Raw genomic sequence first — 55,291 nt, 5'->3', positions numbered from 1 at the left:
ATGATGTCGCCGGGCTGGATGCTGACTCCGCCGCAGGAAATCGGCACGTTCGTCTCGCCTGACCCTGCCTTGCCGCTGGCGGCAACCGTCGTTCCCCTGCAAAACACGGGAAAGTTCAAATTCTTAATGGCCTGCACATCGCGGATTGCGCCGTCCACAACGAAGCCCTTGATGCCGAGCGTTTGCACCAGGCCGATGACAAAATCGCCGGCGACTGCGCGATAGGTGTCCCCTTTGGCGTCGATCACCACAATGTCGCCGGGCCTTGCTTCCCGAATGGCGCGGAGCACCGCAAGATTGTCCCCTACGGGAATTTTGACGGTAAAGGCGCGTCCCGCGATTTTATAGCTGTCCTTTAGCGGCTTGATGGCGGGGTCCAGATTGTTCAACCCTTGCAAAGCGTCGGAAATGGCCGTGGCAGGCAGCGCCAAATATTCATTTTCGATTTCACTCATTTTTTCGTCCTCCTTATCGGCAAAATGATTTGAGACCGGCATAGCGGTTGAGCGGGCGGGGCAGCCCCAGGTTTTCCCGCAGCGTACTGCCTTCATATTCTGTCCGGAATAAGCCTCTCCGCTGCAGCTCGGGAACGACCGAATTTACGAACTGCTCCAGGCCGTCGGGCAGATCAGGCGGCATAATGTTGAAGCCGTCGGCTCCCCCTTGAACGAACCAATCTTCCAACTGATCCGCAATTTGCCCGGGAGTGCCGAAAATCATCCGGTGACCGCGCACCCCGGCAATGTGCAAATAAAGCTGCCGGATCGTCATATTTTCCCGACGCGCCATATCAACGAGCAGCATGGACCGGCTTTTCTCGCCATTCGTTTCGGGAATGTCCGGAAGCGGACCGTCCGGCGGGTAACCGGAGACGTCGAAACCGAGCTTGCGCGAGAGCAGAGCGAGCCCGACCGAAGGCAAAATCAGCTCCTGCAGCTCGTCGTACTTATGTCTGGCCTCCTGCTCCGTCGCCCCGACAATCGGGAATACGCCCGGCATGACAACGACATGCTCCGGCAATCGCCTGAGGGCGGCCGCTTTGTTTTTGATTTCCGCATAAAAAGATTGCGCGCTCTCCAGCGTCGGCTGGGCGGTGAACACGACTTCAGCCGTTTGGGCCGCGAAAGCTTTGCCTGAATCGGACGATCCGGCTTGAATGATGACGGGATAGCCTTGCGGAGGCCGCGATAAATTGAGCGGGCCGCGTACCGAGAAATGCTTGCCGGTATGGTCGATGCGATGCAGCTTGTCCCTGTCGGCAAAAAAGCCGGATTCCTTGTCGATCAGCAAAGCGTCGTCTTCCCAGCTGTCCCAAAGCTTTTGGGCAACTTCCACGAATTCTTGCGCGCGCTCGTAACGGAGCGAATGCTCCAGATGCTCTTCCTTGCCGAAATTCAGCGCTTCCGCTTCGGTCGAGGAGGTCACGACGTTCCACGCAGCACACCCGCCGCTAAGATGATCGAGCGACGCAAACATGCGCGCGATAATGAAAAGGTTCGTTGTACGTCGTCGTTGCCGTAACCGCCAAACCGATCCGTTCCGTAACCGTCGAGAGGGCGGAGAGCAGCGTAATCGGCTCAAGACGCGCGCTGACCCAGTGGCTGAGGAAGGGAAGCCCGCAACGAATATGCAGGCTGCGCTGTCCTTCAGTCGACTGATCGGCAGTTTGCATGTGAATAAGAAAAAATTATATATGGAATAAATATTTTAATTCACATAAAATTACTGGGGATAATACAACATTCGTTATTTTATACGTCAATACATAAACATTTCACCACAGCGGGCATTCCCATGGTAAACTGTCTATTAGTAATCAAACAGTTTTGACAGGAAAGGCGTTAAACCAATGAAAAAACTGCGGTTCTTGCATGCGGCCGACCTGCACCTGGACAGCCCGTTCAAAGGAATGACGGCGCTTCCTCAGCAGGTTCGGGAGCGGGTCAGGGAATCGACCTTCGAAGCGCTAAAAGAATTGGTCCTGCTCGCGGTTCGGGAGCAGGTCGATTTTGTGCTTATCAGCGGGGACGTGTACGACTTGTCCGACAGGTCGCTGCGCGCGCAAATCCGTTTCCAAAAAGCGCTGGAACAGCTTTCGTCGCAGGGCATTCCCGCTTATATCATTCATGGCAACCACGACCCGGACGATGGAGGCGCGGCTAAACTGGTTTGGCCGGACGCCGCCCATTTTTTTGCGTCCGACCGGGTGGAGACGTTCGAGGTGTCCAATCCGGACCTCGGCGTCATTGCCCACATTCACGGCATGTCTTACGCCGCTTCCGCCGTTACGGACAATTTGGCGGTCAAGTTCAAGGCAGACGGCAGCGGGGTGTATCAGATCGGACTGCTGCACACGAATGTGGACGGCGATCCGGGACATGACAATTATGCGCCGTGCTCCAAAGCGGATCTGCTGGCAAGCGGCATCGATTACTGGGCGCTCGGCCACGTACATACCCGCAAAGTGCTTCATGAGCAGCCCGCTATCGTATATCCCGGCAATCCGCAGGGGAGAAGCATGCGCGAGACCGGCCCGCGCGGCTGCTACATCGTTGATGTGCGCGAAGATGCGAAGGCTGAGCTTGCGTTTCACGCTCTGGACCGCGTGCGCTGGTTCCAGGAGCATGTATCCGTCTCCGGCATGCGGACGGAGCAGGAGCTCAAAGACCGGCTCGGAGAGCTGCTCGACCGGCTGAGAGCGGAAGCGGACGGGCGGGACGCCGTCGTCCGCATCGTGCTGGAAGGCCGCGGCGCCGTGCACGGCCTGCTGCGCAAAGGGCGGGCGCTGGACGAGCTGGCCGCCGAGCTGCGCGAGGACGAAGCGGAGCGGAGCCGCTTCGTCTGGATCGAGTCGATCGAGGACCGCACGGGCAGCGAGATCGACCTTGAAGCTTTGCGCCGGCAGAAGAGCTTCCTCGGCGATCTGCTGCGCCTCTCCGGCGCGCTGCGCGAGGACGGAGCCGCGCTTGCCGGCTTCGCGGACGAGGCGCTCGCCGCGCTGCACGGTCTGCCGCACGCGGCCGGCGCAGAGCCCGAACAACTGCGCGAATGGCTGCGCGCAGCGGAGGAACTTGCCGCGGACCTGCTGGCCGCGGACGGGGGGTGGGATGGATGAGAATCACCTCCATCCATGTCGAAGGCTTCGGTGTCCTCCGCGAGCGGACACTTGACACGGACAGCCCGCTGACGCTGTTCTACGGCCCCAACGAAGCGGGCAAAAGCACGCTGATGGGCTTCATCCGCGCGGTGCTGTTCGGCTTCCCGCCCCGGTCGAGTCGGGCGGCGGAACGCTACGAGCCGCCGGGCGGCGGCGTCCACGGCGGAGCGCTGACCCTGCTGGACGAGCAGGGCCGGCGCATTCGCGTCGAGCGCTACGACGCGCCCGCCGCAGGCGGCAAACGCGCCTCGGCGGGGCGCGTCCTGGTCACGCTCGGCGACGGCTCCGCCGGCGGCGAGGAACTGCTGAACACGCTGCTGGGCGGCCTTTCGGCCGACCTTTTTCGCAGCTTGTTCGCTTTTGGCCTTACCGAGCTGCAGGAGCTGCGCACCCTGCAGACGGAAGAGCTCAGCGGCTACTTGTACAGCGCCGGTCTCGGCGTGAGCGGTTCGGCCATCATGGAGGCCGAACGGAAGCTGACGGCGCAGGCCGAGAGCCTGTACAAGCCCCGCGGGCGCAATCAGGAGATCAATGGTCTCCTGAAGGAGCTGGAGGGGCTGGAGCAGGCGCTGCGCCGCAGCCGCGGCCAGGCAGCCGACTACGACCGGCTGCAGGAGGAGCGCCGCTCCGCGGAGCGGCGTATTGCCGCCGCCGAGCGGCAGCAGGAGGCGCTGCGCGCGGAGCTGCACAAGCTTGGCCTGGCCGGGAAGGCGAGAAGCGGATGGATCCGCTTGAAGCAGATCGGCCGGGAGCTGGCGGCGCTGCCGCAGCTGGAAAGCTTCCCCGAGCACGCCTCGGCGAGGCTGGAAGCGCTGGAGGCGGAGCTGGAGCGCCTCCGCGGGGAGCTCGTCCGGCTGGAGCTGAAGCAGCGCGGGCTGCAGGACAAGCTGGGCGCGCTGGACATTCAGCCGGAAGCGCTCGCCCATCAAATTGAATTGAATGCTTTGCTGGAACAAGCTTCCATATATGAAGAAAACGGCCGCATGCTGACGCAGCTGGATGTCGAGCTGGACCATCAGCGGGAACGGCTCGGCAGGCTGCTCGGACAAATCGATGCCGCCTGGGATATCGCTACGCTGGCTGCTTTTCCGGTGTCGATATCGCTCAGGGAGCAGGTGCGGGCGTTTAAAGAACATTTTCAGGACGACCGGACGGAGGAATTGCGGCTGCAAACCGAGCTGGAAAGCCTGCGGCTGCAAATGCGCAGAGAACGGGATCATATCCAGGCTCTGGAGCAGGAGCTTAAGAAATATGGGGGACCGGCGGCCGCCGGTGCTGCCGCTGCCGCGGGCTGGAACGAAGCGGAGGAACGGGCTGCTTTGCAGCGGCTGGCCAAAGACTATTCGCGCTGGCAGCTTCTGGTCCGGGATGCCGGACATTTGAAGGAGCGCGAGGCGGAACGGCAGCGGCATGCGAAGGCGGTAGCGGAAGCCGCCGCTCAAAGCAAAGAATCGGCCAAACGGCTGCAGCGCCGCATGTCCGCTGTGTCGGCTTTAGCGGCTGTCGCGCTTGCTCTCTGGTTTCTATGGAACGGTAGCCCGGTCGCCGGCATCGGTTCCTTCGTTCTTTTGGCCGCATTGTCGATCTATTTGCTGATGGGCAGCCGTGCGGATTCCCCGAAAAGATCCGCACGCACGCTCGCTGCCGATCTCGCGGATTCCGGGGACGAGTCGCCGGAAGCGAGGCGGCTTGGCGAGCAGCAGCGTCAATTGGAGCGGAGCTTGCAGGAGCAAATCGAACGCTTGCAAAGCTTTGGTGCAGTCGGAGAGGCTGCGGCATCGCGGGAAGCCGGTTTGGGCCGGTTCGACGGTTCCAAGTATTTACAAGAGCTGGAGCCGCAGATTGAAAGTTGGATGCGCGAAGCCGAGCTGAAGCGGCAGCAGGCAGGCGAGTACAGCCGCAAGCTGGAGAAGCTGGAGGACGCGCGCGCTGCGGCTCAGGCGCTGGCGCGGCAGGAGGAACAGCTGCTGACAGTTCTGGAGCAGCTTTCTTTGCAAACGGACAAGCTGCGCAGCGATTGGCAGCAATGGCTCAGGGCGCTTTCGCTCAGCGGCGCGCTGTCTCCGGATGCGGCGCTGGAGACGATCCAGGCGGCCGAACAAGGCCACGAGCTGCTGCGGCAGCTGCGCAAGCTCGAAGAAAAGCGGCGCGTGCTCGGCGAGCAAGCCCGGCAGTTCGAAGCAGCCGCAGCGCAGCTTCTCCGGCTTGAGCGAGGCCAAGGGCAAGATGTTTTGCTTGCCCTCAAGCGCTGGAAGGAGCGCGAACAGCAGCAGCTTCGGCTTTTGGCGGAGCGGCAGCAGACGCAGCAGCTGTTGGCTGCCGGCGATGAAGAAGCGCATGGGCTTGAGGAGCAGCGGCAGCGGGCGGAGGAACGGCTGGCGCAGCTGCTGATTGAAGCTTCGGCGGCGGACGGAGCGCAGCTCCGGCTGAACGAAACGAAGCGGGAGCTGCGCGGCAAGCTGGATAGCGAGCAAAAGGCGCTGGAGGCTTCTTTGGAAGCTCTCGCCGGGAGCGGTTGGCTGGCGGAGCTGGAGCAGCTTCTGGATGCGCAGGGCGAAGAGGAGTGGGCCCGCAGCATGCTGCAGCTGGAGCGGCAGCTCGCCCAAGCGTCGGAGGAAGCAGGCGAGCTGCGCGAGCGGCTCGGCAAGCTGGCCGGCGAAATCGAGCAGCTGGAGCAGGGGACTGCGCAGGCCGACCGGCTCCTGCAGGCGGAAGCTTTGCGGTCGCAGATCAGCCAACTGGCGGACCGGTACGCGGTCGCGTCCTTCGCCGCAACACTGATCAAAAAAGCCCGCGACGTGTACGAGCGGGAGCGTCAGCCCGGCGTTCTGCAGCGGGCTTCGGTCTATTTTGCCAAGATGACGGACGGCAAATTTCAACAGATCAAAGCGCCGTTCGGCCAGCAAAAGCTCGTTGCGGTCAGAGCGAACGACGAGCCGGTGGACACGGGCCTGCTCAGCCGGGGAACGGCCGAGCAGCTTTACTTGTCCATGCGTTTTGCGTTGGCGGAAGAGTATGCGGGGAAGGCGGTGCTTCCGTTAGTGATGGACGACATTCTCGTCAACTTCGACCAGCGGCGGATGGAAAGCTGCCTGCAAGTGATCGGCGAGCTGAGCAGCCGCCATCAGGTGCTGCTGTTCACCTGCCATAGCCACGTTCGCGACGCGGCGGCCCGATTGATTCCCGGGCATCGGCTGATCGAGCTGTAAGTGTCTGCTTTTTTCGGGATACATGTCCCCCTTCAGGAGGTAATACATATGGCAACAGGCACGGAAAAGAAAAAAGAGCACCGCGAAATTACGTACCAGGTCGGATGGAAAAAAGGCAGGATCGAGTGGAGTGACGCTGCTTCCGGCGCCGCTTCCGATCCGCCAGCAGAGCTTGTCCGCAGCGGGGACGAGCAGCTTGGCCGGCTGTGGAAAGCGGCTCCCGCTTGGCCGGCCGGCGTCGCGCTCCCGCTGCTATATGCACTGCCTGCCGCCTGCTTTGTTTTGACGCTAGTCCTCATCTGGGGGCTGAGGAGTGTCTTTTAGCGAACGTTTTTTAGGGAGGATTTGCCCATGAATTTGGTTTTGGCGATTTTCGGCGGTGTGCTGGGCCTGTTTGTGACCGGTGCCGCCGTCTATACGGCGTGGATGATTCATCAGCTTTGGAAGCAGCAGGCCGCAGCTCCGGAGCCGTCCAGTCAAGCGCAGATTGCGGCTGTGTACTTGTCGAAATGGACTATTCTGGATTATTCGACTGTCGGTCTGTTTGCGATCGGGCTTTTGCTATTGCTGGCTGAGTTATTTGCCGTTATGCGCGATAAGACCGCTATTGAAAATTTTCATTTTGCCTATTTATTATCAGGCATCGTCATCTCCGCGATGGGGATGCTGCTGCTCGTGACCCGGCTGCTCGTCGTCCTTCAGATCAAGCAGGCGGGAGCGCTACAGGGCGCGGTTTCGCCAGATCATCAAAACGAGCCAAACGACGCTGATCAATCCGAATAACGGATACAGCGCGGACAGCAGCGCTTTGAAGCCGATCAGGCTGACCAAATAGCTGAGGATCAAAATGCAGATGATCAGCACCTTGGGATGAATGTTGGAGCGCTGCTGCAGTTGAAGAGACAACCCGTAGGCGTCGGCGATAAACGTGGTGAAAATTTCTCCGTAAATGACAAGCAAATAAGCGGTCTGCGCGACGGGGCCAAGCCGGTTAATGATGTTGCCCATCGGAATTTCGAATTGTGCGATGCCGGGCATTTGCGCGGACAAAGCGTAATGCGCTGAAAGCAGCAGCAGCCCGATGCCCGCTCCGCCCAGCAAGCCGCCCCAGAACAGTACGGACCGATTGTCGGCAGCCGCCCCAACGGGGACGAGCACGGCTTGGGCCATGGCCAGGTTGAACGCCGTATAAAGAAATGGCGCGAACCATATTTTCCCAGGGTGATAATCGGTTGTGAGCACCAGCCAGTTTCCGGAGCCTGGTGAATGCCACGTATAGATGACGATTCCCAGGCTGAACAGCATCATGATCGGCACGACGACGGAATTGACGGTCATAATCGCCCGGATACCCTTCGACAGGACGACATAGCCGAAAAATAAAGTAACCAACAGTCCCGTCTGGTAAGACAGATGCAGTTGTTCTTGAAAGACGGTGCCGCCTCCGGCGAGCATAACCGTTGTAATGCCGAACAGGACGATCATGGTAAACAAACTGATCCAGTTTCCTATTTTTTTGCCGAATAGCAAGGCGTTCAAATCTTCGTAGGAGGCGGCTTTCAGATCGTGAGCCATCAGCATGAGCCTGATTCCGAGCCATACGAACAGGAGGCTGGAAAGCGCAATCGTCAGGGTGGCCATCCAGCCGTAGCGGGTAAAGAATTGCAAAATCTCCTGACCGGAAGCGAAACCTGCGCCGACAATCGTGCCGATATAGGTAAAAGCGACCTGCAGGATCGAAAGTCCTGTACGCATCTGTTGCTCCACTCCCTGTCCTTTGATATAGTACAAGGTATGTTATGGTTTGCAAACACATGACAGGAAAATGGGGCAAGCCCTGTTTTATGGTATAAATTGGATGTTTTATGATTTTGATCGCTCGGGAGAGTGTCGTACGTGCAGCAAGCACTTTATGATTTTATTAATCATTACGGGTATATCGCTTTATACATCCTGCTTTCTGCAGGCATAGTCGGCGTTCCGGTGCCGGACGAAACCTTGATGACTTTCGTCGGCTCCTTGACCGCGCCGGGGGGCCCCTTCGCGTTTTCGATGACGCTGTTGGTCATTTATGCGGGGACGATGACCGGCATGATGGTCAGCTACGTGCTGGGGCATCGCGTGGGCAAGCCGTTCCTGTACCGCTACGGCAAATGGTTCAAGCTGACTCCAAGCCGCATCGAACGGGCGGAGGGCTGGTTTCATAAGTACGGGCTCTGGGCCGTGTTCTTCGGCTATTTCGTGCCGGGTGTCCGGCATTTTACGTGTTATTTGTCAGGGGTAAGCGGGGTCAAGTTTTACAAATATTTGTTTTTTGCGGGAACCGGCGCATTATTGTGGTGCACGACGTTTTTGACGCTGGGGCATTTTATCGGCAGTAATTTGGATGAACTGATGAGACTGGTTCACCGGTATATGGGGATGAGCTTGCTGATCGTTGCGGCTGCCGTCCTCATCGGGATTTATATATACTTGCGCATCCGCAAACGGAGAACGGTGCAGTAGACGGCGCTTCGACGCAAAAAAGACCTCGATTCGGCAAGAATCGATGGTCTTTATTTAGTATGCCGCTTGCGCGCCCTAGCGGTCGGCGAACAGTTTGATCGATTGAATCGTGCTTTCCTTCGGATCGATATCCAGCTTAAGAATAGTGCCCTGCGCTTTGTACGAAAGCACGAACGTCGTATTGGAATCGGGCTTCCCGAGGGTGGCTATGGCATCATCGGATTTTTGGCCGAGCCGCACTCCGCCCAGGCCGGGATCGATATCCGCAGAATGGACGTCGACAAATACCAGCTCATCCTTTTTGTTGAAGCCTACCGAGAAGTCGGTGTAATCGTATACGTTGACAGGATCCGTATCGTCATCCATGACGAACTGTTTTTTGGCTTTGCCGAATTTGTTCAGAACCGTAGTTTTGGACGTGCCCAGCTTCAGACCCATCAAGGTCGGCTTTTCCTGCTGATAGGTGTCTTCGGCATTAACCTTCGGTTTGGGAGAAGGCTTGGCTGTCGCGCTTACGGGCATTCCGACGGAAGGATCGGCGCTTTTGACGCTGTTGGCGACCTGCGCTTCGTGTTTGGTTTCTTCCGATGGCGTTGCTGTCGGTTCCGTCGAGGCCGTGCTTGGTACGGGGGCCGTACTTACTGCCGTGATCGGCTGCCGGTAAGCAGACGTCTCCGCAGGCGGTTGAACAATCGGAACAGATGACTTTTGGCAGCCGGATAACAGTATTGCGGAGAACGCAACAGGCACGCAGCTAATTACCGCTAGTAGTATACGTTTGTTCATCGTCATCTTTCCTTTCTTTCATGCTAACATCATATGTAAAGGCAACATCACTTATCATAATGCTTTTGGGCTTCCTCTCACAAGAGTCAAAAGTAGGCAAATTACCTTCCTATTCCATGAAAACGGACAAATTCCATTTTCAAAACGGTGCTTTCACGGCAATGGTAGTCCTTTCAAAGCCTTACAACATTATAGACACCCGAAAGTGCAAAAAAGTTTCACGCCAAAAGACCTAACCCGGTAAATTGGGACTTGAAACCTAGTTGATCAATATGGTACCTTACTCATAATACAAGGGTATGGAGGGTTTTTTATGGAATTGTTGAAGCAGCGGATCTTGGAAGTGGGTGTCGTCGTATCGGATCAAGTATTAAAGCTGGACGCCATTCTGAATCATCAGGTGGATCCGGTGCTGATCGTGGAGATGGGGAAGGAGTTTGCCAGACTGTTTGGGGAGACGAGACCGGATAAAGTGCTCACTGTGGAATCTTCGGGTATTCCCATCGCTTTTGCAACCGCTCTTCAGCTCGGGGTTCCTATGGTATTCGCCCGCCGCAAAAAGACGCTTACGATGGATCAGGATACGTACAGCGAGCGCGTCCCTTCATTTACCAAAGGCATCGTGACGGATATTATGGTATCATCTCACTTATTGAGCAAAGGGGAGCGCGTGCTTCTCATCGACGATTTTATCGCTAACGGCGACGCCGCCCGCGGTTTGATCCGCATTATCGAGAAGGCGGAAGCCGAACTTGTCGGGGTCGGGATCGCTGTGGAAAAGCTGTTCCAGGCCGGCGGCCGGTCGATTCGCGAGCGCGGCATCCGCGTCGAATCTTTGGCCCGCATCGCTTCACTTGCAAACGGACAAATCGTGTTTGACTGATTTTTGTCGGATCAATCTTTCCTGAAAACGATTTTTCCTTTATAATGGTTACATGGTATGAGAGGAGGCTGGCATCTATGGGTATTGAAAATGTATCTGTTGACTATTTTATGACCAAGTTGGCTGAAGCGAAAAATCATTTTGAACGTGCGCTCGATTGCAAGCATACAGAATTCGATGATCTGTATCCCTATATGATCGAACACCCGCAATTTTTTTGGTACAAACGCTATGTCGCATGGTCGGAGCTGCTAACTGTCGTTAAACTTTGCACAGAACTTTCTATCGAGTGGGAACAGCAATTCTCCCAGCACCAGGTAGAGTATATTCAGAAGCGGGTCATGTCAAGCAAAGTCCTTGATTTCTGGTTCGAGACGAACGATTCCAAGGAGCATGTCAGCTGAATTCAGTTTTATATACGAAAGAGGCCCGGGGGTTAGCGCCCTCGGGCTTTTTTTTGCAATTTGAAAAAGCCGCGGATGGCGCGGCGGCGCGTCATTTTCATCCGCAGCGGTTTTGGTGTATGCTAATACAGAATGAAGGAAAGGATTTGTAAAGGAGGGGCGCAATGCAATGATCTCAGACGATCAGCTCGATGCATTCAGAGTGGAAAGCACAGTGCTGCGTGTCATTCGCGACGTCAATCCGGGCAACGATGTGAAAGGCATCGTCGTTGCGTGGGACGACGAGAGCGTGCTTATAAGGAAGCAGAACAGAAGAGTCGTAAAGCTGGCCCGCAGCTACGTGTATCAACCTTTTACGGAAGCGAGGCCGCTTGAATATACGCTTCCCAAGGAGTCTGCTGTCCCTGAGGAAGAGTAGTACCGCAGGGACAGGGCATGAGCGTTATGCTAAGTTCTTCTGAACAAACCGTAAGCGGCTGCGGCGGAAATGCTGCCGAGGTCGCTTACGGCGTTTTCTTGTTTATAATTGGGGTCGTTCACGATTGCTTCGGCTTCGCCTTCCGTGAGCTGCCTTTGGTTGCCCGTATACTTAGGTTCAAGGGCGTCGATTTCTTCCTGTTTCATCGGATGTAACCTCCTTCTGTTTTTTATTGTGCATGTTTCGAGCCGCTGCCATACAAGTTTTTTTAAGGGATGCAGTTGACTTTGAAGGCGTTGCATGGTATATTAATTTTTGTCGCTGTTAAATGATTTATTCATTTCGGTAACACGCGGTCGTGGCGGAATTGGCAGACGCGCACGGTTCAGGTCCGTGTGGGCTAACCCCCCGTGGAGGTTCGAGTCCTCTCGACCGCATCAACTTAGCAATGAAAGAGCTCTTGAAGTTGTCCTTGGACAATTCAAGAGCTTTTTGCATACCTCGAATATGCAATGTGGCGCTCATCATCTGGTCTGAAGAAATTTTCGAGCTATAGTCCAGACGAGCATGCCGACTGAAATTAAGGCTCCTGAATTTGCACCATCACTCGAACGAGATATTCCTCCGGATTACAAATGGTGACCTCATCCAGTAGATATTCCTCGTAAGCGTTGCCGATAACCGTCAGCTTGTGCTTGTCAATGTAGTCAAAAATTTGAGGATATATTTTTTCTGTTTCTCCATAGTCAGCGTGAGCATAACACACCAGATAGTAGCTTTCCGGCATATAGTCTTGCTTGTAGAGGACGGTCTTTAAACGTACAAACATATGCGAGATCATATCGCCGTTTTGATTACGCATATCATCGCAAGGAATAACAACACCATTCGGATACCCTAAGGGGATGTTCTCGGCAAGCAATTGTGACTGGAATTGGATCCACAAATCATCGGAGATCGAGTTTTTCGGATAATACACTGGATTGCTCAACATCAACGGAATTGCACTTTGTTTGATAATTTGTATTTGATTTGTATCAGTATCAATAGACATCGCAAGTTCAATACTGGCAGCACGTTGGAAGATCATGTTTTCCACCCCCCTAAGCTTTAAAATTTCCTGCTTGATCACCTGCTCCTGTTTGCGCAGCAGATCCAGCGTTCGGGAAGGTGTACGTGTCTCCAGATGTTTCTTGATTTCCTCTAACGGCATACCAAGGTCCTTGAGCGCCTGAATGACGCCAATGATATCCAATTGATTCCGATGATAATACCGATAACCGTTGTCGGCAATGACAGCAGGTTTAAACAACCCTATGCGATCATAAAAAATCAGCGTTTTACGCGCAATACCCGAAACATGCGCAAATGAACTAATCGACAACAGGTCTGAATGATGCATGATTATTTACCCTCTAAAATAATTTTAAAAAACTATTGACTGTATAGTTTCTATACATCCTATTATAGCAACTATCGCTTAAGTGTTCAAATCGTGGATTCACAGGTGAAACAATCAACTAGACATTATTATGAGGGGATAAAATATGATAAAAGACTTCTGCAAAGTGTTCGAGAATATAAAAAAGACACCATACTGACACCGCTTTATTTGCTCGGTGAGGTTGCGCTTGAAGTTATGATTCCGCTTATCATGGCAGAACTGATCGATAAAGGGATAGAGGGCGGCAGCATGAGCATGATTTGGAAATACGGTCTTGTGCTTGTGTTTTTTGCATTGATTTCACTTCTATTTGGAGCAAGCGGCAGCAGTCTTTCACAAGGCCAATGTCAGTTGATTGCTAACGCCCGCGCGGCTATAGCCGATCCGCCTGTCATGATCATGGATGAGGCCACCTCTTCCATCGATACCCGGAATCCGAAATTCCGAGGCGATTATGGTGCTTGAAGCGGGCAAAATTATTGAACGAGGCAATCATAACGAGCTTATCATACAGCATGGGGTTTATCGCCAGCTGTTTGTTTCCGGCGTGCATGATATGTTCAGGATTAGTTATATTAAGAATTGAGCATCCGTCGTGATCCGGTGGAAATTCATTGCCAAAGGGGAGAGTCCAGTTGAAAATTTTGGCTGTTTTTTTTCTGTTATTCGGGTTGGAAATCGCGTTAATTCTGACTATGGATTTTTTCATAGGCCTCCCTTTGCGCAGATCGTTGACCAATCTCTTTAACCCCTTTTGGGTTAAAGGATGGGAGGAATTTGTCATTACGCTGCTCTTGTTTTTGTCTTGGGCCGTCTACGCTGTTATTTCTTACAGACAAAGGAGGCGTGTATAGAAAAGCTGGCCCGGAGGTCGACCGCTATATAGTCATACGACGCTATTGCCCGGGGATCCGAATCGTTTGCGAATCGAGAGTACGGCGAGCAGAAACAGAGGAATGGCTACGGAAAAAAGAACATGCAGCGTTTTCAGGGAAAATCTCCCCTGGGCGATGTGTTCCGGATAATTGCTTGCCATCATCATGGACGCAAACATAACGATAATTCCGATCGGAAATACGAGCGGGCCATGCTCCCTGATTTTGAACAGATCCATAGTCCCGATAACAGCGGCGTACATAAAGATCGATATTTTAAAAAAATCCGCAATAATCAAAGTCAATACAACAATTGCGTCCAAGCGTTGGATAAACTCGATAATGTTTACTTTTCCTATCATCGTAAGCAAGGGAAAGGTGGAACGGCCGGCGACATCGACGCCAAGGACAGCGACGTTCAGCAAGGTCGTATAGCTTAGAAGGACGCCGCTGATCGCAATAGCTAACGATCCGCTCTTTGCGGCTTGCTGCGGTCGGTCCAAATAGGGAAGAATCATGGTAAAGGCAATCATTTCGCCGAAAGGAAAAACAAATGTCTGCGTTAGAGCGGTCGTGATGATGGGTTTCCAGCCGTTCTCCAGTACGGGCAGCAAATGATTGAGATCGATGGTGCCGGAAGCCAGAACAGCGAAATTTCCTAAGACTCCCAGAGCAATCAGGATGAGCAAACAAATTTCTGAAGTTCTGGCCAGCACCTCGATACCTTTATGAAGAACGTAAAAAACTCCGCACATCATCAAAGCAACAATCGCGAACAGCGGTGTTTGATCGTAAACGGAAGCGAGCAGCAAATCCCCTGCATCCCTTAAATCTCTTGCAGAGGCATAAATAAAATAAACGACATACAGCAGACCAAGAGGCCAGCCTAAGTATTTCCCAACGATTGCTCTTATATATCCTGTTAAAGGGATATTTGGGAAATTTTTATACATATAAACATGGACAGGAAACAGGCAGAGCCCCATTCCCAAGCCAAGAAGGCTTGCGATCCAAGCATCTTTTTTGGCGTCAAGCCCGAAGCTGACCACAATGGCAGTGCCCAATTCGAACAATACAACCAAGGAAAACAATTGCCATGCAGTGATTTTCTCTTTTTCCATGACATAACGCTCCCCCTTGAGGTCATTTTTTCGCTTTTTTTTCCTCAAACGAATACGGCTTCGTCCTCATGCCGGTATGTCGAATAAAGGATTTCACGCTTACATGAATTTGGCTTTCCGCAAACAATTCCTTCCTCCAGTCTTTTTTAATTTTTTTCCAAGCTTTCTTCTCCTGGCGATTGATAGCTTCCCCAAAAGCAAAAATATCGGATTTTTCGCGTTGAGCCGCTTGGACAGCAGCCAGAACTTCCTTCCTCGTCTCTTCGGACCATGCAGCTTCTAGCTTCTCGACTTCCTTCGGTTCGCTTACATCAACAGGACACTTCATTTCCCCCACATCTCCTTCCTCCCGAATTTTGATCTCGATTATTGGTTTATCATCTCTGATGTTCACTTTTATTCCCGTCTTTGAACGTTTGACCTCGATGCCGATCGCATCTTTTTTATTGCCGCAATCGATGTTGATGATGCTGCTCTTCAACTTGTTCTGAATCCGCAACGCTCCGCGAGCTTCTTTATCATCCATCCAACTTTTCAATTTCCCGTCCTTGAACAGAGCGATTCCATGAATTTGGCCGACGGCCGGAGGCTTTGTATGTTCATTGTTGGATTTGTTTCTTCCCTCTTGGGGATTGCCGCTGATTTCCACCCCGCTTAGGAGGAGTTCGCTTCCTTCGCCGGTTAGCATATTAATCGCGTCGTCGATCTCGACTTTAATGCTCTCCGCCCATAATTTTTCCGATTGCGTCAACTTGCCCGTTTTACTGTTTGCAGGAATTTTTTCGATCGGGGTTATGATGCTAATAATCTGTTCGGCCGTATTTCCTCTGGCTACGAGCACGTTTGTCGTGTCGCGCGGTTCATGATTTCTTTCGAAAAAATCAAAAATATCCCGAACCCCGTCTCTGGCTAGCGTTTCCCCAAGCACAATCAAACGCATGTGTCCGAAAAAGGCTTGCCGCGACTCTTTTTGCGATGCTTTCCGAATCGCTTCGAAGATCGTGCTTCCCGTTTCGGTCACAATCGTCACCGGCAGCGCCCTTCCTGCCCCGGCCCCTCCCATCGATCCCCCCGAAATTTCTGCGGGATTGACCAACTGCAGCGAAATCCGGTATTCCTTTGACTTCGGCGACTGATCGATCCCCATGGCCATCACAAGACCAAGATCTTTGAGTTCCCGACTGTTCCAGCAGCCTGATAAGAGCATGCCGCTTGCGATCGTCACAGTTAGAAAAAGCATTCTAGCTTTCATCAGGATCACCTGCAGGTTGGTTTCGTTCCGCCCGTTTCCAGTCTTTGGAGCCGGGCACCTTCGGGCGCGTCAGAAGTGCCCAGATGGGGAGGCGCAGCACCGCATCCTTTTGATCAGCCGGGATAAACGGAGCAAAAGGGGCCATATACGGAGTTCCGAATGAACGCAAGCTACAAAGATGGGCGATGATGATAATGCCGATGATCGCGATGCCGAAAAAGCCGAACATGGCGGCGAAAATCATGTTCGCAAAACGGAGCAAGCGTATAGCGGTTGCCAGACCATAGCTTGCTGTCGCAAAGCTGGCGATACCCGTTGTGGCTACGACGATGACCATTGCGGCGGACACGATCCCGGCTTGCACGGCTGCTTGTCCCAGTATAAGAGCGCCGACGATCGATACGGCTTGACCGACCGCCCGCGGCATGCGAATCCCGGCCTCCCGCAGCAGCTCAAAGCTGATTTCCATGATTAAAGCTTCGACAAACATAGGAAAGGGAATACCTTCCCGCTGCGCCGCCAGACTGATGATGAGCGGGGTTGGAATCATTTCTTGATGAAACGTAACGGCTGCGATATAAACGGAAGGTCCCAATAAGGAAATAATCAAAGCCATATATCGTAACAACCGGATCGCGATCGAAATATCATACCGGTTATAGTAATCTTCCGCGGACTGAAAAAATTGAAAAAAACTTGTAGGTGCAATCAGTACGTAAGGCGTTCCATCCACCAAGATGGCCACCCTGCCTTCCAATAAATTTCCCACCACGACATCTGGACGTTCGGTATTATAAATCGTCGGAAAGGGGGTAAACGATTGATCCTGAATCAATTCCTCGATGTAGCCGGATTCGAGGATTCCGTCAATTGTAATGGTTTGCAGCCGCTGCTTGACTTCTTGAATGAGCCGAGCGCGTGCAATGCCTTTGACATACATGATAGCTACGTCCGTTTGCGTAACCTCTCCGATCCGGAACGTCTCCAGCCAAAGATTCGGGCTCTTGATTCGCCGCCGGACGAGGGAAATATTCGTTCCTATCGTTTCGCTGAAGCTGTCCTTCGGACCGCGAATGACGACTTGCGTCGTCGGCTCGGAAATCCCTCGCGATTCTCCGCCTCTCGTATGGCCGATAATGGCTTCAGGCCAGCCGTCAATCAGTATCGCCGTATCTCCGGAAAGAATCGATAAAATAAATCCGTTCCAGTCCTTGATCACATTGACTTTTTCAATGGTCAAAGCGTTATTTTTGATGAAATGAAACATGTCTTGTTCCGGAACTGCGCTTTGCTGCACCGCTTCGGCATGATCGATCATTAGAGAGCGCGTCACAAAATCGCTGACCATCTGCTTGTCAGTCAAGCCTTCCGTATAGACTGCTGCAGCGGAAATCTTCACGCTGCCACCGATCTCAAATTCGCGAATTACGATATCCGGGCTATTCCCCGCTTTTTGATTAAGCAGAGCAAGGTTTGTTTTTAAATCCCGGTCAAGAGGGAGGCAATCTGTGTCCAATGCGGTGATTTCGATGTTTGCCCGGTTCGGCTTTGGCTTCGTTTTACTAAATCGATTCCACATAGACATCCCTTCTTTTAACGTTTCTGGCTCGGACTGTAACATTTTTTGCCGCAGTACCCATTTTTATACCTGAATCACAGGTTTCTTGGAAAGGTAAGGAAAGAAGATAATGAAGGGGGTTAGGGCGAAGTTTTTGGGAGGACATGGCGAGATCGACTTTAGACGACATCGCATTGGCGGTCTTTCTGCGGGGATGGCCGGTAGGTGCTTGTCAACGCAGAGAAAGCCTGCAAAAGTGCAGTTTTTTGCTCGCGGATACGCTAGCAACGAAACATTCCTGCAAATGTGCAGGCTTTTTCGCGAATAGTCGAGCTTAAGCCCGTCAGGGGCGGGAATTCCTGCACAATCGCAGGCTTTTCTTCAAAATAGGTCACTGACACCTAAAAAGCCTGCACAATCGCAGTTTTTTGACTTGCAAACCGACTTGTCCCCCACTTTAACTTTTTGTTACTTGGGGTGATTACTGTTATTGTTACTTGGGTTATTACTATTATTACTCGGGTTATTACTATTGTTACTTGGATTATTAGTATTATTGTTACTAGGGTTATTACTGTTATTGTCGTCATGATGATGGCCGTAATGGCCAACAGGGTGATGGGGTTCACATCCCCCTCCGTACCAGCCGCCGTCATCGTTGTTATTGTTATTATTGTTATTACCGCTATTGCTGTTGCTGTTATTATTGGCATTGTTGTTGTTGTTATCCATTTTCATTTTTCTCCTTCGATGGTTTGATTTTTGCATAGGTATATTGTTATCAATAACGCGCAGGGGAATACTTACATATTTTGGGTATGACAGGAGTCTTGTTGCTTTTAGAGCCTACGACTTCTCTAATTGTCCTGACTCCCGGCGCCGCCAACTCATAAATACCAAGGACAATGCAATGACCGTGAGGATAACCCCAAGCCATCGAAATCCCCCGAAGCTGAACTTATCTCCCATTACGATGCCTATCAACAATGAAGATAAAATGGTTCCCATGTATCTAGATGTATTAAATAGTCCGGATGATACACCGGCCATTTCTTTTGGAGAGCTTTTAAACAAAGCCGCTTGCATACCGACACTGTTCAATCCGTTGCTAATACCGAATGCCGCTAACGCCAAACACACACTGATAACCGGTGAATTTGGACTCAATGTCACAATCCACACTGACCCGAATGTCATCAGCATTCCGGACACAAGAAGTGCCGGCCGAGGTCCTGATTTATCGATCCATCGTCCTGCTATCGGAGAAGCGACGAGCGAGCACAAGCCTAAGGTTAGCATGATAAGCCCTGTATGGAACTCGCTGACATGGCGCACCATTTGCAAGTAGGACGGTACCCCGAAAAAGAGAGTGTAAAAAAGTACGTTAACGAGTATGAACTCGACATTGACCCAAGTCATCGCAGGATATTTGGCGAACGTTCGCAAAGGGATAAAGGGGGACGCCGTTTTTAACTCATGTCGTACGAAAACCCCGAGCGCAACGAGGCCAATCAGCCCGACAATGACATCTATTAACGAGATATGTCCGGATGATTTTGCCGACAGTAATCCCACAAGCAGGGCAATCAAGGCCACTGTGAAGAGCAGGATCCCTGGCGCATCGATCAATTCCAACCACTTGCGAAAAGACATGCCCTTTGCAGCGGTTGCCGGCGTTTCGTCCTTAGGAATCATCCTCCAAGAGAATAGAAAGCTCGCCGCCACGAACGGAATATTGACGAAAAAGATAGCATGCCAATCCCACCAATGAATCAAGACCCCGCCAATAAAGGGGCCGATTGCTGCCGCTCCGGATAGAAATATGGACAAAACGGACAGCGCAGTCCCTTGTTTCTCCGTAATATGAATTCGCACAATGGCCATTCCAACTGCAACCATCATGCTTGTACCTATGGATTGCACGATGCGGAACACGATGAGCCACCCGAAGTTTGGCGAAAATGGAGCTAATAATGATGCAGCGAAGGCTACGACAAGCCCGGTAAGAAATATTTTCCTGCGGCCGAACAAATCGCTGGCTTTTCCCATAACAGGTTGAGCGATAGCACTTGCAATGTAGAAAGAAAAAATAATCCAGGAAACAACTGTAAAGTCAAGGCGGTACACATTTTGCAGTCTTGGAATAGCGACGGAAATCATCGAAGAATTCAATGGGTTGAGCAGTATCCCCAGCCCAACGGAAATCATCAACCACCTGCTGCGAGCATTCATTTTTGAGTTCCCCCTAAAGTGTATTGATGACATCTTAATTGAAATTGATTATTTATTCCAACGCATTTCATGTTATAATTTCATTGACTTGAGGGAATGAATCGGGGTGTGTAATGGAACTTCTTCAACTGCAATATTTTATCGCGGTAGCTCGATTGGAACATGTGACCGAGGCTGCACAAAGTCTGCACGTTACTCAATCGTCGCTAAGCAAAACGATTCAGCGCCTGGAGGAGGATCTAGGGGTCCCTCTATTCGATCGAACAGGGAGGAAGCTGCGGTTGAATGAATTCGGAAGCAGGTTCCTTCGCCGTGCGGAAAGGGCTTTGTTTGAGTTGGAACAGGGGAAGCAGGAGATTAGCGATTTGTCCGGCCCGGAACATGGCACGCTCAAATTGGCGGTGACCACCGCAGGCACGCTGACCAATATCCTTCGGGAATTTCGGAAAAAGCGGCCCCATATTCAATTTCATGTGCAAATGATGACCACGCAGGAAATGGCAGCACTTCTTCATCGAGGAGAAGTCGATTTCTGCTTGTCCTCACCTCCCCTACAAGGGGATGACATCGAATGTCAAATCGTGCACATCGACCCCATCCTCATAGCTGTTCCAATGGGGCACCGGCTGGCAGACCGCAGCAGCGTATCTTTGACGGAACTAAAGGATGAATGGTTTGTCGGTGTCAGGAAAGGCCACGGTACTCGCGATTTAATAGACAATGTATGCCAAACGGTTGGATTTGAACCTAAATATGTGTATGAAGGAAATGAACCTGCAAGGCTAAGCGATCTTGTGGAAGCCGGAATCGGGATTGCTTTCATACCAAGCACGGTAAGGAATTCACGGGATCATATCCGATATCTCCAAGTAGAGGAACACGGATTGGTACGGGAGATTGCTTTATTATGGCACAGGAGTCGGTACATTTCGCGGGCTGCTCATGAATTCCGTGAGGTCGTTGTAGACTATTTTGGGGCGATATCCAAATAGATACGAAACAAGGAGCGGTTTGCCTAAGGCAGCAGCTCCTTGTTTTATTATGCGCTCATTACATGCGTGTTTTGCCTCCGTGGAGCAGGGGATTTATGCCTGCATCCTTTGGTCATATTTCAACTTCAGACGCTTTACATCTTCTTTAGGCGGAGAACCGAACATGCGTGAATATTCACGGCTGAATTGGGAAGCACTTTCATAGCCTACCCGGAATGCCACATCAGCGGCATCCGCCGACTCGGACACTAAAAGGCGCCGTGCTTCCTGCAATCGCAGCTGTTTCTGAAACTGTATCGGGCTCATGCCGGTTACCTCTTTGAAGTGTCTGTGAAACGTAGAAATGCTCATACTGGCTATGTCAGCAAGCTCCTCAATTCGTAAAGGCTTCTCACAGTTATTCATAATATGTTCGACAGCCTCCCTGATTCGATAGGTGCTGCTTCCTTCCATGGCGATTTGTGCCAACGCAACTCCATACTGGCCTTGCAGAAGCCTGTATAAAATTTCCTTTGTGTAAATAGGAGCAAGGAACGGAATGTCTTTGGGATTGTCCAGCAAACGCGATAATCTGAGTATCGCATCCAGTAAAGATAATTCCATCTGGCCTACAATCATTGCTCGCTCTGCATGTTCTTGAGAGGTGATTTGAATGTCAGAGTCCTCTAAAACCTCTAAAATTTGATTTTTCGTAAATTCAAGTTTAAAGCTTAAAAACGGAGCGTCGGGGGAAGCTTGAATGACCTGGCCGATCACCGGCAAGTTCATGGACGAAATCAGGTAGTCGGCAGGGCCATACTCAAAACGTTCCTGTGCCAGCAATACTTCTTTCAAACCTTGAGCTATGAAACATAAGGAAGGCTTGTAAACTCTGAAGACGGGCTCGGTCACATTAGCTCGGCGAATAAGAAATAAAGACGGGATAGCGGTCTCGTTAACTCCGTCCTGACCCGAATGACGCTCAATCAGTTTGGCCAGCTCATTCTGCTGTTCATATATACGTTCAGACATGAGATCCATCCTCCGATTATCCTCCTTGTTTTGCGTTCTGTTTTAATTATAAAGCATATGCAGTCTACAGTGTTAGTGCATTGAGAGGATTAGGCAATCATTTAAGATAAATGAGATACCGGTCTTTTTTTCATTTACTGCATAATAAGGTTACGCCCTTTGACCGGTTAAGGCAAGGCCGGGGTGATGAATAATGAAAGAAAGGAAGATCAATCATGCAAAAGCGAAAATTGGGGAAAAGTAGCCTAGAGGTTTCCGCTATCGGGCTCGGTTGCATGGGAATGAGCAGCGGATTTGGTCCGGCATCGGACAAACAAGAGATGATATCGCTGATCCATGCGGCGATTGACCGCGGCGTTACGTTCTTCGATACCGCCGAAATTTATGGTCCATATGCGAATGAGGAGCTGGTAGGCGAAGCGCTTGCCCCATTCAAGGGAAAGGTCGTGATCGCCACTAAATTCGGTATTAAAAGGGTGGATGGCAAGCAGGTGATGGACAGCAAGCCTGAGCACATCAGGCAATCCGTCGAAGGCTCGCTGAAACGCCTTAAAATTGACGCCATTGACCTATACTATCAGCATCGTGTTGACCCCAATGTGCCGGTCGAGGAAGTAGCCGGAGTCGTACATGACCTTATCAAGGAAGGCAAAGTCAAGTATTGGGGACTTTCTGAAGCAGGAGTGGGAACGATTCTCCGCGCACACGCGGTTCAGCCGCTCACTGCGATTCAAAGTGAGTACTCCATGATGTGGAGAAGTCCTGAAGAAGAACTGCTGCCTGCGCTCGAGGAGCTCGGGATCGGCTTCGTTCCGTTCGCCCCGCTGGGCAAAGGCTTCCTTACCGGAGCCATTGATAAACATGCAACATTTGATAAAACCGACTTCCGCAGCATCGTTCCACGCTTCCAACCGGACAATCTCGAAGCAAATCAAGTTCTGGTCGAGCTGATCAAGAAGATTGCCGAAGGGAAAAACGCAACGCCGGCTCAAATCGCACTCGCATGGGTGCTTGCTCAGAAGCCTTGGATTGTGCCGATTCCCGGCACGCGGAAATTGGAGCGTCTGGAAGAAAATCTTGGCGCCGCGGACGTAGAGCTGACTCCCGAGGAACTCATTCATTTGAACGACGCGCTCTCGAAGATCAAGATTTCGGGAGATCGCTATCCGGCAGGTTCGGAATACGCAAATAGAGCGGGCAAATAACGAACCTTTAGGAGGATGCAGTGTGGAACGTCTATGGACGAAGCCGTTTATTTTTATGACTGCAGGGAATTTTTCTCTATTCACTGCATTTTATTTTCTGCTCCCGGCACTGCCGCTGTTTATCAAACAAATGGGCGGCAGCGAAGCGCAGGTCGGACTATCGACGGGGGCGTTTATGCTGTCTGCCGTTATTTTTCGCCCGATCGTCGGCGGGCTGCTGGACCGGTTCGGCAGGCGCCCTTTTATCATCTGGGGGCTGCTTCTCTTCACTTTGGTGATGTATATGTATAGCTGGATCGGCGGGATTATCGTTTTGCTGGGGCTCAGAATTTTGCACGGGATGAGCTGGGCTTTTTCCACAACCGCCGTTTACACGACGATTACGGATATCATCCCGTCCGACCGCCGCGGGGAAGGGATGGGGTGGTTTAGCACGGCCTCGACTATGGCTATGGCGATCGGTCCGATGCTTGCCATCTGGATTACACAGAACGTGTCATTCCACGCTCTCTTTCTATTCGCCACCCTCCTTTCTACCGCAGCGCTTCTCCTGATGTTTGGAGCAAAAACCACTTTCCGGCCGCAAGCAGGCGCAAAGAAAATCGAGCTTTTCGAAAAATCGGTCTTGCCCGTCACAGCATCAGTCTTTTTTATGTATATCGCGTATGGCGGCATTACCGCCTTTGTCCCGCTGTTCGCTAACTCGATCAAAGTCAATTCCGGCGCGTTCTTTCTGGCCTATGCCGCTACACTCGTCCTGAGCCGTCCCATTTCGGGAAAACTTTCCGACCGGTACGGGCAGACGTTTGTCATCATACCGGCCCTTGCGATTACGATTTCCGCATTGCTTGCCTTGAGCTTCTCGACCGGATTGCTCGGGGTGCTCGTTTCGGCGGTGCTGTACGGTATCGGTTTCGGTTCTGCGCAGCCGGCTCTTCAAGCGGCAACGATACGTCTTGCCAATCCGGAGCGTAAAGGGGTCGCCAATGCTTCTTTGTTGACGGCTACCGACCTCGGCATCGGGCTGGGTGCGATCGTGCTAGGCTGGGTTTCCCAGTACACCGGCTACCAGGTTGTGTTCATGGTCAGCGCCGTGTCGGTCGCGGTGTCCTTGCTGCTATTCACTGTCTTGGTCAAAATGCATAGCGCAGGACGATCTCTTGACTTAGAGTTAACTCCAGAGAGTAAACTACCTATGAATGAGACAATTTCTAACGGGAAGTGAGGAACTGCGAAATGGAATATGTGAAACTTGGAAATACCGGCTTGGATGTATCGCGTTTTTGTCTTGGCTGTATGGGCTTTGGGGTAGCAGAGAGATGGGTTCATCCGTGGGTGATTGATGAAGAGCGCAGCCGTCCTATTATAAAAAAAGCTCTGGAGCTTGGTATCAATTTTTTTGATACGGCGAATGTGTATGCAGACGGAACAAGCGAGGAAATCGTTGGACGGGCTCTCAAGGACTATGCCAATCGCGATGAAATTGTCCTCGCGACTAAGGTTCATTTTCGCATGCATCAAGGTCCGAACGGCGCCGGTCTTTCCCGAAAGGCCATCATGAGTGAAATTGATAAGAGTCTTAAGAGGCTGGGGACCGATTATGTAGACCTTTATCAAATCCATCGCTGGGATTACAGTACGCCTATTGAAGAAACGATGGAAGCTTTGCATGATGTGGTGAAGGTCGGGAAGGCGAGATACATCGGTGCTTCTGCCATGTACGCGTGGCAGTTTTTGAAAGCGTTACATGTGGCAGAGAAAAATGGGTGGACCCGCTTTGTATCGATGCAAAATCATTTAAACCTGATCTACCGCGAAGAGGAGCGGGAGATGCTGCCGCTTTGCAGGGATGAAAAAATCGGTGTAATCCCGTACAGCCCGCTTGCGTCAGGAAGATTGACGCGTGATTGGTCGGAATCAACACATCGTTCCGAGACCGATCAAGTACAGAGATCTAAATACGATGCGACAGCCAATACGGATCGATTGATTGTGGAGCGCGTTGCTGCAATCGCAGAACAACGCGGCGTTTCCCGCGTTCACATCGCACTTGCCTGGCTGCTGCAGAAAGAACCGGTAACAGCTCCCATTATTGGTGCTACGAAAATCTCTCATCTCGAAGATGCGGCAGCTGCTCTTTCGGTTAAGTTAACACCTGAAGAAATTGTGTCGCTGGAAGAGCCGTATGTTCCTCATCCGGTCATTGGCGCACTTTGATACAAAAACGACAAGAACGCACTGCCATTTGCGCCGGGCGTTCTTGCTTTACCGGGCACTCATCGGCGACCGCGGAAAGTTCGTCGCAAATCCTCAACCCACTTGTCCGGAACTTCCCAAGGGATGAAATGCCCGCCATGTTCGTGGGCTGCGATGTTGACATGGTTATACCAAGGAGCGCGATCACTGTCGAGAAAATTCCGCACGCGATGTTCGGTCGTGATACCCGGCGGATTTTCGTAGCCCACGAAGGTTATACCGGTTGGCGCCTCTATGACAGGCCAGCGATCATGAGCGGGTGTCCATGGATAGCGGTTATTGTTTGCATAGACGCGCATTGAGGTTTCGATGGCGTTGTTGACCCAGAATATAGTTGCGTGTGTAAGGATGTCGTCCTTCGAAAAGACATTTTCGACGCTGCCGTTATTATCGCTCCATTTGGCCCATCGTTCCAAGATCCATGCGAGCATTCCCACCGGCGAGTCGTTTAGCCCGTAGGCGAGTGTGCCGGGATCAAGAACGTGCACGGCGAGATGCGAGGCAAAACGGCGATCAAACTTCATAGAGCTCGTCGCTATATTTGTGCCCCAGTTGGCCGGTCACGAGAGCGCCTACATCGCATCCCCCTGCCGCGTATTTATCATAGCCGAGAATATCAGTCATGAGCGTATGCCAGAGATCGGCGATTTTCCAAAAGTTCATGTCCGGGTTGTTTGGCAGCGGCGCCGAAAATCCGAAACCGGGAAGGGACGGCACGATAACGTCGAAGGCTTCGGCCGGATCACCCCCGAATGCGCCGGGGTCCGCTAGCGGATCAATGACCTTGGACCAATGCCAAAATGTCCAAGGCCAGCCATGGGACAGGATCAATGGTATCGGGTTCGGTCCCACGCCAGGTTTGCGCATAAAGTGCACAGGAACTCCGTTAACATTTACTTTATAGTGTTCGTAGGCGTTGATCGCATTTTCGGATTTGCGCCAGTCGAACTTGTTCACCCAGTAGTCGACGAGTCCCTCAAGATAGTTCCGGTTAACGCCGTAAAACCAGTCATCATTACCGGCATCAAGGGGCCATCTGGTGGACTTTAAACGATTGTGGAGATCGGCAAGCAACTCATCCGATACGCGGATCGGACTCGGTTCAAGCGCAAAACGAGCTGTTGTCATAAGTGCAGGGCGAAAAAAGCTTGACGCAGTTGAATAATAAAAGTTATTCTGGATAAGAAAAGTCTTTGATCAAGGTGGATGATTTCGCATGAAATATTCAAAAGCGACGAACTATGCCCTTCACACAATGCTTTTTCTTGCGGCAGCCACCACGAATAAACCTGTCGGCGTGCAGCAGTTGGCGGAGCGGCAGGAGGTATCGCCTACGTATCTGTCCAAAATATTGACTAAGCTGGTCAAAGCGGGAATGATTGAATCTGCTTCAGGGGCCGATGGCGGGTATAGGTTAAAGCGGAATTGGGAAGAAATTTCGTTCCTTGATATTATTTATGCCATTGAAGGCACAGCCTCCTTATTCGATTGCGGCTTGAACCATGGTCCGGAATGTTTGATTCAAAAGGTGATGGTATCGGCGGAAGAGGGAATGGAGAATTTTTTGAGAAAGCAAAAATTGTCCGATCTTGCCAAAAAAATAACGGTGGTTCAGTGAACCGCGGCTATTTTTTTAGCTTAATCATAGATATAAAATGTCTTTAAAATCTTTATTTTTTGATCGTAAGGCATATAAATAATGAAAAGAGGATGCGTATCATGACAAACGATTTTTTTAATGAATCGATTTGGGAGAAAGCTTGGAAGGAAGACCCGCATACGGGAGTCAACAAGATGAAAAATGCCGGAATTGATGCAGCGCACGCTTTTGACCATAAGGCAAAATCGTTCAACGAGCAGACGTTCAATGCTGAGGGAAGACAGCGGGCAAGACGGATTATGAATTGGCTGGAAGGACAAGGCGTGATTTTCAAAGATGCCTCCATTCTGGACATTGGAGCCGCCTCGGGCGGATTTACGGTACCGTTTGCGGAGAGAGGGGCCCATGTTACTTCCGTGGAGCCTTGTCTTCCCTTGGTCGAACTGCTGGAGGAAAATATAACGGGACTGACGAACGGGAAGGTCGAGGTTGTCACTGAACCATTTGAAGATATAGATATTCAGGCAAAAGGATGGAGGAACGCCTTCGATTTCGTATTTGTATCCATGTGCCCGGTCATTGCCGATTGGGAGAGTGTGGAGAGGGTGCTGAGCTGCGCGCGGCAATTTTGCTATATCAGTATGACCGCAGGTTCCAGGGAGCACAGCCTGTTGGATGAAATTTGGCCGTTGGTCACCGATCAGCCCATGAAAAATGAACATTTGGAGATGGCTTATTTGCTCCATTTGCTGTATCTCAAAGGCTATTCCTACGAATCGCTGGTAACCCGCGAGATGAAAACGACGGAGACAACCAGAGAGATGGCGCTCCAGGAGGTTATGGAGTGGCTGAGAATTTATAAACTGCCTGCGGATGAGCGGAACCGGGCAATCGTCGCCGAGTATTTGGAGCGGACTTATCCGTCGGACAAAGTGGTCATCCGGCAGGGCGGGCGTTACGGCAAGGTGCTGATTCGATTGCAGGATCAGAGTATGTACACAAGAGAAAGTCTGTAAAATTTACTTGCGGATCGGCAGCGCGATGAAAGTCTGCAGACGCATGAAGACATGAAAAAACGCTAAGCCTGTCATGCTCGAAGGTTTAGCGTTTTTTTGCGTGCTTACAAATCCAATTGCAGTTTGCGCGTATGCAACATACCGTCCAATCCGGTAGGATCTTGGCCGACTTTAAACCGTACGAACGACTCGGCGTGCTCGGATGTGCGAATCCGCAGCGGCTTTGTTTCCATGTTCACGAGCTCCAGCATGACTTCAGCGACGGATTCCGAAGTTTGCGGTACGGAGTTGCGTTTTCTGAACATGTCGATATACCTGTCCATAACGGGCTTGTATTCATCGTCCCGGAGGCCGCCGGATTTGTCTGCGTGGGCTAAAGCGGTACTGACGAAGTTCGTTGCAATCGCCCCGGGCTCGAGCAAAGTGACGTCGATATTAAAAGTCGGCTTATAGTAGGTAGCGAGGCTTTCCAACAAACCTTCCACGGCAAACTTGCTTGAGCAATAAATTTCATTCAAAGGCTGACCGACTAGCCCGCCGACACTGGACGTTGCGATAATGTGCCCGGCCCCGGCTTTGCGGAGAAGGGGAAGTCCCGCGCGAATCGTATGCATAACTCCGTAGACATTCGTATTAAAGATGTTTTGGATTTCTTCAAAAGAGGCCTGGCCTAACGTGCGCAAAATGCTGAAACCCGCATTGCAAAAGAGGACGTCCAAATGCCCGTGGTTTTGCTCGATAACGGCAAATGCCCGCTCCAGCGATTCCGGCTGCGTCACTTCCATTTCAAGAAAATGGAGATTGGCTTGGTGGCCGTGCAGCTCCCGATCGCGCTCGACATGGCGCGTACCCGCGTAGACAGTCCAACCGTTGCTCGCAAAAAGCAAAGCGGTCGCTAATCCGATCCCTGAGGAGGCGCCTGTGATGGCAATAATTTTATTCATGTACGAACACTCCCATTGTTCATATTCTTAATTGTTTACAAACTAAATAATATATCAGTTAAACAAACAATTCAAGCAATAAAAAATCCCAACAAACAAATGTTGGAATTACAGCGGCAATTTCTCCAAAAGCTGTTTCAAGGCAGTTAGTTCATCAGCCGAATAGTTGGCAAACAGGTTTTCGATTTTTTTATTGTATGCTTTTAAAATCTCATTTATTAATTCGCCGCCCTGATCGGTCACTTGAATCGACAAGCTCCTGCGGCTGGTGGGATGAGGCTTGCGGACGATGAGGCCTTGCTTCTCCAATTTATCCAGCAGCTGTGTAACGGCGCCCCGGGTCAGGCCGAATTCGTCGGCAATTTCAACGGCCATGCAGTCCGGGTGTTTACGCAAAAACTCCAGCGTATACATCATCACGGGGGATATATGATAGCTCGGCAGAACTTGAGTGAGATAGGATGTGAGCGCGTTTTTGATTTCGCGAAATTTGTATATAATCAGTTGTTCATGCTCCATGCGAAGTCTCCCTTGTATTGTTTAGTATCTATACATTATAACAACAGGCTGGTTAAAATACACCCCGGTTTGCGCTGATGGGGGGAAGACCTGTGAAAGTCAGGCTGCCCAGAGGTCCACTCGTCAGGGTCGGTCGCCCCAACTGGCTGGTGACGCGAAGAAGCCTGCGAAAGAAAGTCGGGCTGTCCAGAGGCCCGTGCGCCAGAACTGGTCGCACCATCTATCCAGCACCACACATACCAAAACCTGTCACACCATCTGCCCAGAAGCCCATGTCAGAGCCTGGCGCACTATCTGCCCAGCCCTCCACATGCCAGAGCCAGTTGCCCCAACTGCCTGGTTGCACGAAGAAAACCTGCAAAAGTGCAGTTTTTGCCCGATGGAAACGCTGGCCACGACAAATTCCTGCAATTGTGCAGGCTTTTTGCTGCGAACAAGGGCTTAGATTCATTTTCATCAAAAATTCCTGCACAATCGCAGGCTTTTCGCCAAAACGAACCATTTTTGCGCAAAAAACCTGCACTTTCGCAGGTTTTCTCTCTGTCAAAGCCGCCGTATCCCCACTTCAGCGTCGCAACCCTTACAGGAGAGGCGTGGGTTGGAGAAGAGGGGCTGCATCCCCCTCGGTTTTTCTAGCCCGTCGCATCCCCTCCGGTTCCGCTGGCTCGTGACCGACCGTTGCCATGCAGCGCAACAATGCGTGCTGGGTAATGCGCTCGGTGCGTGTTTTGCTGGTCGCCTATTGACGAAAGAGATTTTGCACGAGGATAACCATCATTTCATCTTGATGCAGCAGGTGTCGACGGGCGCCTGTTAGCTTTTATACGGATTTTGCCGGATCATTTGGATGAGATTTGCTGCGGCGGGCGGCAGCGGTTCGTTTTTAAGCGTGCAGATGGCGATCGTATTTTGCAGATGAATGCCTTCGACGTACACCCGGCACAATTGGCCGCGTTCTACATGTTCCCGCACTACCAGCGAAGAAACGAAGTTCGCGCCGTATCCGGCAATGACCGCTGTAATAGCTTCATGCAAGCCGTTAAATTGCAGATTGATTTTAGGTGCCGGAGTGTTATAAGTTCGGCAAAGAGCCAGCAATCTTTCCCGTGTCGAACTTCCTTCCTCGCGCATGACGAAAGGTTCCTTCATCATTTCGAGCAAGGAAACGTGCCGGTTCGCAAACCGGTGATTCGGCGCAACGACAAACCACAATTCATCCTGAAACAATTCTTCGGTCTGAACGGTGTCCGGGTATTCTTCCGGCAAACCTCCATAAATGGCCAAATCGACATCGACATTCAAAAGCTGCCTGAGAGCGTTGCTAGAATTGGTCGTCGTAATCGTCATTTCGACCTGCTCATATTGTTGTTTGAACTTTGCAATCCAGGTAGGTATCAGGAAATGGGCGGGCAAATAGGTGGCGGCCAATCGAATATGCCCGTTCGAGCCGCTGTGGTATTCATGGACGAATTGTTCGATTTGCTGCTCAACCGCAAAAAGCCGCTTGGCGAGCGCCGCGATTTTTTCGCCCGCCTCCGTTAAAGAAATCCCTCTTCCTTGCGGCTTTAACAGTGTCAGGGAGAGCTCTTTTTCGAATTTTTTGATTTGTGCCGTAATGGCCGGCTGGCTTATATTCAACAGTTCCGAAGCTCGCGTTACGCTTCCGGTCGAGGCGATTACGTGAAATAAACGCAGTGCATGCAAATTCATACGGTAGATCATCCTCGCATTAAATCATATATTTTAATTATGAATCGGGTGAAAAGATATATTTTATTTATAACATATGTTCCTCTACAATGAAATCAGAAAGTCAAATCTCATATAGAGGAGCGATCGTTATGAGTCAAACGAATTTGTGGGATCAAGTGGACCGGTACATTGTGGAGCGCCTTATTCCACACGATTCCGTGCTGGAGCAAGTATTGTCGGCCAATCGGCAGGAGCGTCTTCCGGAGATCGACGTAACGCCAAACCAAGGGAAATTGCTGTATATATTTGCTCAAATGCAAGGGGCACAACGAATTTTGGAAATCGGCACTTTGGGAGGCTACAGCACGATCTGGCTGGCAAGAGCATTACCTGCGGACGGAAAAATCATTTCGCTTGAACTTGATCCGCGTCATGCCAAAGTAGCGCGCGCCAATATATCGCTGGCCCAATTGGACGGGACTGCCGAGATTCGGGAGGGGAATGCCATGGATTTGCTGGCCGAGATGGAGGAAGAGAATACGGCGCCCTTCGATCTTATTTTTATCGATGCGGATAAGCCGAACAATCCGGGCTACCTGAAATGGGCGCTCCGGTATTCGCGTCCGGGCACGGTCATTATCGGAGATAATGTCGTTCGCGAAGGCGAGATTATTAATGAGCATAGCACCGATCCGCGCGTCAACGGAGTAAGAAAGTTCTACGATCTGCTGGCTGAAGAACCGAGGATTACCGCTACCGCCATCCAGACTGTCGGCTCCAAAGGGTACGACGGCTTCGCAATAGGAATCGTAAATCGCTAAAAAGCCGGCAGCGCTACAGGCTAGAGCTGGTCGCACCATCTGCCCAAAAGCCCACCCGCCAGAGCCAGTCATACCATCCGCCCAGCCCTCAGGCTAGAGCCGGTCGCATCATCTGCTCAGAAGCCCACACGCCAAAGCCAGTCGCGCCATCTGCCTGGTTGCACGAAGAAAACCTGCAAAAGTGCAGTTTTTGCCCGATGGATAAGCTGGCCACGACAAATTCCTGCAATTGTACAGGCTTTCTGCTGAGAACAAGGGCTTAGATTCATTTTCATCAAAAATTCCTGCACAATCGCAGGCTTTTCGCCAAAACGAACCATTTTTGCGCAAAAAACCTGCACTTTCGCAGGCTTTTCGCGAAGCGCACGTGCTGCCGGCGGTGCGCATTATGGGCATTTGAAACCTGACTGTCCCCGGTTTCGTATCTAAAGTAAGATGCTGCGCATCCGGCAGGCAATGATGATACCAGCCAACGCCAACACCAGCACCAACGCCGGCGCGGAAAGGAGGATACGGACAATGATGGAACTGACGATCGATGTGTCGCTAATCGTATTGCTGCTCGGCTTAAGCGGGCTTGTGGCCGGTTATTTTTATGATGTCCGTCCCTCTCCCTTTCCTGGCCCGAAAGCCGGCGATGCCGGCATGGCTGCCCGCATCGTGCAGAGCACGACACTTGCTGCCGGCGCAAGGCTGCTGCGGGTGCGCAGAAAAATTCCCGTTAAGCCTGCGAAAGGGCGGGGACGGGCGGACGAGGACGCCGCATCTTTCGACTCATTCATGAACGACGAGTACGTACACATGAATCGAGGAGGAAATAAAAATGAATATACTGCTTCAACCGATCGTCGAATTGTTGAATATAGCGCTAACATCGCTTCACAGCTTCACGCTGGACTGGGGAATCGCAATTGTACTGCTCACTTTGCTGATCCGATTGCTGCTGTTCCCGTTTAGCCTAAGGATGGCAAGGCAGCAGATCAGCCAAGCGAAAATGCAGCCGGCGCTGGCCGAGCTGCGCGGCAAATTTGCCGGAGATAGTGCCAAACTGGCGCAGGAAACGATGGACGTGTACCGCCGCTTCGGCGTCAAACCGGTTTCAATGATCGCGATGTCGCTCATTCAGGCTCCTGTTTTCTTGAGCCTGTACCGTCTGTTCGCTGCGCATGGCGCGACCATGACTTCGCAGATTTTGCCGTGGATGTCCACACTCGGCGTGTACGATCCGCTGCATATTCTTCCGCTCGTCTATGCGCTGGTTACCTTCGCCAGCATGCTGATTCCGCTGACGAGCGAAGCGGCCACAGCGGGATCGCTGCTCAGCCGGGTCGGGCTTCCGCTCATGATGACCGTCGTCATGACAGCGGTCATCTGGCTGACGCCATCGGCGGTCGGATTGTACTGGACGACGAACTCGCTGATTGCCATTGCGGAACGTGTCTTTTTCCGGACTGCTGTCGGCAAAAGATGGGTGATGCAAGGGGTTAAGCTGCCCTCGGCGCTCGCATAGCGTGGTTGACCGACCGCCGTCAAGCAGCGTAACACCGCCAGCTCCCAGCGCGCGGTCCGCTCAACGCAAAAACACCCCGCTCGCCATGGCATGGCAGAGCGGGGTGTTTTTATCAGCCGCAACCTTTTGTCTTATTTATGTAAATAATTCAGCAAAGTGCGCAATTTTTTTTCGGCCGCCCCAGGGATTCCCTCATGCCCGAAGTAGCGGTGCACCGATATTTCTTTCGAGCAATTCAAATGATTGTAGACCGCAAAAACTGTAGAAGGCGGCGTAATCTCGTCGATCAAGCCGATGCTTATCCATGTATGGCAGGTGATCCGCGGAGCGAGATTCATGATGTCAAAGTAGGCAAGGGTTTGCTTCGCTTTTTGCTCGATGGCCGGGTCGCCGTTGCGGCGGAAATATTCGTTCAGCTCGTGGTACGGGCCTGCCGGCGTGATGTCGATCGCTCTTTCGAAGTGCGACAAATACGGATAGTCCGCGCAGGCAACGACAGGTATGCGCGAAAGAGCTGCCGCCGCCAGCGTCAGGGCTCCGCCCTGGCTTCCTCCGGCTACACCGACCCGCGCGGCGTCCACTTGATCCATGGAAGCGAGCACTTCGACGGCTCTGACGGCATCCATGTATACGGCGCGGTAGTAGTATTCATTGGGATTCAAAATCCCTTTCGTCATCCATCCCGTTGTATGGCCGTTGGAGGACACGATGTTGTCCTGGCTGTTGCCGTGCTGTCCCCTGACGAACATTTGCAGGGCGGCATACCCGTGCAGCGCCGTGTTGACCGTATCGTGCAGATTGCCTTCAAACGCCCAGTTGTAGCCGTGATACATGACGAGGCCGGGATGAGGCCCCTCTCCCTCCGGCAAGGCGAGCCAGCCGTCAATGTGAGCTCCGGCAAAGCCGGCAAATTGAATGCGGTAGACCCGCGCTCCCTTCACCGGATAGTCATAGGGCGCCAAATCGTATTTAAGCGGAACCTGCTTTAATTCGGCCAGCGCGCCAGCCCAAAAATCATCAAAATCATGCGGCTTGGTCAGATCCGGCTTGTACGTTTTCAATTGCTCCAAAGGCATATCGTAAGGTTGTCCCAATTAAGCTTACCTCCAATAATTTTAAGCTGGATGATGCATCAGTCATGCATCTCATTTATTCTAGCACGACTGGCTAACCGGCGCATCAAAAATGAAAACCCGCAGAATTCAGGGTTCTAGTAGTCTGCAACTCCAGCCACCAGACTCCCAGTAGTGTAGCAGACGTGGAAGTTCGAGTCTTTCTTGACCTTAACAAGCGAAGCCCTTAAGAAAGATCCGGAGGGTTTACCCAATAGAAAAACTGAAGGCAGCGAGCGTATATTGCCGATCTTGCTGTTTTTCTCATTGACACCTGCTGAAAATTGCAGTAGCCTAATATTGACTGAACAAATCAATCAAAAAACCGAACCCGTCGAAAGGAGCCATGAAATATGACCGTCGGACAATGGATTGACGGATCATAGATGCGCAATTTGCAGGCGATGTCGAAATCATTGAACCAATCGTCATTGATTGCGTGATTTTTTTGCTTAATCATTGACTGAATTAATCAATCATAAATTAGGAGGATAAATGATGAACTTGAATAACGAACAAAAATGGGGAAAAGCTTTGGTGATCGGAGGCAGTATTGCCGGGCTGCTGACTGCAAGAGTGCTTTCGGATTATTATGAAGAGATTCAGATCGTGGATAAAGACGAGTTTCCCGAAAAACCGGAGGATCGTCTCGGCACTCCGCAAGCCTTTCATCCCCATCGCTTCACATGGCGCGGCAAAACGATTACTGAGCGCTTCTTTCCGGAATATGAGAATGATTTATTGGCTCTGGGAGCTCCGACGTCTCTGAACAAGACGGTTTATCAGATGAATCAGTACGGAAGCATAGTCATGCAATACCCGCGGAATGATATCAAGTTTAGCAGAGCGGTGCTGGAGTGGGTCATTCGCCAACGTGTGGAGAAAATTCCCAATGTTCGTTTTCTTTCGAAACATGACGTGCTAGGGTTGTTAACGACGTCCGACCACACAACTGTCACCGGCATCCAAGTACGTGAACGCGGGCAATTCGTACAAGAAAAAACGCTGACGGCCGATCTCGTAGTCGATGCCAGCGGGCGCTCCTCCAAACTGGCGGCTTGGCTTGAAAAATTGGGGTATGATGTGCCGAACCCGGACATTCTGAAAACCGCTCTCGGCTACAGTACCCGCCGTTACAAGGTCCCTTCCGGCGCAGCGCATATTACGGAAAAATGGGATGTCATCAATATCGCCGGTCAGCCTGCCAAGGGCACATCCGCAGGAGTTTTTTCCTTTATTGAAAACAATATAGCGGAGCTGCTGCTTTATCATCCAGGGGGACACTTTCCTCCTGCGGATGCTGAAGAGTACGAACAGGCAGTTGCCCAACTCCCTAATCCGATCATTGCGGAAATATTGCAAGAGCTTGACCCGATTACTGTCCCCAAAAGTTACCGTGTGCCTGAATTATATCGCAACCGCTATGAAAGAATGAATCGTTGGCCGTCCGGATTGTTGGTACTGGGAGATGCGTTCTGCATATTTGACCCGATTTTTGGGCAAGGAATGACCGTTGCCGCGATGGAAGCGGAGGTGCTGGCAGCCAGTCTGGCCGATCAGAAAAACGATCCCAAGCCCGGTTTCGAGCAGAGAACGCTACAAAAGTTTCAACATGTCATCGAACCTGCCTGGTGGTTGAATTGCGCTACGGACTTGCAATGGGAAGGTGTCGAATATGCGGCTTCCGAGCCTCTGAAAGGAATTTCTTTTGGTATGAAGTACATGGATCTGCATCTCAAATATGCAACAATGGAGCGCAATTTTGAGCTGTACGGGCTGTATTGGGCAGTAAATACATTGTCGGTCTCGCCGCGTGAAATGTTGAATCCGCACATTGTTACGTCAGTGCTTTCCGCATCTGCCGAAGGCCAGCAGCTGCTCGCTGAACTTTCGCAGCAATACGATCAGCCGCTTGAGCAAATATTGGATGAGATTTTACCCAGCTTTTCCGGAATCCCTGTTAAATCATAGAGGCGATAGTTTTCGAAAATCGGAAATGGTATACTCATAAGCACACCCACCCGCAATCGTTCGATATTTCAGCGCAAAGGAGTAATTGATCGTTGGCGCCATTAAATGAAGATCAACTGCATCAAATTCGTGATGAACGCAAAGAACAAATTATAGCTGCAGCCGTTAAAGTCTTTGCACGACGGGGTATCGCCGGAACGAAAATGAGTATGATCGCTGCGGAAGCCGGAATCAGTCACGGATTGCTTTACCACTATTTCGATTCGAAAGACGAGCTTTTCACTACGCTCGTTCATGGGGCCATGATAGAAGCTGAGGCCGAAATGAAGAACGTCTATGGTCTGCCGGGAACGCAGATCGATAAAATAAGAATGTTGACTGAGAAAATACTCGATGAAAGCGGAGCGCCATATTTCATGCTAATCCATCTGGCTCGTACGTCCGAGGGCGTTCCCGAGAAGGTCAAACAGCTCATGGAAAAGTATTCTATGCAGGCTTTTGTCGACCAGCTTCGTCCGTTATTCATAGAGGGACAGCGTACGGGAGAAATTGCGGCAGACGATCCTGATGAGCAAATCTCCTGTTATTTATCGGTGCTTAGCGGACTAATGATATTGGATATGCAGCAACTGGGAGGCTATCGAACGCCTCAGGTCGACATGTTATTACGGCTTGTAACCCGTGAACCGGAAAGCTGATCGGCTATGGCGTAAAGCAGACCGAATGCACTGAAGATCATCACTGCGCTGCCGATCTTTAAGTCGTACCCGCGAATAAAGTAATCGTCATACATGTAATGAAAAATGAGCCCCCCGTCTATGCCGCCCAAAATAATATAAAGCGTAACTCGGGCGGCCAGCGGCTTTACGCGCGTTCCGTGGAGGTTCGAGTCCTCCCGACCGCACCATTTCATCAGCAACAGGTTTCTGATCTGCTTTTTCTGGCAGAGCAGAAACCTTTTTATTATTACAAATTTTGATTGATTTTAGTTAACAATTCTTTGAGGGTCTGTTGTTCATCATCGGAAAGGGATTGAAGTATTACATCCTCCACCCGTTGAAAGGACTGCTCGAAGGCTTCGATTAGTGCAACGCCTTTCGGCAGAACATAAATATTTTTTTGTCGCTCGTTATGGGCTGGAATTTTACGTTCGATGTATCCCTTTCTTTCAAGACCTTGAAGCATGCTCGTAATGCTCGCTCCGCGTACATGGAAATGATCGGAAAGGTCCTTTTGAATTAAGCCCTTCTCTTGATGATTAAAAATATAGTCAATCATCTTTCCTTGCTGAGCATTTAATCCCAGTTCTTTTATGCTCTGATCAGCTCGTTTCTTTAACTTCATTCCGATGAGCTGCAGCAAATCCAGGTAGGGTGTATCTTGCTTGGTATCCATTAAGGTTCTCCCCTCTTGCTCTTGAACTGTTATACTTCTAATTGTCAGTAATGGAACTATATAAGGATTTAATGGGCTTGTCAACAGGTGTGAATATAATTAGATCATTGACAGTTAGACATCTAAGTGTTAAAGTTCGAATGAATAGAGGGGCTATTATATACCCTTATCTTTGATGGGAGAAAATATGAAAGTTGGTAAAATACACATGAATAATTTAAAAGGAAAAGTAGCGATTATTACTGGATCTTCCAGAGGAATTGGACGTGTCATAGCCGAGCAGCTATCTGATTTAGGTGCTAAAGTGACCATAAATTATTCCAGTAGTCCGGAAGAAGCAGCAGCGGTGGCAGAAGGCATTATTCAAAAAGGCGGCGATGCGATAGCGGTTCGTGCTGATCTCAGTAAGGTTAATGAGATCGAGGAAATGTTCGTAAAAACACTAGCCCAGTTTGGCAGAGTGGATATTCTAATCAATAATGCGGCAGTGATGATAACCAATCCCCTTGCTGAGGTAACAGAGGCTGAGTATGATAAACAATTCGCAGTTAATGTCAAAGGTATCTTCTTTGCTTGTCAACAAGCAATGAAACACATGGGGGAGAACGGAAGAATCGTTAATATCTCCACAGCTGGGACAAAACTAATATTTCCTGAAATGAGTGTATATACGGGTACAAAAGGGGCGGTTGAACAACTCAGTCGTCAGCTCGCGATGGAATTCGGTCCTAAAAAAATTACCATTAACGCAGTAGCACCGGGTCCTGTTTCCACCGAACATTTTAAAATGGGGAAAACGGAGGAAGAAATCGAATTCATGAAAAGCATGAGTCCATTTGGCCGTATCGGTATGCCGGAGGATATCGCAAACGTAATTGAGTTTCTGGTCAGCGATAAATCCCAGTGGGTTACTGGTCAAACCTTGCATGTAAATGGAGGACTTAATTAAAGCTTTTCATATAAAAATCGTACAGCGCATTACGTGGACTTCTTCAAGCCTTGTGGTGTCTGAAAGAGACGGAAAAACCCGCGAAAAACCTTGATTCTACAAGGCTTTTCGCGGGTTTTATGTTCCTCATCTTTGACTTGTTTTCCGCTTGTTTCCCAATCGCGTACGCGTTTTAGCATCCTGTATGTGGCATCTTACATGAAATAAGGATATAATACATAGTATAGATTGTACAACTTTTTACAAAGGGGATGAACGTTCGTGGAAAGAACAATTACAGCTTCTCACTCAGGCAGCTTTGCTCACGTGCTGCAGACATTCGCGTTATCGCTGCTGGTTTCCTTTATCGGAACGTTGATCGGCGCCCTGGTCGTTCCTGCGGAATTAGTTATGCTGTTCGTGGTGGCGGAACTTGTCATGCTGGTGGCGGCCATCGTAATCCGGATGCGCGGCAAAAATATCGGCTACGGATTCCTGTACGCCTTCACCGCTATTTCCGGCGTAACGCTGTATCCGGTAATTATGAAATACGGCGGCTTGCTCGGCGCGCAAGTCGTATCCGGCGCATTTTTTGCGACAGCTGCGATTTTTGGCGGCTTGGCTTTCTACGCGCACCGTTCCAAAAGAGATTTCAGCTTTCTTGGAGGTTTCCTGTTTGCTGCGACAATCGGACTCGTTATCATGAGTCTCATCTCTATGTTTGTGTCCTTCGGTTCGGTCATGAATCTCGTATGGTCGATGATCGGCATTCTGATTTTCAGCGGATGGGTGCTTTACGACGTGTCCCAGTACCGCGACGGCGTAGCCGCAGAGGAAGTGCCGTTAGCGGCGCTGAACATTTATCTGGATTTCATCAATTTGTTCTTGTACATCCTCAGATTTCTGGCCTCTATCGCCGGAATCAACCGGAATTAATCGGCGGATCGGCATCAAGCCGGCAGAACAAGCACCTTCGGACCGTACGTGGCGTACGGCTGCCGGAGGTGCTTTTGTTTTGTCGACGTCCCGGCGGTATGAAAGGGCATCCGCGATAGTCCCTTGCCGCTTTCGAAGCCTGACCGCTCGGCGCTGCGCCGACCGCGGTGCCCGAGTTAGTCGATGTGTGCGACGGCGCGGATTTCGATCAGTTGATGTGGGAACGCCAGACCCGACACGCCGATGAGGGTGACGGCCGGCCGATGATCGCCTACATAATCCTTGTACAGAACGACGCACTGTTCGAAATGCTCCCGCGGATTTGTCAGAAAGACCTCCATCTCAGCGATGTTCGACCTCGTGACACCAAATCCCGCCAGCACTCTATCGAGGTTCTTCAGCGTCTGCCGGGTCTGTGCCTCGATATCGCCCTTGCCAACGAATGTTCCCTGCATATCGTGGGAAAATTGTCCCGAGATGTAGATGGTGCCGTTGACGCTGTAACCTTGGGTGACGCCGAAAGCTTCTTCCCATGCAACACCGTGATTGTAGGTTTGAGCAATAGTCATTTTTTTCTCTCCTTTACTTCAAAGTAAGGTTAGTATAAACTGAGCACAAATTAAAAAGTAGTACGCACTTTTTTGACAGGTACTACCTGAAAGGATAGTGTAAATATGAGTATGGCTGAATATAAAGGTAAGGTTAAAAATATTCAAGATACACCTTTTGGCTATACAATGTCGATTATTGGCGGTAAATGGAAAATGGTCATTTTTTACCTTTTAGCAGAAAACCAACCGGTTCGCTTTAATGATCTGAAAAGACAAATAGGAACTATTACTTTTAAAACATTGAGTTCACAACTAAAAGAATTGGAAGCGGATGGTCTTGTGAAACGGAAAGAGTATCCTCAAGTTCCCCCTAAAGTCGAGTACAGTCTCACGGATAAAGCGGAAACTCTATTACCCATATTGGAAGGGTTATGTGAGTGGGGAGTAAAAAACCGAAATAATTAAATCCGGTTTTCCAATTGCGCTCGGTGTTGTTGCTAACAAGGTGTGGGCTATTGCGGTACGGCGGACGGTCATAAGGCGGCTTGACAGGCCGGACTGGGGAGAAAACCCGCGAGATTGCTCGAAAGTGCGGGTTTTAATGGGTTATTGTGGAAGAACTGTTCATTTTGGCGAAAAGACCGCGTCGCAGGCTGCTCAGCAACCAATACGCCAGAGCCGGTCACACAATCTGTCTGGGTTCGCAAAGAAAACCTGCAAAAGTACAGTTTTTGCTCGGTTGATCCGCTGGTTGCGAAGAATTCCTGCAAATGTGCAGGCTTTTCGCCGCGAATATGGGCTCAGTGCCACTTTAAGCGAAAATTCCTGCACAATCGCAGGCTTTTCACCAAACCGATCCATTTTTGCAGAAAAAGCCTGTACTTTCGCAGGTTTTCCGAAAAGTGCCGATGAACGTTAGTTCCGGCTGGCAAGCTTGCAGGTTTTCGCGCACTGCTGCCGGTTCGTTAGCGGGGAAAGCCCCGCTTTTGCGAGGGGCCTCAGAATAGCCGGTGTTGTCTCGGGCATCAACAGGTTTTCCGCTCCACGGCTTACGGCAGCCTTACTTACGATGAACGCTCGGCCGAGGACGACGCATAAAAAGGGATGTCGCCGCGGAAAATCCGATTGATTTCCAGCAAAGTATGAATCAACTGGATGAGCTCGCCATGATTGAACCGGACGGCACCCGGGACCGCGGTCTCCTCCTGCGTGGAGACATGAAGCTCCATCAGCTTGTCTCCCGGATGAATCAAAATTTTCAATTGATCGGTGTGAAGCATGCTTTTCCACATTCCGGAACGCACCTCTTTCTCTCTAGTTGTTCTAGTATATGCGGGAAAAAAAAGAATAGAAGCCGAATTTCGGCTTCTATTCTTGTAAACCGGCGTCACCGGCCGCGATGCTTCGCTTTTGCCTTCATGCGCTTCATCTCGCGCTTCAGCTGCTTGCTCTCTTCGCGCTGCGCGCGCGAGCGCGTTTTACGTTCTTGCTTGCGCTGCTGAAGCTCAAGCTTCATGGCTTCCTGGGCGGCCGAAGAGACGCCCTTCCGCTGCATGTCTTGCGCGGCGAGGCGCTGGGCGCGTTTGGGATTGATCCGCCGTTCGTCGGCCGGCTGAACGGCGGCGGACTGCCGTACCCGTTCAAGCCAGCCGATCATCCGGGTACGGACGAAGTCCAGAACCTCCGCATCGCCCGGTTCGGAGCCGAAAACGTAGTGGGCGGCGCGCAGCTTGCCCCCGCGCTCTTCTTCGATGACGCCCACCCAGAAGGGCTGTTCAAAAAAAACAGTCAATTTCATGCATATTCCCCTCCTGATTCAACAAACAGCGATGGACATCCCGAGGGGGAAGGATACGGCATAGCGTCATCTATGCATCCGGACTACCAACCGGACCGTGTTTTTTCGCTCATTCCCATTATAGAAGGACTGCGCTGCGCCACCAAAGGAAAAAACGATTGCAAAGAAACAAATCCGCGCGCCGGGCGAGCAGGTTAGGCGTTGGATTTGTTTATGTACAAGCACTTTTTCACATCCCCGGCACATACAATTAATTGATCACAATGGTGAAGGGGAGATGACCTATGGCGGCATGCAGCACATGGACTTATAGAGGTATTTCGTCTTCGGTTTTCAAAGGATTGCAAAATATTGGCAGAAAACAGGGCTTTTCCATCCCGAACGCTCCCTCCGGAAGGTTTGCGATTACGGTATCCGGCCTCAATGTCGGATTTCAGTACGCTTGGGATGTGGGCAGCCAGACGCTGCTGCTGCAGTGCGTAAACAAGCCGATACTGGTGGGCTGCAGCACGATCAAATCGTTTGCGGATAAGATCATTTTTGAGAGCGGCGGCAGAGTCTCTTAAACGCCTTCCCGCCTGTCCGACCCGGTTAAGCTTGCGCTGCAATGGCAACACTAGGGAGGGAAGGGCAGGTGGCTCAATGGCTAAGAACGACGATCTGGTCAAATACATCACGGAGCAGGTTGTGACATACATAGAAACGCCGAAAGACGTGCGCAAACAGGCGAAAACAAGCACGAAGGAGCAGCGGGAACATTGGCAAACCCGCTGGTTTGGCATGCTGCCGCTGGCCGCGCGGATGCTGTTCGATAAAATCAGAGCGGGCAAAAGAAAATCTCCCTGAGCGTCTGCACGCTATTTTGCATACATATCAATTGGAGTTCATCGGGACAAACTCATAAAGCCTCCCGGCGAGCGGCAGCGCATTTTGCCTGCCTTTTGCCGGGAGGTTTTTTGGGCTGCATAGCGAATTAGGAATAGGATTAGGTATGAACAAGCAGAAAGGGAGTAATCAGATGAAGTTGGAAATGTACGACAAACTGGTCATGATCGGCGACTCCGTTACGGACTGTGAGCGGGCGAGGCCGATTGGCGAAGGGCTGTTCGGCGCTTTGGGCAAAGGATATGTCGCGTTGGTCGACGGGCAGTTGAACGCTTTGTACCCCGAGCTTGAAATTCGCACAGTCAATGTAGGCACAAGCGGGAATACGGTGCTCGATCTTCAGCAAAGATGGCAGACGGATGTGCTGGATCAAAAGCCGGACTGGTTGTCCGTCATGATCGGCATTAACGATGTGTGGCGGCAGTTCGACTCCCCGACAAAGCCGGAATGCCATGTCGATCTCGAAACGTACGAGGCGACGCTGCGGACGCTTGTAACTTCCACTCTTCCGCATGTAAAAGGCATCGTGCTGATGACGCCGTTCTACATCGAGCCGAATCCGCAGGATGCCATGCGCAGCCTGATGGATCAGTACGGCGCGGCAGTGAAGCGCATAGCGGAACAAACAAATTCCGTTTTTGTCGATACGCAAGTCGCTTTTGAACCGCTTCTGAAAACGTTTTATCCGGCGTACGTCGCCTGGGACAGGGTTCACCCGAACCATGTGGGGCATACGCTGCTGGCCAACGCATTTTTGCGCAGCATCGGGTTCCGCTGGAACTAAACGAACAAAAGCCTTGGCTGCCGCAGTTTGTACTGCGGTGCTAAGGCTTTTGCCGTTTGAAAAGGCTGTTTACGGGTAGATGCTGCCCTGCTTGACAGCCGATCGAAAGAGAACGTAACGCGGGCCTTCATGATCGAGAATGAGGTAGGGCTCATTCGCATCCCACTGGCGGTAGCCGATGACCGCGAGCGGCAGCGTAACCTGGTGATCGAACAGCTCGGCTACATATGTAAGGTTTTTGCTCACTTGAAGCTCGGCCTGCAGGTCCTGCGGGCCGCCGATAGCCGCCGGTCGGCCGACCACCCACTGAAGCCGCTCGTAAGGATCGAAGGAGGGCAGCAAAAGCTCCTGCGCGGTTCCGGTAAGCTGCGTGCCGGCTCTCGGCTGCCGCTCGTTCGCCGGCTTCGGGTCTGCCTTAATAGGCAGCAGTTCCCCCGATTTTGCGTCCACGTAATAAGTTTGGCCTTCCCTGCCAATTTTCCAGACTGCGGCGAACGAGTCCGTATACAGCCGTTCTTTGGTGACCGCTGCACTATCGATAAATTCGGAATACGATAAAGTATCGGGAATAAGTTCCTGCTGCATCAAAGTTCGATACAGCGTTGCAAGGCTGAATAACGGCTTGCCGCCGGTTCCGTATTCGGTGAGCTGGAACGAGCCGTCGTCCGCTGAGCTTACGACCATGTAGCCGACTTCTTGTCCGTCTTTGCTGACGATGACGACCCATCCGTGCGTTCCCGGCCCAAGCGGATACCGGGTCCAGGTCGCCGTTTGCCAGCTTTCGAAGCCTTTTTCCTTGGCCAGCGCCGCTTTCCAGCTGCCGACCGCCTCATCTATGCTTGACGGCTTGGCCCCTCGCACTGCTTGCTGCGGAGCGGCGGCGGGTGCAGGCTCCCGGTTCGTTTCCTTTTGAACAACGATAAGGCTTGTCCGGCTCAAATCGTCAGTCGCAGACGTATGAACCGGGGCAAAGAGGAGAGCGCTCGCGTTAATCAGACAAGCGGCAGTCCAAGCGATCCATTTCATTGGCAACCGTTCACCTACCCGTCTATAAGGATGTGTCCAACCGATATTTGTATGTCCTTATTGTAAAACTTATGCATTAAAAAGAATGTTAGAACCTGTAGCGGCATATTTGAAAAGTTTTAGCGACTTGCGTCAGTTTCTGGTCGCACTCCCCGAGTTTAAATGAAACAGTCCGCAATTGACGACAGAAACGACGATTCTCGGCTTATACTGCCAATCGATTTCCTGCAAGCGGTTGCGGCACTGCATCTCCACCTCGGGCCGCTGCTGCGGCTCGACACTGAGCAGGAGGCCGTTGTAGAACGATTCGACGCGCTTGATTTCACTGCGGTGCTGCTCATTGGCCTCGTCCGCCCAACTGTGATCGATGGTGCGGATTTTACTCTCCAGCACCATCTCCAAAGCGTTGACCGCTTTCGGAAGAGAGAGCGTGTCAGGCAGCATGTAGCTCCCGACAGGCAGCTTCGGCGACAAGCTTTTGGTAAGCAGATGCTTGTGAAAATGCTCGCGGATTTCGCCGCCGGCGAGCCGGATGGCCAGCGAGTGGATCTCACTTCGCTTGCGGTCGCACGCCAGCTCGACTTTGTAGTTGACGCAGAACCACCGGTCGTACGTCAGTGTGCTGCGGGCGGAGGCCTGCAGCGGGAACGGCTCCTCGAACAAATGGACGAACCGTCCGCGCTGTCTGACGATGCCGAACATTTGCTCAAGCCGCCGGCTGCCGAACGTCACTTCGTCCTGTGGCACGCGGGTCATCACCTGGGTCGGCACAAAGCCGAAATAACGGCCGAGAATGCTATCGGAACCGCCGTCCTTTGTCGCAGCAGCAGCAGGGAAACCCGCCGCAGCTCCGTTCGGGTCCGCCGGCCCCCGTGCGCCCGCCGCCTGCTGCTTCGGCTTTGCTTCCGCTTTCATCTGCTCCGGGTCGAAGATGAATTTGTAGGTCATCGTCTCCGCCTGTGCGCCTGTGCGTTCCACAAAGCTCCAATAATACGGGCGGCCCGTCAACTCTTTGTCGGCTTCGGGCGAAAGCTTCGCCGTCACATAAGCAGGCGTTTTCTCCATGATCGTGCAGCCGTAGGCTTCGAGAAACCGCATGACGAACGTATGAATGTTTCGTTTGTTCATGGTCCGACCTCAGTGCCGCCGGCAGCGTTCAGCAGGGAGCGGAGGCGGCTGGCAGCCTGCTCCTCCGACTCCACCTCGGATTGAATGTCGGAGAAGGCGGAGCCGATTTCATCGAGCTTTCTGCGGATGTCGTCTTGCGAGCCCGATTCCATCACCATGCGGAACAAGGAGGATTCGAGTGAACCTTTTTTTTCGATCCGCTCCAAAATCGTGTCCAGCCGGCCGATCACCATTTCGAACATGTTGATTTTTTCGTGCAGCAGGGACAGGATATGTTGTTCGATCGTATTCGTTGTGGATAAGTTGTAAATGTTCACGTCATGCGTCTGGCCGAGCCGATGTACGCGCCCGATTCGCTGCTCCACGCGCATCGGATTCCACGGCAGATCGAAGTTGATCATATTGTGGCAAAATTGCAGATTGATTCCTTCGCCGCCGGCTTCGGTTGCGACCAGCACTTGGGCCCGGCCCCGGAACAAGTCCATCATCCAATCCTTTTTCCCCCGGTTCATGCCTCCGCGGTAAGGAACGGCGCTAATTTTGCGTTCTTTGAGATAATTCAGCAAATATTCCTGAGAAGCGCGGTACTCCGTGAAAATAATGACTTTCTCGCCGATCTCCTGCACGAGCTGCATCGTTTTCTCGGCTTTCGTATTGGCTTTGATGCTGCGGATCAGCTCGACGAGATCCCAGATTTTGGCCCGCACCGGCGAATCTTCGGCCGTTTTTTTGAACAGGTTGACGAGCGTAATAAATACTGCGTCGCGCGAGCTGCACACTTCCCGCTGCAGCGTAATCAGCGACAGCATGCTGGTCAGATCGCCGACGCTTTCCTGGTAGCGGGTGCGCACAAAATCGGTCACGCCGTCGTAAAGCGCCTGCTCTTCGGGCGAAAGCGTAAGCGGGATGTTTTTGACGATACGTTTCGTGTATTGAAGCCCGCCTTCTCCGCGCCGGTTGCGGATCATGACCTTGGCCAGCTCCTGCTGGAGGATGTCTTCGTTTTTCGGTATCCGTTTGCCGACGACAAAATTCGTTTTGAAGCTGCTTTGCCCGCCGAGCTGGCCGGGTTTGAGCAGCGTAATCAGATTGTAAAGCTCCTTCAGATCGTTCTGGACCGGAGTGGCGGTCAGCAGCAGGCAATATTTTTTACGCAGTTCGTTGACGAACGTGTAGTTGGTCGTTTTTTTGTTTTTGAGCTTGTGCGCTTCATCGACAATCAGCATGTCGTATTCCAGGCCCATGACGATTTCGCGGTGCGGGTCGCGCTTGGCGGTGTCCATGGAGGCAACGATGACATCGCACTGCTGCCACATGTAAGCTTTCTTTTGCGCGGCGGCGTGGATGCCGAACTTGCTGTTCAGCTCCCGTACCCATTGCAGCACGAGGGAGGCGGGGACGAGGATCAGCGCTCTGCGGACCAGGCCGCGGATCATGTACTCCTTGAGAATCAATCCGGCTTCGATCGTTTTGCCGAGCCCGACTTCGTCGGCCAGTATGGCCCTGCCGCGCATTTCGTTCAGCACCCGCCTGGCGGTCTCAAGCTGATGGGGCATCGGTTCGAGCTGTCCCAAATGAACGAGGCATTGCAGCTCATCGAAGCTGGGGATAAGGGCCGATTCTTCCGATTCGTAGGCGAGCTGGTACAGCGTCCAGTCGTCCCAGGGGCCGCCTCCGCGCACACGGCTGTCCAGTTCGGCAAACCATTCCCGGTCAACATGCATATGAAGGTGATCATGAATGGGGCGAATGTTCTCCTGCTGTTCGTTATGGCGCATGGGTAGGCCTCCTCCTGATCGTGCACATACGTGCGAATACGTGTTAGTATGTCCAAAAAGGGGGCTTTCATAACTTTTCCACACGGTTGTGGTATGATGAAATGCAGAGGATGCAGCAATAAATGAAAGAATGGAGTGCATAACGATGGCAACATGGCGGTTCGTACACACTGGAGACCGTTCTCCTGCTGAAAATATGGCTATAGACGAGGCGATTTTAACGGCGCACAGCGAAGGCAAGGTGCCGCCGACCGTTCGCTTTTACGGATGGAGTCCGGCGACGCTGTCGATCGGTTATTTTCAAAAAGCGCAGGAGGTCGACCGTGAGGCGGCCGCTGCGGAAGGGATCGGCTTCGTAAGGCGGCCGACGGGCGGCAGAGCCGTTTTGCATGACAAGGAGCTGACGTACAGCATCATTGTATCGGAGACGTACCCGGGCATTCCGGCAAATGTAACGGAAGCATACCGCGTGCTAAGCGTCGGGCTGCTTCAAGGCTTCCGAGCGCTCGGCCTCGGCGCGGAGATGGTTCAACTGGCGACCGACGAAGAGAAGGAGAAATATGCCTCTGCGGGCTCGGCCGCCTGCTTCGACTCTCCTTCGTGGTACGAGCTCGTCGTCGAAGGTCGCAAAGTGGCGGGCAGCGCCCAGGTTCGGCAAAAGGACGTCGTCCTGCAGCACGGCTCGATTTTGCTCGATATGGACACGGACCAACTGTTCCGTCTGCTGCGTTTTGCGAATGAGAAGGTGGCGGAACGGATGAAGCAAAGCTTCCTGAAAAAAGCGGTCGCCATCAACGAGCTGCTGCGCGCCCAAGGCAAGGAGCCGGTAACGCTGCAGCAGGTGGAGGCGGCGTTCCGCAGGGAAATTGCCGACGGTTTGGGCGTCGAACTGGAGGAAGCGGAGCTGACGCCTTATGAAGCGGAGCTGGCGGACCGGCTCGTGCGGGAAAAGTACGGGACGGACGAGTGGAATTTGCGCAGATAAGCGAAGGCAGACGCCCCAGCGGCTCGAATAGAGCTCTGGGGCGTCTTTGTGCTGACGGCCGCTTGCCTGGCGGTATCCGGGCATGACGGTGGCTCGGATATCGTCGGCTGGCCGGCAAATGGCCGGGAAGATTGTGGAACTTCAGACTGTTGCAAACTCGTACGGAAAACCTGTAAAAACTTCAGTCTGTTGGAGGGAAAGAAGGCGTGACGGCTCCTTACTTCGCAAAAGTCCGTTCGAATTGCTGCTGCAGCTTGCGTGTCAGCGGGCCAGGTTCGCCCGATCCGACCGGCCGGCCGTCGATGCGGACAAGCGGCGTAATTTCGACCGTTGTTCCGGTGATGAACACCTCGTCGGCTTCCGCCAAATCCGTCAGAGTAAACGGTTCCTCTCTCACATCCATATCCAGCGACTCGGCAAGCCGCAGCACGACGGCCCGCGTAATGCCGTGAAGGATGAGGTTGTTGGCCGGATGCGTATATAGCACTCCGCTGCGGATCATCATTACGTTGGAGGCGCTGCACTCGGTTACGGTACCGTTACGATGCAGAATGACTTCCTGCACGCCGTGGTCGAGAGCCGCTTGCTTCGCCATGACGTTAGGCAGCAGATTGAGCGTCTTCAGGTCGCATCTCAGCCACCTGATGTCGTCCGTCGTAATGGCGGAAATGCCGCTGCTCATCGTCGCTTCCGGCCTTTTTACCTCCGTACAGTAAGCCATCATAACCGGTTTGGCCTGAGCGGGAAAAGGATGCGCGCGCGGGGCTTCGCCTCTTGTGATCTGCATGTACAGCGTGCCTTCCACGACACTGCTTTCCCGGACCAACTTGGCCAAAATATCTTTGATTTGTTCCGTCGAATAAGGCAGCTCGATCTGGACGTCTTCGGCGCTGCGGACTAATCTCCGAAGATGGGCGTCCTGCTCGTACAATTCTCCGTTATAAATGCGAAACACTTCGTAAATTCCGTCTCCGAAATAATAACCCCGATCGTCCGGCGATACGGCCATATCTTTTTTATCCACAAATTGATCTTTGTAAAAGTACACGAGCGCTGCCTCCTCAAAAAGTTCTTATGAACATACATCCATCTCTATATGTTAGCACTCGTGTACAATTTTGCAATCGGTTGATGGGCAGGAGCGCTGGGGACAGGCAGCCCCTTTTTGGGTCACTGCCGCACAGCAGCCTGGAACGCTGCCAAAAAGACCGTCATATGATGGCGGTCGATGCGCGGAAAACGTGCGAAAACTCTTGTGAAGCTATGGGCGTTACCTCTCAGAGTGGAGATAAAGATCGTCCCATGATGGCGGTCAATACGCGGAAAACGTGGAAAAACTCTGTGAAGTCATGTGGCGTTGCCTCTCAGAGTGAAAATACTGTTTAGGCCGGTTACTGTGTGGAGAATTTGCTGTAATTTCGCTAAAATGTAGGTCGGGCTTAGCATGGCAGGGAAATCCTGCACCATCGCGCAATCGCAGGCTTCTTCCTTCTAACGAACTGTTCGCATAGAGCACTTTTGAGCTCGTTGAAAAACTTGTCTGCTGAGAGATCACGCATCTGCTTGGCGAGAAGAAGAAAACCTGCAAAAGTACAGTTTTTTGCTCCACGGATCGCTTGTAACGAAAAATTCCTGCAAAAGTGCTGTTTTTCCAGCGGATACACGATCACTGGCACGTTTTCTTAGGAAATTCCTGCACAATTGCAGGCTTTTCTATAAAACGGGCCGCTCCCGACGAAAAAGCCTGCACTTTCGCAGGCTTTTCCCAAAACCGATCCGCTTCCAGCGAAAAACTGCACAATCGCAGGTTTTGCTGACGTCCAGCAAGCCGCAGCCTGCAACAATCGCAGGTTTTGCGGACGTCCAACAAGCCGCAGCCTGCAGCAATCGCAGGTTTTGCGTGCGTCCAGCAAGCCCGCTTTCGCACCGCGCGCAGCTCCCAGTGCGCGGTGTTGCGCTGTATGACGGCGGTCGGTCGACCACATGCTGCAGACATTGCGGACGTCGGGGCCGCTTCGCCAGAAGGCAGCGCCATCTTTGGCCCATTGGGCGGCGCCCGTTCTTAGCTTGGGAATGCACGTTCTGTGCGGGGGCCCGGGCTCTTTGTATTTACAAACAAATTACATAAAAAATGTCGAATTCTGGGGTTACATTTTTATATAATTTAGAAAAAACACTATGAACTAAGGTATGGTGATCGGATGCGAATTAGGGTGCCGCGAATGACAGTCGGACGCAAGCTTTTTTCCGGATTTATCATTGTACTGCTGCTGTCGGGGGCGGTCGGCTGGAACAGTATCGCGAACATGAAACAGATGCAGGCGAAAAGCGACGAAATCAGCAATGAATGGCTTCCGGGAGTCGAGGCTGTCAATAACATCAGTTATTTGACCGAACGGGTGCATGCGATGGAGGCGCTGATGTTTGTCATGACGGACCCGAACCAGCGCCAGATGACGGAGACTCAAGCGTTGGCGGCGATTAATATGGTCGATGACAAGCTGAAGGAAATCGCCCCGACGCTGACGGTCGAACAGGAGCAGCGCACCTTTGAAGCATTTACAAATAAATGGAACTCCTACAAAGCGAACCATCAGAAATTCGTCGAGCTCAGCAAAGAAGCGAACCTGACGAACGGCTCCGGCAAAAAAACGCAAGAGGTGCAGGCTCTGCTCGGCGAAGCGGAGAAATCGTTCAGCGGGTTGAACAATTATTTGGACGCTTTGGTTCGTATCAAGCATGACGGAGCGCTTGCGGCCTCCAAGGAAAGCCTGGATATTTTTCAGGCCGGCCAAGAAAGCACGCTGTACGTTCTCCTTGCGGCCGCTTTATCCGGGTTCGCGCTCGCTTTTTTCATAACGCGCAACATTTCCAGGCCGGTCCGGCTTGTCTCGGCTGCGCTGGAGGCCGTTTCGCAGGGCAGATTGACCGAGGCGGACGTGAAGGTGGCGAATAAAGACGAGATCGGCGAGCTGGTCGCTTCTTTGAACCGGATGAAGGCGAGTCTCAGAGATATTTTGCGCCGCATTCAGCAGGCTTCTTCACTGGTTGCCGATTCGTCCAAGCAGATGCTCGACAGCTCCGGACATACGTCGGAAGCGACACATCAAGTGGCGGAAGTGATGCGCAAAGTCGCGGCAGGCTCGGAGAAGCAGGTGCAAAACTTCGAGGAAGCGAACACGGCGATGAATGAAATGACCGTCGGCGTGCAGCGTATTGCGGAAACGTCGTCGGAAGTTTCGGAAATATCGATGGAAGCTTTCCGCGAGGCGAAGCAGGGTGAACAGGACTTGCAGTCGCTCGTCGGCTGCATGGAGGATATGAGCGGCATCGTCAGGAAAGCCGATCAGGTCATCCGGGAACTGGAGGTCCATTCGCAAAAAATCGAGGGCATGGTAGGCATGCTCGGCAGCATCGCGAAGCAGACGAATTTGCTAGCTTTGAACGCCTCGATTGAAGCGGCGCGGGCGGGCGAAGCGGGGAAAGGCTTTTCCGTCGTCGCCTCAGAAGTGAGAAAGCTTTCCGAGCAGTCCGGGCAATTTTCCGCCCAAATTACGGAGCTGATTCGGGAAATTTTCGGCCAAACGCAGATGGCCGTAAGCACGATGCAGCAATGCTTGCAGGAAGTCGATGCCGGCCTTGCCGTTGTACATACCGCAGGAGAATCGTTTCAGCGCATATTCCGGGCGTCGGAGGAAGTCACGCTGCGCATTCAGGAAGTCGCGGCCGCCGCCGAGCAAATGGCGGCAAGCTCCGAAGAGGTCGCGGCATCTATGGCGGAGACAAGCTCGCTGGCCAAAACGTCTTCCGCATACGCCCAGCATATTGCAGATACGACAGGACAGCAGTTGGAGTCGATTGACGGAATCGCCGAGTCGGCCGGCCAGCTAACGTCTGTGGCGGAAGAGCTGCACGGCGCGGCGGGCAAATTCCAAATATAAAAATAATCGGGATAGGGGAAAAGGTCTGAGAAATCAGGTCTTTTTTTCATCCCGCGAACAAGGGTTAGCGCTTAACTGAAGTTTGCGAAAAAAAGTATTGAAAGCGTTTGATAGAACAGGTATACTTGGAAGCATAAGCCGTCAAATCCGTAAACAGAACGTGTGAATGCGCATGTTTTTTCCTGAGATTCGAACGGTTTTTAAAGGCTTTCTATTTTTTTTCATGAGTTAAGCGCTTACCTTATTCTACAAAAATACATTCATTCGGAGGTAGATGATGTCGCTGATACGTTTAACGATGGCGCAGGCGCTGCTGAGGTTTCTGGATAACCAGTATGTGTCCGTTGACGGCCGGGAAAGCAAGTTTGTAAAAGGCGTCATGGGAATTTTCGGGCATGGCAACGTAACCGGCATAGGAGAAGCTCTGGAAAATGACAGCGGCGAGCTGCTGTTCATCCAGGGGAAGAACGAGCAGGGGATGGTCCATGCCGCAGCCGCTTTTGCCAAGCAGCATAACCGTACGCAAATTTTTGCATGCACGAGCTCCATTGGGCCCGGCGCGCTCAATATGGTGACTGCCGCCGCGACGGCAACCGTCAACCGGATTCCGGTGCTGCTGCTGCCCGGCGACAATTTTGCCTGCAGGCAGCCGGACCCGGTGCTCCAGCAGCTCGAAGTGACGAGCGACTACACGGTGTCGGCGACCGATCCGTTCCGCCCGGTCAGCGCGTATTGGGACCGCATCGAGCGGCCCGAGCAGCTGATGAGCGCGGCGATGAACGCGATGCGGGTGCTGACCGATCCGGCCGAGACGGGCGCGGTTACGCTGGCGCTGCCGCAGGACGTGCAGGCCGAGGCCTACGATTACCCGGCGTCTTTCTTTGCCAAACGGGTGCATGTCATCGAGCGCCGTCCCCCCGCAGCGGAAGCGATCGCGCGGGCGGTGGAGCTGATCAGGAGCAAGAAGAAGCCGCTGATCGTCGTCGGGGGCGGGGTGCATTACTCCGGCGCCTATAAGGAGCTGCTGGAGTTTGCGGAAAGCTTCGGCATTCCGCTGGCGGAGACGCAAGCGGGGAAAAGCGCGGTGAACTGGCAGCATCCGCTGCAGCTCGGCGCCATCGGCGTGACAGGCACGCTGGCGGCGAATCTGACCGCCAAAGAAGCCGATCTGATCATCGGCGTCGGCACACGCTACTCCGATTTTACGACCTCTTCGAAATCGGCTTTCGGGCATGAGGAAGTCGCTTTCTTAAATATTAACGTCCGCGCCTTCGATGCTTTCAAAATGAACGGGCTGCGCGTCACCGCCGACGCGAAGGAAGCGCTCCGGGCTTTGCGCCAGGCGCTTTTGGAACAAGGTGGTTACAGCGCCGCTTATGACCGGGACGCCTTGGGCCGTCTCAAACAGGTGTGGGACGATGAAACCGACCGGCTGTACGGTTTGAGCAGCCCGGAAGGGCTCGTTCAGACGGCTGTCGTCGGCGAGATCAACCGGTATCTAGGCCCGCGTGACGTCATCGTCTGTGCGGCCGGCAGCCTGCCGGGGGATCTGCACCGGCTGTGGAGATGCGAGGAGCCGAAGACGTACCATATGGAGTACGGTTTCTCCTGCATGGGGTACGAAGTCAGCGGAGCTTTCGGGGCGGCGCTGGCCGAACCGGACCGCGAAGTGTACGCGATCGTCGGTGACGGCAGCTATTTGATGCTGCATTCGGAGCTGCTGACCAGCTTGCAGGAAGGCCGCAAAATTACGGTGCTGCTGCTCGACAATCACGGCTTCCAGTGCATTCACAATTTGCAGCGGGGCCACGGCAGCGACAGCTTCGGCAACGAATTCCGCTACCGTTCTGCGGAAACCGGGCGGTTGACCGGCGCGTACATGCCGGTTGATTTTGCGGCGCATGCCCGCAGCTTTGGGGCTGCGTCGTACTCCGCGACGACGATGGAGGAGCTGCGCGAAGCGCTCGCCAAGGCGAAGGCGGAGAAAATCTCCACTTTGATCGACATCAAGGTGCTTCCGGGAACGGGCACATCCGGCTACGAGTCATGGTGGCGCATTGGCGTTCCGGAAGTGTCCGGCAGCGAGAAAGTGCTTGAAGCGTACCGGGATATGAATGCGCAAGTGAATGCGCTCAAAAACATATAAAAAGGAGCGGTTGCGATGACGAAAGCATTGCCTTTTCAAATCGGCATTCATCCCATCAATTGGGTGGGCGAGGATGTGCAGGAGCACGGAGCGGATACGAGCTTCGAGCAAATTATGGCCGATATCCGGGCGCTCGGGCTGAAAGGTACGGAAATGGGAAGGAAATATCCCAAAGATATTCCGACATTGAAGCGCGAGCTGGCTGCCAGAGACATTCAGCTTGTCTCGCAGTGGAAATCCGTTTTTTTCACCGAGCCTTCGCGGCTTGAGCAGGAGCTTGACGCTTACCGGGAGCACGTTCTCTTTTTGAAGGAAATGGGCGCAAAAGTCATCAGCACCTGCGAAATCGGCGGCTCGCTGCACTGGGACCCGCGCCGTTCGGCGCACGAAACGAAGGTCGCCAGATTGAACGACAACGAATGGGGGCATCTGGCTAACGGGCTTAACAAGGCGGGAGCCATCGCCCGGGAGCACGGGCTGAAGCTGACCTATCACCATCACGGAGGCACGGCCGTGG

Annotated in this window: 58 protein-coding genes, 1 tRNA gene and 1 pseudogene (2 of these 60 cut by a window edge); 32 read left to right on the top strand and 28 right to left on the bottom strand. The window is 52.2% G+C overall.

All coding sequences use genetic code 11. The annotated features are described in order from the left end of the window. A protein-coding gene (locus AC0LWT_RS01185; protein WP_474679381.1) for an RraA family protein crosses the window boundary here: on the bottom strand, positions 1-455 show its 5' portion. Its footprint begins 163 nt before the window's first position; only the first 455 of its 618 coding nucleotides appear in the window; its start codon is at positions 453-455; the stop codon falls past the left edge of the window. Positions 456-468: 13 nt separating this feature from the next. After that, positions 469-1,606, bottom strand: a pseudogene (locus AC0LWT_RS01180) (LLM class flavin-dependent oxidoreductase); the annotation flags it as partial. Positions 1,607-1,849: 243 nt separating this feature from the next. Here AC0LWT_RS01180 and AC0LWT_RS01175 point away from each other — a divergent pair. From AC0LWT_RS01175 to AC0LWT_RS01160, 4 genes are read left to right on the top strand one after another with little or no spacing between them, the layout of a single operon-like run. Further along, positions 1,850-3,115 (top strand): metallophosphoesterase family protein, encoded by a 1,266-nt coding sequence (locus tag AC0LWT_RS01175; protein WP_474679380.1) that lies wholly within the window; start codon positions 1,850-1,852, stop codon positions 3,113-3,115. Continuing rightward, a complete protein-coding gene (locus AC0LWT_RS01170) occupies positions 3,112-6,366 on the top strand; it encodes an AAA family ATPase (RefSeq protein ID WP_474679379.1) in 3,255 nt (1,084 codons plus the stop codon). Before AC0LWT_RS01175 ends, AC0LWT_RS01170 begins: the two co-directional genes overlap by 4 nt. Positions 6,367-6,414: 48 nt before the next feature. Beyond that, positions 6,415-6,690 (top strand): hypothetical protein, encoded by a 276-nt coding sequence (locus AC0LWT_RS01165; protein WP_474679378.1) that lies wholly within the window; start codon positions 6,415-6,417, stop codon positions 6,688-6,690. Positions 6,691-6,717: 27 nt separating this feature from the next. Next, positions 6,718-7,149: a hypothetical protein gene (locus AC0LWT_RS01160; RefSeq protein WP_474679377.1), complete on the top strand. Its 432-nt coding sequence runs from the start codon at positions 6,718-6,720 to the stop codon at positions 7,147-7,149. Here the strand turns inward: AC0LWT_RS01160 and AC0LWT_RS01155 are convergent. Next, positions 7,087-8,121 (bottom strand): YkvI family membrane protein, encoded by a 1,035-nt coding sequence (locus AC0LWT_RS01155; RefSeq protein WP_474679376.1) that lies wholly within the window; start codon positions 8,119-8,121, stop codon positions 7,087-7,089. The two genes, AC0LWT_RS01160 and AC0LWT_RS01155, sit on opposite strands and share 63 nt — an antisense overlap. Positions 8,122-8,262: 141 nt before the next feature. On the opposite strand from AC0LWT_RS01155, the gene AC0LWT_RS01150 reads away from it, so the two are divergent. Next, entirely contained in the window at positions 8,263-8,871 is a 609-nt protein-coding gene (locus AC0LWT_RS01150) for a DedA family protein (RefSeq protein WP_474679375.1), read from the top strand. Positions 8,872-8,946: 75 nt separating this feature from the next. Here AC0LWT_RS01150 and AC0LWT_RS01145 read toward each other — a convergent pair whose 3' ends face one another. Continuing rightward, a complete protein-coding gene (locus AC0LWT_RS01145) occupies positions 8,947-9,657 on the bottom strand; it encodes a DUF4309 domain-containing protein (RefSeq protein WP_474679374.1) in 711 nt (236 codons plus the stop codon). Between the two features lie 313 nt (positions 9,658-9,970). Here AC0LWT_RS01145 and AC0LWT_RS01140 point away from each other — a divergent pair, with 313 nt between their 5' ends. The 3 genes from AC0LWT_RS01140 to AC0LWT_RS01130 all read left to right on the top strand — a co-directional run bounded on the left by AC0LWT_RS01140 (position 9,971) and on the right by AC0LWT_RS01130 (position 11,362). Continuing rightward, the gene (locus tag AC0LWT_RS01140) at positions 9,971-10,540 is read left to right on the top strand and encodes a xanthine phosphoribosyltransferase (RefSeq protein ID WP_474679373.1); all 570 of its coding nucleotides are present in this window, start codon (positions 9,971-9,973) and stop codon (positions 10,538-10,540) included. Positions 10,541-10,617: 77 nt separating this feature from the next. Beyond that, positions 10,618-10,944, top strand: a complete 327-nt coding sequence (locus AC0LWT_RS01135) for a hypothetical protein (protein WP_474679372.1) — start codon at positions 10,618-10,620, stop codon at positions 10,942-10,944. A 169-nt stretch (positions 10,945-11,113) separates the two neighbouring features. After that, positions 11,114-11,362, top strand: coding sequence for a hypothetical protein (locus AC0LWT_RS01130; RefSeq protein WP_474679371.1), 249 nt, complete (start codon positions 11,114-11,116; stop codon positions 11,360-11,362). 29 nt (positions 11,363-11,391) lie between these two features. On the opposite strand, the gene AC0LWT_RS01125 is transcribed toward AC0LWT_RS01130, so the two are convergent. Then, entirely contained in the window at positions 11,392-11,568 is a 177-nt protein-coding gene (locus AC0LWT_RS01125) for a hypothetical protein (RefSeq protein ID WP_474679370.1), read from the bottom strand. Positions 11,569-11,714: 146 nt separating this feature from the next. On the opposite strand from AC0LWT_RS01125, the gene AC0LWT_RS01120 reads away from it, so the two are divergent. Further along, positions 11,715-11,799: transfer RNA gene (locus AC0LWT_RS01120), tRNA-Leu, on the top strand. A 143-nt stretch (positions 11,800-11,942) separates the two neighbouring features. On the opposite strand, the gene AC0LWT_RS01115 is transcribed toward AC0LWT_RS01120, so the two are convergent. Then, complete coding sequence (locus AC0LWT_RS01115; RefSeq protein ID WP_474679369.1) at positions 11,943-12,764, bottom strand: MerR family transcriptional regulator; 822 nt, start codon at positions 12,762-12,764, stop codon at positions 11,943-11,945. 93 nt (positions 12,765-12,857) lie between these two features. Here AC0LWT_RS01115 and AC0LWT_RS01110 point away from each other — a divergent pair, with 93 nt between their 5' ends. Together AC0LWT_RS01110 and AC0LWT_RS01105 are read left to right on the top strand one after the other, a co-directional pair. Beyond that, the gene (locus AC0LWT_RS01110) at positions 12,858-13,271 is read left to right on the top strand and encodes a 6TM ABC transporter family protein (protein ID WP_474679368.1); all 414 of its coding nucleotides are present in this window, start codon (positions 12,858-12,860) and stop codon (positions 13,269-13,271) included. A 149-nt stretch (positions 13,272-13,420) separates the two neighbouring features. After that, a complete protein-coding gene (locus tag AC0LWT_RS01105) occupies positions 13,421-13,660 on the top strand; it encodes a YczF family membrane protein (RefSeq protein WP_474679367.1) in 240 nt (79 codons plus the stop codon). 32 nt (positions 13,661-13,692) lie between these two features. Here AC0LWT_RS01105 and AC0LWT_RS01100 read toward each other — a convergent pair whose 3' ends face one another. From AC0LWT_RS01100 to AC0LWT_RS01080, 5 genes are all read right to left on the bottom strand, one after another. Beyond that, entirely contained in the window at positions 13,693-14,802 is a 1,110-nt protein-coding gene (locus AC0LWT_RS01100) for a GerAB/ArcD/ProY family transporter (RefSeq protein WP_474679366.1), read from the bottom strand. Between the two features lie 22 nt (positions 14,803-14,824). After that, positions 14,825-16,054, bottom strand: coding sequence for a Ger(x)C family spore germination protein (locus AC0LWT_RS01095; RefSeq protein ID WP_474679365.1), 1,230 nt, complete (start codon positions 16,052-16,054; stop codon positions 14,825-14,827). Further along, positions 16,044-17,633: a spore germination protein gene (locus tag AC0LWT_RS01090; protein ID WP_474679364.1), complete on the bottom strand. Its 1,590-nt coding sequence runs from the start codon at positions 17,631-17,633 to the stop codon at positions 16,044-16,046. The genes AC0LWT_RS01095 and AC0LWT_RS01090 overlap by 11 nt, the downstream gene beginning before the upstream one ends. Positions 17,634-18,080: 447 nt before the next feature. Next, entirely contained in the window at positions 18,081-18,344 is a 264-nt protein-coding gene (locus tag AC0LWT_RS01085) for a hypothetical protein (protein WP_474679363.1), read from the bottom strand. Between the two features lie 114 nt (positions 18,345-18,458). After that, positions 18,459-19,844 (bottom strand): MFS transporter, encoded by a 1,386-nt coding sequence (locus tag AC0LWT_RS01080; protein ID WP_474679362.1) that lies wholly within the window; start codon positions 19,842-19,844, stop codon positions 18,459-18,461. 113 nt (positions 19,845-19,957) lie between these two features. Here AC0LWT_RS01080 and AC0LWT_RS01075 point away from each other — a divergent pair, with 113 nt between their 5' ends. Further along, on the top strand, positions 19,958-20,836 hold the full coding sequence (locus AC0LWT_RS01075) for a LysR family transcriptional regulator (protein ID WP_474679361.1): 879 nt from the start codon (positions 19,958-19,960) through the stop codon (positions 20,834-20,836). Positions 20,837-20,929: 93 nt separating this feature from the next. Here the strand turns inward: AC0LWT_RS01075 and AC0LWT_RS01070 are convergent, their stop codons facing one another. Beyond that, positions 20,930-21,847, bottom strand: coding sequence for an AraC family transcriptional regulator (locus AC0LWT_RS01070; RefSeq protein ID WP_474679835.1), 918 nt, complete (start codon positions 21,845-21,847; stop codon positions 20,930-20,932). 215 nt (positions 21,848-22,062) lie between these two features. Between AC0LWT_RS01070 and AC0LWT_RS01065 the strand changes: the two genes are divergently transcribed. Genes AC0LWT_RS01065 through AC0LWT_RS01055 form a run of 3 tightly spaced genes read left to right on the top strand, consistent with a single transcriptional unit; the run spans position 22,063 to position 25,269 of the window. Continuing rightward, positions 22,063-23,052, top strand: coding sequence for an aldo/keto reductase (locus AC0LWT_RS01065; protein ID WP_474679360.1), 990 nt, complete (start codon positions 22,063-22,065; stop codon positions 23,050-23,052). A gap of 22 nt (positions 23,053-23,074) precedes the next feature. Next, positions 23,075-24,277 carry an MFS transporter gene (locus AC0LWT_RS01060; RefSeq protein ID WP_474679359.1) on the top strand — a complete coding sequence of 401 codons (1,203 nt, stop codon included), beginning with the start codon at positions 23,075-23,077 and terminating at the stop codon, positions 24,275-24,277. Positions 24,278-24,288: 11 nt separating this feature from the next. Then, positions 24,289-25,269, top strand: a complete 981-nt coding sequence (locus tag AC0LWT_RS01055) for an aldo/keto reductase (RefSeq protein WP_474679358.1) — start codon at positions 24,289-24,291, stop codon at positions 25,267-25,269. A 59-nt stretch (positions 25,270-25,328) separates the two neighbouring features. Here the strand turns inward: AC0LWT_RS01055 and AC0LWT_RS01050 are convergent, their stop codons facing one another. Then, entirely contained in the window at positions 25,329-25,832 is a 504-nt protein-coding gene (locus tag AC0LWT_RS01050; protein WP_474679357.1) for a hypothetical protein, read from the bottom strand. Continuing rightward, on the bottom strand, positions 25,822-26,436 hold the full coding sequence (locus tag AC0LWT_RS01045) for an epoxide hydrolase family protein (RefSeq protein WP_474679356.1): 615 nt from the start codon (positions 26,434-26,436) through the stop codon (positions 25,822-25,824). Before AC0LWT_RS01045 ends, AC0LWT_RS01050 begins: the two co-directional genes overlap by 11 nt. Positions 26,437-26,524: 88 nt before the next feature. On the opposite strand from AC0LWT_RS01045, the gene AC0LWT_RS01040 reads away from it, so the two are divergent. Together AC0LWT_RS01040 and AC0LWT_RS01035 are read left to right on the top strand one after the other, a co-directional pair. Continuing rightward, positions 26,525-26,926 (top strand): Rrf2 family transcriptional regulator, encoded by a 402-nt coding sequence (locus AC0LWT_RS01040; protein ID WP_474679355.1) that lies wholly within the window; start codon positions 26,525-26,527, stop codon positions 26,924-26,926. A gap of 101 nt (positions 26,927-27,027) precedes the next feature. Continuing rightward, positions 27,028-27,924: a methyltransferase domain-containing protein gene (locus tag AC0LWT_RS01035; protein WP_474679354.1), complete on the top strand. Its 897-nt coding sequence runs from the start codon at positions 27,028-27,030 to the stop codon at positions 27,922-27,924. Positions 27,925-28,028: 104 nt separating this feature from the next. Here AC0LWT_RS01035 and AC0LWT_RS01030 read toward each other — a convergent pair whose 3' ends face one another. The 4 genes from AC0LWT_RS01030 to AC0LWT_RS01015 all read right to left on the bottom strand — a co-directional run bounded on the left by AC0LWT_RS01030 (position 28,029) and on the right by AC0LWT_RS01015 (position 31,097). Continuing rightward, the gene (locus AC0LWT_RS01030) at positions 28,029-28,868 is read right to left on the bottom strand and encodes an SDR family oxidoreductase (RefSeq protein ID WP_474679353.1); all 840 of its coding nucleotides are present in this window, start codon (positions 28,866-28,868) and stop codon (positions 28,029-28,031) included. A gap of 108 nt (positions 28,869-28,976) precedes the next feature. Beyond that, positions 28,977-29,387 carry a MarR family winged helix-turn-helix transcriptional regulator gene (locus AC0LWT_RS01025; RefSeq protein ID WP_474679352.1) on the bottom strand — a complete coding sequence of 137 codons (411 nt, stop codon included), beginning with the start codon at positions 29,385-29,387 and terminating at the stop codon, positions 28,977-28,979. A 220-nt stretch (positions 29,388-29,607) separates the two neighbouring features. Beyond that, positions 29,608-29,934, bottom strand: coding sequence for a hypothetical protein (locus AC0LWT_RS01020; RefSeq protein ID WP_474679351.1), 327 nt, complete (start codon positions 29,932-29,934; stop codon positions 29,608-29,610). A 266-nt stretch (positions 29,935-30,200) separates the two neighbouring features. Further along, a complete protein-coding gene (locus AC0LWT_RS01015; protein ID WP_474679350.1) occupies positions 30,201-31,097 on the bottom strand; it encodes a LysR family transcriptional regulator in 897 nt (298 codons plus the stop codon). Between the two features lie 131 nt (positions 31,098-31,228). On the opposite strand from AC0LWT_RS01015, the gene AC0LWT_RS01010 reads away from it, so the two are divergent. The 3 genes from AC0LWT_RS01010 (at position 31,229) to AC0LWT_RS01000 (ending at position 33,410) form a co-directional block, all read left to right on the top strand. Then, entirely contained in the window at positions 31,229-31,900 is a 672-nt protein-coding gene (locus AC0LWT_RS01010) for an O-methyltransferase (protein WP_474679349.1), read from the top strand. 519 nt (positions 31,901-32,419) lie between these two features. Further along, the gene (locus tag AC0LWT_RS01005; RefSeq protein ID WP_474679348.1) at positions 32,420-32,857 is read left to right on the top strand and encodes a hypothetical protein; all 438 of its coding nucleotides are present in this window, start codon (positions 32,420-32,422) and stop codon (positions 32,855-32,857) included. Further along, positions 32,754-33,410 carry a YidC/Oxa1 family membrane protein insertase gene (locus AC0LWT_RS01000; protein WP_474679834.1) on the top strand — a complete coding sequence of 219 codons (657 nt, stop codon included), beginning with the start codon at positions 32,754-32,756 and terminating at the stop codon, positions 33,408-33,410. Before AC0LWT_RS01005 ends, AC0LWT_RS01000 begins: the two co-directional genes overlap by 104 nt. A gap of 131 nt (positions 33,411-33,541) precedes the next feature. On the opposite strand, the gene AC0LWT_RS00995 is transcribed toward AC0LWT_RS01000, so the two are convergent. Beyond that, on the bottom strand, positions 33,542-34,486 hold the full coding sequence (locus tag AC0LWT_RS00995) for an acetylxylan esterase (RefSeq protein ID WP_474679833.1): 945 nt from the start codon (positions 34,484-34,486) through the stop codon (positions 33,542-33,544). Between the two features lie 534 nt (positions 34,487-35,020). On the opposite strand from AC0LWT_RS00995, the gene AC0LWT_RS00990 reads away from it, so the two are divergent. Both AC0LWT_RS00990 and AC0LWT_RS00985 read left to right on the top strand, forming a co-directional pair. Beyond that, positions 35,021-36,493 (top strand): FAD-dependent oxidoreductase, encoded by a 1,473-nt coding sequence (locus tag AC0LWT_RS00990; RefSeq protein WP_474679832.1) that lies wholly within the window; start codon positions 35,021-35,023, stop codon positions 36,491-36,493. A gap of 92 nt (positions 36,494-36,585) precedes the next feature. Continuing rightward, positions 36,586-37,191 carry a TetR/AcrR family transcriptional regulator gene (locus tag AC0LWT_RS00985; RefSeq protein ID WP_474679347.1) on the top strand — a complete coding sequence of 202 codons (606 nt, stop codon included), beginning with the start codon at positions 36,586-36,588 and terminating at the stop codon, positions 37,189-37,191. On the opposite strand, the gene AC0LWT_RS00980 is transcribed toward AC0LWT_RS00985, so the two are convergent. Then, positions 37,143-37,406 carry a hypothetical protein gene (locus AC0LWT_RS00980; protein WP_474679346.1) on the bottom strand — a complete coding sequence of 88 codons (264 nt, stop codon included), beginning with the start codon at positions 37,404-37,406 and terminating at the stop codon, positions 37,143-37,145. The two genes, AC0LWT_RS00985 and AC0LWT_RS00980, sit on opposite strands and share 49 nt — an antisense overlap. A 53-nt stretch (positions 37,407-37,459) precedes the next feature. Beyond that, positions 37,460-37,888, bottom strand: coding sequence for a MarR family winged helix-turn-helix transcriptional regulator (locus AC0LWT_RS00975; RefSeq protein WP_474679345.1), 429 nt, complete (start codon positions 37,886-37,888; stop codon positions 37,460-37,462). A 208-nt stretch (positions 37,889-38,096) separates the two neighbouring features. Here AC0LWT_RS00975 and AC0LWT_RS00970 point away from each other — a divergent pair, with 208 nt between their 5' ends. Together AC0LWT_RS00970 and AC0LWT_RS00965 are read left to right on the top strand one after the other, a co-directional pair. Next, positions 38,097-38,837: an SDR family oxidoreductase gene (locus tag AC0LWT_RS00970; RefSeq protein ID WP_474679831.1), complete on the top strand. Its 741-nt coding sequence runs from the start codon at positions 38,097-38,099 to the stop codon at positions 38,835-38,837. 261 nt (positions 38,838-39,098) lie between these two features. Next, positions 39,099-39,752 (top strand): Bax inhibitor-1/YccA family protein, encoded by a 654-nt coding sequence (locus tag AC0LWT_RS00965; RefSeq protein ID WP_474679344.1) that lies wholly within the window; start codon positions 39,099-39,101, stop codon positions 39,750-39,752. 176 nt (positions 39,753-39,928) lie between these two features. Here the strand turns inward: AC0LWT_RS00965 and AC0LWT_RS00960 are convergent, their stop codons facing one another. Beyond that, positions 39,929-40,321: a RidA family protein gene (locus AC0LWT_RS00960; RefSeq protein WP_474679343.1), complete on the bottom strand. Its 393-nt coding sequence runs from the start codon at positions 40,319-40,321 to the stop codon at positions 39,929-39,931. A gap of 105 nt (positions 40,322-40,426) precedes the next feature. Here AC0LWT_RS00960 and AC0LWT_RS00955 point away from each other — a divergent pair, with 105 nt between their 5' ends. Then, positions 40,427-40,768, top strand: a complete 342-nt coding sequence (locus tag AC0LWT_RS00955; protein WP_474679342.1) for a winged helix-turn-helix transcriptional regulator — start codon at positions 40,427-40,429, stop codon at positions 40,766-40,768. A gap of 599 nt (positions 40,769-41,367) precedes the next feature. On the opposite strand, the gene AC0LWT_RS00950 is transcribed toward AC0LWT_RS00955, so the two are convergent. Continuing rightward, the gene (locus tag AC0LWT_RS00950) at positions 41,368-41,595 is read right to left on the bottom strand and encodes a hypothetical protein (protein ID WP_474679341.1); all 228 of its coding nucleotides are present in this window, start codon (positions 41,593-41,595) and stop codon (positions 41,368-41,370) included. A 95-nt stretch (positions 41,596-41,690) separates the two neighbouring features. Beyond that, the gene (locus AC0LWT_RS00945) at positions 41,691-42,101 is read right to left on the bottom strand and encodes a YjdF family protein (RefSeq protein ID WP_474679340.1); all 411 of its coding nucleotides are present in this window, start codon (positions 42,099-42,101) and stop codon (positions 41,691-41,693) included. 284 nt (positions 42,102-42,385) lie between these two features. Between AC0LWT_RS00945 and AC0LWT_RS00940 the strand changes: the two genes are divergently transcribed. The 3 genes from AC0LWT_RS00940 (at position 42,386) to AC0LWT_RS00930 (ending at position 43,770) form a co-directional block, all read left to right on the top strand. Continuing rightward, positions 42,386-42,667 carry a hypothetical protein gene (locus tag AC0LWT_RS00940; protein WP_474679339.1) on the top strand — a complete coding sequence of 94 codons (282 nt, stop codon included), beginning with the start codon at positions 42,386-42,388 and terminating at the stop codon, positions 42,665-42,667. Between the two features lie 76 nt (positions 42,668-42,743). Further along, entirely contained in the window at positions 42,744-42,947 is a 204-nt protein-coding gene (locus AC0LWT_RS00935; protein WP_474679338.1) for a YqzE family protein, read from the top strand. Between the two features lie 172 nt (positions 42,948-43,119). After that, the gene (locus AC0LWT_RS00930; RefSeq protein WP_474679337.1) at positions 43,120-43,770 is read left to right on the top strand and encodes an SGNH/GDSL hydrolase family protein; all 651 of its coding nucleotides are present in this window, start codon (positions 43,120-43,122) and stop codon (positions 43,768-43,770) included. A gap of 69 nt (positions 43,771-43,839) precedes the next feature. On the opposite strand, the gene AC0LWT_RS00925 is transcribed toward AC0LWT_RS00930, so the two are convergent. The 3 genes from AC0LWT_RS00925 to AC0LWT_RS00915 form a co-directional block, all read right to left on the bottom strand. Then, positions 43,840-44,796 carry a hypothetical protein gene (locus AC0LWT_RS00925; RefSeq protein WP_474679336.1) on the bottom strand — a complete coding sequence of 319 codons (957 nt, stop codon included), beginning with the start codon at positions 44,794-44,796 and terminating at the stop codon, positions 43,840-43,842. 132 nt (positions 44,797-44,928) lie between these two features. After that, entirely contained in the window at positions 44,929-45,924 is a 996-nt protein-coding gene (locus AC0LWT_RS00920; RefSeq protein ID WP_474679335.1) for a YqhG family protein, read from the bottom strand. Beyond that, complete coding sequence (locus tag AC0LWT_RS00915) at positions 45,921-47,702, bottom strand: DEAD/DEAH box helicase (protein ID WP_474679334.1); 1,782 nt, start codon at positions 47,700-47,702, stop codon at positions 45,921-45,923. The genes AC0LWT_RS00920 and AC0LWT_RS00915 overlap by 4 nt, the downstream gene beginning before the upstream one ends. Before the next feature lie 145 nt (positions 47,703-47,847). Here AC0LWT_RS00915 and AC0LWT_RS00910 point away from each other — a divergent pair, with 145 nt between their 5' ends. Next, positions 47,848-48,687, top strand: coding sequence for a lipoate--protein ligase family protein (locus AC0LWT_RS00910; protein ID WP_474679333.1), 840 nt, complete (start codon positions 47,848-47,850; stop codon positions 48,685-48,687). 217 nt (positions 48,688-48,904) lie between these two features. Here AC0LWT_RS00910 and dat read toward each other — a convergent pair whose 3' ends face one another. Then, a complete protein-coding gene (gene dat, locus AC0LWT_RS00905) occupies positions 48,905-49,735 on the bottom strand; it encodes a D-amino-acid transaminase (RefSeq protein ID WP_474679332.1) in 831 nt (276 codons plus the stop codon). A 1,174-nt stretch (positions 49,736-50,909) separates the two neighbouring features. Here dat and AC0LWT_RS00900 point away from each other — a divergent pair. From AC0LWT_RS00900 to iolE, 3 genes are all read left to right on the top strand, one after another. Then, the gene (locus AC0LWT_RS00900; RefSeq protein ID WP_474679331.1) at positions 50,910-52,628 is read left to right on the top strand and encodes a methyl-accepting chemotaxis protein; all 1,719 of its coding nucleotides are present in this window, start codon (positions 50,910-50,912) and stop codon (positions 52,626-52,628) included. Between the two features lie 277 nt (positions 52,629-52,905). Then, positions 52,906-54,774, top strand: a complete 1,869-nt coding sequence (gene iolD / locus AC0LWT_RS00895) for a 3D-(3,5/4)-trihydroxycyclohexane-1,2-dione acylhydrolase (decyclizing) (RefSeq protein WP_474679830.1) — start codon at positions 52,906-52,908, stop codon at positions 54,772-54,774. Positions 54,775-54,789: 15 nt separating this feature from the next. Next, positions 54,790-55,291, top strand: the 5' portion of a protein-coding gene (gene iolE, locus AC0LWT_RS00890) for a myo-inosose-2 dehydratase (protein WP_474679330.1). Its footprint extends 416 nt past the window's final position; 502 of the gene's 918 nt are visible here — the first part of the coding sequence; the start codon lies at positions 54,790-54,792; the stop codon falls past the right edge of the window.

Source organism: Paenibacillus sp. sgz302164 (genome assembly GCF_056120505.1).
This window is presented reverse-complemented; position numbering and strand designations above follow the sequence as displayed.

Bases quoted from the DNA above. Each gene is read 5' to 3' on its own strand.
- AC0LWT_RS00935 (WP_474679338.1), top strand. From the start codon at position 42,744: ATGGCTAAGAACGACGATCTGGTCAAATACATCACGGAGCAGGTTGTG.
- AC0LWT_RS01135 (WP_474679372.1), top strand. From the start codon at position 10,618: ATGGGTATTGAAAATGTATCTGTTGACTATTTTATGACCAAGTTGGCT.
- AC0LWT_RS01025 (WP_474679352.1), bottom strand. From the start codon at position 29,387: ATGGAGCATGAACAACTGATTATATACAAATTTCGCGAAATCAAAAAC.
- AC0LWT_RS01005 (WP_474679348.1), top strand. From the start codon at position 32,420: ATGATGGAACTGACGATCGATGTGTCGCTAATCGTATTGCTGCTCGGC.
- AC0LWT_RS01010 (WP_474679349.1), top strand. From the start codon at position 31,229: ATGAGTCAAACGAATTTGTGGGATCAAGTGGACCGGTACATTGTGGAG.
- AC0LWT_RS00945 (WP_474679340.1), bottom strand. From the start codon at position 42,101: ATGAAATTGACTGTTTTTTTTGAACAGCCCTTCTGGGTGGGCGTCATC.
- AC0LWT_RS01065 (WP_474679360.1), top strand. From the start codon at position 22,063: ATGCAAAAGCGAAAATTGGGGAAAAGTAGCCTAGAGGTTTCCGCTATC.
- AC0LWT_RS01095 (WP_474679365.1), bottom strand. From the start codon at position 16,054: ATGAAAGCTAGAATGCTTTTTCTAACTGTGACGATCGCAAGCGGCATG.
- iolD (WP_474679830.1), top strand. From the start codon at position 52,906: ATGTCGCTGATACGTTTAACGATGGCGCAGGCGCTGCTGAGGTTTCTG.
- AC0LWT_RS01015 (WP_474679350.1), bottom strand. From the start codon at position 31,097: ATGAATTTGCATGCACTGCGTTTATTTCACGTAATCGCCTCGACCGGA.
- AC0LWT_RS01115 (WP_474679369.1), bottom strand. From the start codon at position 12,764: ATGCATCATTCAGACCTGTTGTCGATTAGTTCATTTGCGCATGTTTCG.
- AC0LWT_RS00975 (WP_474679345.1), bottom strand. From the start codon at position 37,888: ATGGATACCAAGCAAGATACACCCTACCTGGATTTGCTGCAGCTCATC.
- AC0LWT_RS00960 (WP_474679343.1), bottom strand. From the start codon at position 40,321: ATGACTATTGCTCAAACCTACAATCACGGTGTTGCATGGGAAGAAGCT.
- AC0LWT_RS01090 (WP_474679364.1), bottom strand. From the start codon at position 17,633: ATGTGGAATCGATTTAGTAAAACGAAGCCAAAGCCGAACCGGGCAAAC.
- AC0LWT_RS01145 (WP_474679374.1), bottom strand. From the start codon at position 9,657: ATGAACAAACGTATACTACTAGCGGTAATTAGCTGCGTGCCTGTTGCG.
- AC0LWT_RS01045 (WP_474679356.1), bottom strand. From the start codon at position 26,436: ATGACAACAGCTCGTTTTGCGCTTGAACCGAGTCCGATCCGCGTATCG.
- AC0LWT_RS01035 (WP_474679354.1), top strand. From the start codon at position 27,028: ATGACAAACGATTTTTTTAATGAATCGATTTGGGAGAAAGCTTGGAAG.
- AC0LWT_RS00925 (WP_474679336.1), bottom strand. From the start codon at position 44,796: ATGAAATGGATCGCTTGGACTGCCGCTTGTCTGATTAACGCGAGCGCT.
- AC0LWT_RS01140 (WP_474679373.1), top strand. From the start codon at position 9,971: ATGGAATTGTTGAAGCAGCGGATCTTGGAAGTGGGTGTCGTCGTATCG.
- AC0LWT_RS00995 (WP_474679833.1), bottom strand. From the start codon at position 34,486: ATGCCTTTGGAGCAATTGAAAACGTACAAGCCGGATCTGACCAAGCCG.
- AC0LWT_RS01070 (WP_474679835.1), bottom strand. From the start codon at position 21,847: ATGTCTGAACGTATATATGAACAGCAGAATGAGCTGGCCAAACTGATT.
- AC0LWT_RS00930 (WP_474679337.1), top strand. From the start codon at position 43,120: ATGAAGTTGGAAATGTACGACAAACTGGTCATGATCGGCGACTCCGTT.
- AC0LWT_RS01160 (WP_474679377.1), top strand. From the start codon at position 6,718: ATGAATTTGGTTTTGGCGATTTTCGGCGGTGTGCTGGGCCTGTTTGTG.
- AC0LWT_RS01100 (WP_474679366.1), bottom strand. From the start codon at position 14,802: ATGGAAAAAGAGAAAATCACTGCATGGCAATTGTTTTCCTTGGTTGTA.
- AC0LWT_RS00980 (WP_474679346.1), bottom strand. From the start codon at position 37,406: ATGAAATGGTGCGGTCGGGAGGACTCGAACCTCCACGGAACGCGCGTA.
- AC0LWT_RS00955 (WP_474679342.1), top strand. From the start codon at position 40,427: ATGAGTATGGCTGAATATAAAGGTAAGGTTAAAAATATTCAAGATACA.
- AC0LWT_RS01055 (WP_474679358.1), top strand. From the start codon at position 24,289: ATGGAATATGTGAAACTTGGAAATACCGGCTTGGATGTATCGCGTTTT.
- AC0LWT_RS00970 (WP_474679831.1), top strand. From the start codon at position 38,097: ATGAATAATTTAAAAGGAAAAGTAGCGATTATTACTGGATCTTCCAGA.
- AC0LWT_RS01075 (WP_474679361.1), top strand. From the start codon at position 19,958: ATGGAACTTCTTCAACTGCAATATTTTATCGCGGTAGCTCGATTGGAA.
- AC0LWT_RS01155 (WP_474679376.1), bottom strand. From the start codon at position 8,121: ATGCGTACAGGACTTTCGATCCTGCAGGTCGCTTTTACCTATATCGGC.
- AC0LWT_RS00920 (WP_474679335.1), bottom strand. From the start codon at position 45,924: ATGAACAAACGAAACATTCATACGTTCGTCATGCGGTTTCTCGAAGCC.
- AC0LWT_RS01170 (WP_474679379.1), top strand. From the start codon at position 3,112: ATGAGAATCACCTCCATCCATGTCGAAGGCTTCGGTGTCCTCCGCGAG.
- AC0LWT_RS01085 (WP_474679363.1), bottom strand. From the start codon at position 18,344: ATGGATAACAACAACAACAATGCCAATAATAACAGCAACAGCAATAGC.
- AC0LWT_RS01050 (WP_474679357.1), bottom strand. From the start codon at position 25,832: ATGAAGTTTGATCGCCGTTTTGCCTCGCATCTCGCCGTGCACGTTCTT.
- AC0LWT_RS00910 (WP_474679333.1), top strand. From the start codon at position 47,848: ATGGCAACATGGCGGTTCGTACACACTGGAGACCGTTCTCCTGCTGAA.
- AC0LWT_RS01175 (WP_474679380.1), top strand. From the start codon at position 1,850: ATGAAAAAACTGCGGTTCTTGCATGCGGCCGACCTGCACCTGGACAGC.
- AC0LWT_RS01165 (WP_474679378.1), top strand. From the start codon at position 6,415: ATGGCAACAGGCACGGAAAAGAAAAAAGAGCACCGCGAAATTACGTAC.
- AC0LWT_RS01130 (WP_474679371.1), top strand. From the start codon at position 11,114: ATGATCTCAGACGATCAGCTCGATGCATTCAGAGTGGAAAGCACAGTG.
- AC0LWT_RS00950 (WP_474679341.1), bottom strand. From the start codon at position 41,595: ATGTGGAAAAGCATGCTTCACACCGATCAATTGAAAATTTTGATTCAT.
- AC0LWT_RS00915 (WP_474679334.1), bottom strand. From the start codon at position 47,702: ATGCGCCATAACGAACAGCAGGAGAACATTCGCCCCATTCATGATCAC.
- AC0LWT_RS01125 (WP_474679370.1), bottom strand. From the start codon at position 11,568: ATGAAACAGGAAGAAATCGACGCCCTTGAACCTAAGTATACGGGCAAC.
- AC0LWT_RS01030 (WP_474679353.1), bottom strand. From the start codon at position 28,868: ATGAATAAAATTATTGCCATCACAGGCGCCTCCTCAGGGATCGGATTA.
- AC0LWT_RS00900 (WP_474679331.1), top strand. From the start codon at position 50,910: ATGACAGTCGGACGCAAGCTTTTTTCCGGATTTATCATTGTACTGCTG.
- AC0LWT_RS00940 (WP_474679339.1), top strand. From the start codon at position 42,386: ATGGCGGCATGCAGCACATGGACTTATAGAGGTATTTCGTCTTCGGTT.
- AC0LWT_RS01080 (WP_474679362.1), bottom strand. From the start codon at position 19,844: ATGAATGCTCGCAGCAGGTGGTTGATGATTTCCGTTGGGCTGGGGATA.
- AC0LWT_RS01040 (WP_474679355.1), top strand. From the start codon at position 26,525: ATGAAATATTCAAAAGCGACGAACTATGCCCTTCACACAATGCTTTTT.
- AC0LWT_RS00990 (WP_474679832.1), top strand. From the start codon at position 35,021: ATGAACTTGAATAACGAACAAAAATGGGGAAAAGCTTTGGTGATCGGA.